The organism is Falsiroseomonas frigidaquae (genome assembly GCF_012163145.1).
In the GTDB taxonomy this organism is placed as follows: Bacteria; Pseudomonadota; Alphaproteobacteria; order Acetobacterales; family Acetobacteraceae; genus Falsiroseomonas; species Falsiroseomonas frigidaquae.
This window is the reverse complement of sequence record NZ_JAAVTX010000007.1, coordinates 395,748-451,719: the sequence shown is the minus strand read 5'-3', so window position 1 is coordinate 451,719 and position 55,972 is coordinate 395,748. Positions and strand designations below refer to the sequence as shown.

The following is a 55,972-nucleotide window of genomic DNA, read 5'->3' as shown; positions in this document are numbered from 1 at the left end:
CGCCGCCTCGGGGAAGACCGGGTCCTTCGCCCAGACGCCGAGCTCGCGGTAGCGCGCGATACCGGATTCGAGCAGCGCACGGTCCAGCCCCTCGAAATACGGCGCCACGGTTGCCGCCACCTCCGCCACCGGCGCCGCGTGCAGCCAGCGTTGCATCGCGGCCAGCCCGCGCACCAGGCCCAGCATCGCGGGCCGCTTCGCCACCAGCGCGGCGCGCGTCGCGTAGAAGGCGGTGTAGGAGGTGGGGCCACGGCTGGCCTGGGCGTGCCACACCGCGCCGCCGGCGGCGACCGCCTGGCTGGCGAAGGGCTCGAAAAGCTGCGCCACATCCAGCGTGCCATCCCGCAGCGCCGCCGCATTCTCCGCCATGCTCCGGCCGGCAGTGACCTTCATCGCGGCCGGATCCAGCCCCAGGCCGAGCAGATCCTGTTGCAGGCACCACCAGGGCGTCGGCACCTCGCTGACCACGCCAAGGCGGAATGCTGCCAGATCGTGCAACTTGAATCCAGGCTGTGGCCCGGCACCGACCAGCAGGAAGGGGTCGCGCATCACAACCCCGGCGAAGCTGACCAGCGGGCTGTCGGGATTCGCGGCGTGGTCGCGGATCACCCGCATCGGCCCCGACCAGGCGAGATCCGCCGCACCGGACAGCAGATTGGCCACGGCGCGGTCCGGCTCCCCCACCGTGATGAGCTTCACGGCCACCCCCTGGGCGGCGAAATCCCCGCGTGCCAGCGCGGCATAGAAGGGGCTGTAGAACAGCGCCCGGAACGGCTCTTGCAAGGTAATCGTGGTCACGCCCGTCTCCCGCTTCGGTGGGCATGTGACAACACCCGCGCATCCGAGAGAAGGGACCACCCCGGCCATGCCGCTATCCCGCCGCCACCTGCTCGCCATCCTCGCCGCCCCGGCGGTCCTGCCCTCCCTCGCGCGGGCGCAGTCGCGGCCGCTGCGGGTGGTGGTGCCCTTCGGCGCCGGCGGGCTGACCGATGTGGTGGCACGCATCCTGGCGGAGCACATGTCGCAGACCCTGGCCCGGCCGATGGTGATCGAGAACATCGGCGGTGCCGGCAGCACCATCGGCGCCTCGAACCTCGCCCGCTCGGCACCGGACGGCAATTCCATCATGGTCGGCAGCGTCGGCCATGCGGCCATGAAGGCACTCTATGCCAGCTTCCAGTACGATCCGGTGGCGAGCTTCGCGCCGGTTTCGCTGGTCACCCGGCAGCCCTTCGTGGCGGCGGTGCATCCCGCCATCCCGGTGACGGACCTGGCCGGCTTCATCGCCTGGCTGAAGTCGCGCAACGGCGAGGCGAATTTCGGTACCGCCGGCATCGGCGCCTCCTCCCACCTCGCGGCGGAGCTGCTGCGGAAGATGGCGGGTGTGGCCTTCACCGTGGTGCCCTATCGCGGCACGCCGGCGGCGGTGGCGGATCTGACGGCCGGGCGAATCGACTTCATGATCGACAGCCAGACCCTGCTGGCGCCGCTGATGGCGGATAACCGCGTCCGCGGCCTGGCGGTGACCAGTTCCGTGCGGTCCACCCTGCTGCCCGCCCTGCCGACCATCGCGGAGGCCGGGGTGCCCGGCTACGATGCCGCCGCCTGGCAGGCTATCTATGCCCCGGCCGGCACCCCGGCGGCGCCGATCCGCGCGATCGCCGATGCCGCCGCCGCCGCGCTGAAGGACCCCGGCACCTTGAAGCGCCTGAACGATGCCGGCGTGGACGCCTATGAGGATAATTCCCCCGAGGCGGCGGCGCGGCATCTGTCCGCGGAGGTGGCGAAATGGGGCGGGCTGGTGCGCGACCTTGGCCTGCGCGGCTGACCCTGCCTCGATTCGGGCCTCACGCGGCATGATAAAAGCAGGCGCCAAGCGCCTGCAAAGTGTCATGCCTGCGTGAGAAGGCTTCGCTCCCCGTGGCCGGGCCGGTATAGAGCAGGATCACGCCGTCCCCCAGATTCCATCCTCGACCCCTCCGGCCCGGGAAACCCCCCCTCGCGATGTCCGCCGCGCCCCAGTCTTCCGCCACCCCGCGCCTCGAGCCCTTCCGCCTGCGGGGGGCGAATTTCAACCTGCTGGTGATGCGGCTGCTGGACCATCGGGTGGAGGCCCTGGTGCCGGCGCTGGGCGACCAGTTCCGCCGCGCGCCCGGCTTCCTGCGCTTCGCCCCCGTTGTGATCGGGCTGGACGACATCCCCGCGCGGCCGGAGGAGGTGGATTTCGCCGCCCTGGTGCAGGGGCTGCGCGCCATCGAGATCGTGCCGATCGGCACCACCGGCGGCACGCATGAGATGCGGATCGCAGCGCAAGGCGCCGGCCTGCCGCCGCTGCGCCAGGCCGGCGGCGCGCGGGAGGAGGATCTGCCGATGGCACCCCCCGGCGCGCCGATGCCCCCGCCGCCGCCCGTCGCCGCGCCCCACCCGGCACCGCCGGCCGAGGCCCCGGCACTCCGCGCCGCCATGGTGGTGGACCAGCCGGTCCGCGCCGGCCAGCGCATCTGGGCGCAGGGCACCGACCTGATCATCGTCGGCACCGTCAATCGCGGTGCGGAGGTGATCGCGGATGGCAACATCCACGTCTATGGCCGGCTGCTCGGCCGCGCCATCGCGGGTGGCCAGGACAATGCGGAGGCGCGCGTCTTCGCGCTGAATTTCGACCCCGAGCTCGTCTCCATCGCCGGCTACTACGCGGTGCGGGAAGGGTTGGGGGAGGCACCGATCGGCAAGACCGTGCAGGCGCGGCTGGTCGGCGAGCATATGCGGTTCGACCCCGTCGGCTGAAAGCCGACCGGGCTTTGTTCCCTGGCGGCTGACGCCGCCGAGGTCATTCGGAAATGGTTGCGGCGTGCCCCGCGGGGCCGCGGTTGAGGGGGTCAGCATGGCGGAAATCATCGTCGTCACTTCGGGCAAGGGGGGGGTCGGCAAGACGACATCGTCCGCAGCCATCGCCACCGGCCTGGCGCAGCGTGGCAAGAAGACCGTGGTCATCGATTTCGACGTCGGGCTGCGCAACCTCGACCTGATCATGGGCGTCGAGCGGCGCGTCGTATTCGACATCGTCAACGTCATCAGCGGCGAGGCGCGGCTGAACCAGGCGCTGATCAAGGACAAGCGCGTCGATACGCTGTCGATCCTGCCGGCCAGCCAGACCCGGGACAAGGACGCGCTGACCAAGGAAGGCGTCGGCAAGATCATCGACGAATTGTCGAAGGACCACGACTTCATCGTCTGCGACAGCCCCGCCGGCATCGAGAAGGGCGCGCTGCTGGCGCTGTACTTCGCCGACCAGGCGATCATCGTGACGAACCCCGAAGTCTCCTCCGTCCGCGACAGCGACCGCATCCTGGGCGTGCTGCAATCCAAGTCGAAGCGGGCCGAGGAAAAGCGGGACCCGGTGCGCGAACACCTGCTGGTCACGCGCTACGACCCCGCCCGCGTCGAGCGGGGCGAGATGCTGAAGCTGGAGGATATCCGCGAGATCCTCGCCATCCCGCTGCTCGGCGTGATCCCGGAAAGCGAGAGCGTGCTGAAGGCGTCCAACACCGGCAATCCGGTGATCATGGACCAGGAAAGCGCCGCCGGTCAGGCCTACAAGGACGCGGTGGGCCGCTTCCTCGGCGACAAGATCGAGCACCGCTTCCTGGAGCCGGCCAAGAAGGGCCTGTTTTCACGTCTGTTCGGGGGGAGGGCGGCATGAGCTGGCTCGCTGATCTCTTCAAGAGTCGCAAACCGGAGCCGCCGACGGCGAGCAACGCCAAGGAACGGCTGCAGATCGTCCTGGCGCATGAGCGCATCGGGCGGACGCGGGAGGATTTCCTGCCGAAGCTGCAGATGGAGATCGTCGCGGTGGTGGCGCGCTACGTCGCGATCGATCCGGGCCGGGTGAACGTCTCGCTGGACCGCGGCGGGGACATGTCCACGCTCGCCATCGAGATCGACCTGCCGGGGCCGCCCGCCACCGCCAACCGGCGCGCCGCCGCCGGCTAGACCAGGGCCGCGGTGAGGATGCGGATGGCTTCGGCCACCCCGTCCTCGCCCGCCATGCGCGCCGAGATGCGCCCGGCCGCAGCGCCCATCCCCGGGTCGCCGACCGCCTGCCGGATGGCCGCCGCCAGGCGCGGCGCCGTCAGTCTGCGGAACGGAATCGGCGCCGGCCCGGCCCCCAGCGCCTGAACCCTTCGGCCCCAGAAGGGCTGGTCGCCGAAGAACGGGCATAGGATGGACGGGCGGCCGGCGCGCAGCCCGGCATCCGTGGTACCGGCCCCGCCATGGTGCACAACCGCGGCCATGCGCGGGAACAGCCAGCCATGCGGCGCGTCCGGGATGACGAGGATGCCCGGCCTCGGTGCCTGCAGCGCCAGTCCGCCCCAGCCGGTCGCGATCACGCCGCGTTGCCCGGCGAGCGCCAGCGCCTCCGCCACCAGGCTGCCCATCCGCGCCGCATCCTCCGTCGGCAGGCTGCCGAAGCCGACATGCACCGGTGGTGGCCCGGCGGCCAGGAAGGCGGTGAGTTCGGGGGGCGGGGTCCAGTCCTTCGGCACAGGCAGCGTCCAGGCGCCTGTCACATGGGTGCCTGCATCCCAATCGGCCGGGCGCGGCAGCAGCGCCGGGCTGTAGGCATGCAGACGCCCGGCGGGCGGCGCGCCGCGCCCGGCCGGCGGCAGGCCCAGCGCCTGCGCTCGCCATGCCCGCAGCGGCGCGCGCGCGATCCGCTCCGCGGCGCGCAGCATCAGGGCATGGCTCGCCCGGTTCAGCGGTCCCAGATCGGCGAAGGGCAGCAGCGGGGAGGGGAAGGCGGCGGTCGGCGCCAGGGCCGGCAGCGGCAGCGCGACGAAGGCCGGTATGCCGAGCCGTTCCGCGATATGCGCCCCGCCCAGCGCCTTCGGGTGGCAGACCAGCAGCGCCGCGCCCTGGGCCGCCTGCCACTGCGCCTCCAGCAACCGTCGGAACATCGGCCCACGCCCGCGCACCAGGCGTAGCGTCGCCAGCAGCCGGTGGCGGCCGGAGATCGCCGCTTGGCCCTGCGGTGTGTCGATCAGCTCCAGCATCTCCCCCGGCAGCGGCGCGAAGGCCACGCCCTCCGCCTCCACCGCCGCCTGGAAACGAGGCGCGGTGGCCAGGCGCACGGCGAAACCCGCCTTTCGCAATCCGCTGCCGAGCGCCAGGAAGGGCTGCACATCGCCGCGCGTGCCCAACGTCTGCAATACGATCAGCGGTCCCGGCATCAATCCTCCACGCGCATGGCACATCCTCGCGCGCCAGGGTTTTGCCGCCACGCGCCGATGCCCATATCCGGCACATGATCACCCTATCCGTCCTCGACCTCTCGCCCATCCCCGAAGGCAGCGATGCCGGGCAGGCGCTCCGCAACTCCGCCGACCTGGCGCGGCATGCGGAACAGCTTGGCTACAACCGCTTCTGGATGGCGGAGCATCACAACATGCCAGGCATCGCCAGCGCGGCGACGGCGGTGGCGCTGGCGCATGTCGCCCATGGCACCAGCCGCATCCGCATCGGCGCCGGCGGCGTGATGTTGCCGAACCATGCGCCGCTGGTGGTGGCGGAGCAGTTCGGCACGCTGGCCGCGCTGCATCCCGGCCGCATCGACCTCGGCCTCGGCCGCGCCCCGGGCACGGATGGCCACGCCGCCCAGGCGCTGCGCCGCAACCTGCATGCGGATGTCGATGACTTCCCGCGCGACGTGATGGAGCTGCTGGCCTATTTCGAGCCCGCCCAGCCCGGCCAGGCGGTGCAGGCCGTGCCCGGCGCCGGGCTGGCGGTGGAGGCCTGGATCCTCGGCTCCTCGACCTTCGGCGCGCAGCTGGCTGCCATGCTCGGGCTGCCCTATGCCTTCGCCTCGCATTTCGCGCCGGCGCAGATGCGGGATGCGGTGGAGATCTACCGGGCCCGCTTCCGTCCCTCCGCCCGGCTGGCGGCGCCGCATGTGATGCTCGGCGTCAATGTGGTGGCGGCGCCGACGGATGCGGAGGCGCGCTTCCTGTACTCCTCCCTGCAGCAGGCCTTCGTGAACCTGCGGACCGGCCGCGCCGGTAAGCTGCCCGCCCCGGTGGAGGGCTTCGCGGAGCGGCTGGACCCGCGGGCGCAGGCGATGCTGGACAATGCGCTGTCCTGCTCGATCGTCGGCGGGCCGGAGACGGTGCGCCAGGGCCTGGCGGATTTCGTCGCGCGGACCGGCGCTGATGAGCTGATGGTGACGGCGCAGGTGCATGACCACGCGGCGCGGCTGCGGTCCTTCGGCATCCTGGCGGAGGCGCGGCAGGCGGTATCCCTGGCCGCCTGAACCGTCGCTGCATCCTTTCGCGGCCCCGGCCGTTACCGACCCGGCTCGCCGTATTCCGCGGGGCGCCGGGACGAAGGGAACCGCGATGCGCCGCCGCGCTGCCATATGAGAAGTCTGCACCGCCTGCCGGACCCGGCGCCCCGCGACCCCGTGGCGGCGCTGCTCGCCGGGCTGCGGGATGCGGCGCCGGGCATCGCGGCGGAGGCTGCGACACTCGATACCGACGGCGCCTTCCCGGAGGCCGGTGTCGCGACGCTGCACAGGATCGGGCTGCTCATGGCGCCGTTGCCCGCGGCCTTCGGCGGCCTGGGGCTTGGCACCTCGCCGGAAGGTGCGATGCCGCTCGCCGCGGCGCTGCGCCTGGTCGGCCGGGCCAGCCTGCCGCTCGGTCGGCTGTTCGAGGGGCATGTGAACGCGCTGCGCCTGGTGCTGTGCCATGGCGACCGCGCGCAGGCCGAAGCGGCCGCGCGGGATGCGCGGCAGGGACGGCTCTTCGGCGTCTGGAACACCGATGGCTTCGGCGAAGCGCCCCTGGCCTGGAGCGAAGGCGTGCTGCGCGGGCGCAAGGTGTTGTGCTCCGGTGCCGGCCGGGTGGATCGTGCCCTGGTAACCGCCCGGGATGACCCGCAGGACCCGCCGCAGATGCTGCTGGTGGATCTGGCGCCGGGGGGGCGGGCGGATCTTTCGCCCTGGACCGCGCAGGGCATGCGCGCCTCCGCCACCGGCGCCGTGGACTTCACCGGGCTGCGGGCGGTGCCGATCGGCCAGCCCGGCGACTATCTGCGGCAGCCGGATTTCTCCGGCGGGGCCTGGCGCTTCGCCGCCGTGCAATGCGGTGGGGTGGAGGCGGTGCTGGGCCTGCTGCGGGCGCATCTCAGCCACACCGGCCGCGGCGGCGACCCGCATCAGGCGGCGCGGCTCGGCCAGGCCGCGATGGCCGCCGAGACGGCGCGACTCTGGGTGCACTCCGCGGCCGAGCGCGCGGAAGCGGCGGCACCGCCGGCGGATACGGTGGCCTATGTGAACCTGGCGCGGCTGGCGGTGGAGCGGGCGGCGCTGGATGTATTGGAACTGGCTCAGCGCTCCATCGGCCTGCAGGCCTTCATGCGCCCCAACCCCATCGAGCGCGTCGCCCGCGACCTCGCCACCTATCTGCGCCAGCCGGCACCCGACCGTGCGCTGGTCGGGGCGGCGGCGCATGTGCTGGAGGCGGCAGCGGAGCCGGGCGACCTGTGGGGCTGATACCGGCCGCGACCTGGCTGCGCGCGGCGGAGCGCGACCTGCCACATGGCACGGGCCTGACAGCGCTGATGGGCCCGGATGGCGCGGCGCTGGTGCTGGCGCCGCATCCCGATGATGAAAGCCTGGGCTGCGGCGGGCTGCTGGCCGCCTGCGCGGCGGCCCGGCGACGCGTGACGGTGGTCGTGGTCAGCGACGGCGCCGGGTCTCACCCCGGCTCCCGCGCCTGGCCGCCCGCGCGCCTGGCCGAGTTGCGCCAGGCGGAGACGCGGGATGCAGTCGCCGCGCTGGGGCTGGATGCGGCGCGCGATCTGCATTTCCTGGGGCTTCCCGATCGCAGCGTGCCCCGCGAAGGCCCGGCTTTCGAGGCCGCGCTGGCGCGGCTGGTGGCGCTGGCACCGGCGGATTGCACCGTCTTCGCCGCCTGGCGGCACGACCCCCACGCCGATCATGCCGCCAGTTTCGTCCTGGCCTCGGCGCTGCGGCAATGCCTGGCGCCGGGAACGCGGCTTTTCGCCTATCCGGTCTGGGGGCTGGCGCATGCGCATCCGGTGCCGGGCTTCCCGCTGCCCGCGCCGCCCGAGCTGCCGGCACCGCCACGGGGGTATCGGCTGGATGTCTCGTCCTGGCTCCCGGCGAAGCGCCGGGCGATCGCGGCCCACCGGTCCCAGTTGGGCCAGGTGATCCGGGATGATCCTGGAGGCTTCGTGCTGCCGCAGGCCCTGCTGGACCTCGCCTGCCGGCCGGCGGAGCTGTTCCTGGAGGAGCCGGCATGACCAGGGCCAGCCTGCCGCCCGATTACTTTGAGGCGTTGTACCAGGCCGATCCTGACCCGTGGCGCTTTGCCGAGAGCGATTATGAGCGTGACAAATACGCCGCCACCCTCGCCGCCCTGCCTCGCCCCCGCTACGCCAGCGCCTTCGAGGCCGGCTGTTCCATCGGGGTGCTGACCGCCGCGCTCGCGCCACGCTGTGGCGCGCTGCTGGCGGTGGATGCGGCGGCGGCGCCGCTGCATACCGCCCGCGCCCGCTGCGCGGCGCTGCCACAGGTTTCGCTGCGCCAGGCGGTTCTGCCGGCGGATTGGCCGGAAGCGACCTTCGACCTGATGCTGTTTTCTGAGGTTCTGTACTATCTGGACCAGGATGACCTCGCCCGGCTGGCGCTCCGGGTGGCCGAGAGCCTGGCGCCGGAGGCTGACATCCTGCTGGTGCACTGGACCGGGGAGACGGATTATCCGCTCACCGGTGATGCGGCGGCGGAGGCGTTCTGTACGGCGCTGTCGCACCGCGCCGACGTTACGTGGCGAAGCCGCGCAGATCGCTACCGGCTGGACCTGCTGCGCGCGCGCTGACCAGCGCCCGCCCCATCCGCAACAGCCGCAGCAGGGTGTGGATGCGGGCGATCTCGCGAGGCAGGTCAACCAGGCGAAGCGGTCGTCGGGCCAGCGCCGGTGCGACGCGCTGCAGTTCCTCCCAGGCTGGCCAGAAATGCTGCATCGCCGCGATGGCGCCCAGCTTGCCGGCAGGCAGGCCCAGTGCAATGGCCAACCGTGCGGGATCGCCGATACGCGGCCGGCCGCCATGCAGGCGCCGCAGCGCGTGCCGGCAGCGCAGCCGCAGCAGCGCGGCCAGGGCGGGTTCCAGCCGTTCATCCACGGGCGCATCCGGCTGCGCCAGGCGCTGGCGCAGCGTATCGGCCATGCCGCCCACGGCCCGACCCTCCAGGCGGCAGGAGACGATGACGCGCGCCGACGGGCAGTGCCGCACCCGCAGCCCGGCCCGCAGCAGCGCCGCGAACAGCGCGCGATCCTCGCCCACCGGCACCTCCGGCAATCCGCCCACGGCGTGGTAGGCAGACAGGCGCAGCGCGATGGAGGCACCGGAATGCACGGCGTGGCGCGGCCAGGGGTCGTGCGGGTCGGAATCGATCAGGCTGGCCATTTCCTCCAGCAGGGTGGCGTAGCTGGCTTCCATCGCCTCGCGTCGCCGCAGGGGTGCGGGCAGCAGGGCGGCCTCGGCGGGGTCGGGGGCGTAGGTGCCGGCCACCGCATCGGCGCCGGCAGCGAAGGCGGCGAGGTTGGCCGCGATCCAGCCGGGTTCGGCCCGGCCATCCGCATCCGTGCTGAACAGCAATGCATCGGCCGGAGGTGCGGCACCGAACAGGGCGGCGCCAGCCTCCATCGCGGCACGACGGGCGCCGCCGGCATGGGCGCGCTCTCGCGGTAGCGTGCATTCCGCCACCTCCAGCCGGTAGGGCAGGCGCTCGGCGTGGATGCGGGCCAGGGTGGCGGTGTCGTCGCTGCAATTGTTGGCCATGACCAGCACGGCCATCGAATCCGGTTGCACGCCCTGCTGCCTCGCCAGCGCGTCGAGGCAGGAGGTGATCTGGGTGGCCTCGTCGCGGGCCGGGATGGCAATGACGAGTTGCGGGGCGGGATGGGGCGGCATGGACATGGGGTGCGGCGCCAACGCCCTTGGCGCCCGACCGTTCCCGAATTAACCGCTGCCCAATTCGACACCGGAGCTTAACAGAACCGCTACAAGTCGTGACACGGTTCGGCCGGAGTGTGCGCCCCTCTCCCAAGACAGGGTCCTCTCCGAATGTCCGACTTCGTGCAGTTTGGAACATCGTCCGGCCTCGGCCTGCCGGCGCTCGCCGGTGGCGAATCCGGTGTGCTGAAATTCTCCGCCTTCACGGTGGATGAGGCGCTGCTGCTGCAGCCGAATGCCGGCGATGCCGATGGCACGCTGACCGAATGGACCCTGGCGCTCGACATCCTGCTGCCGACGCCGACCGGCGCCTTCACGGCGCTGCTGCAGACCGACACGACCAATGCCAGCGATGGCGAGCTGTTCGTCCGTGCCACCAGCCCGGCCGGCGGCGGCATCGGCATCTCCGGCACCTATGAGGGCGACTTCACCTTCAATGCCTGGCACCGCGTGGTGGTCACGGCGGAGACGACGCCGGGCGGCCTGGTGCTGGACAAGTATATCGACGGCGCGTTGGTGGGGACGCAGACCCTGTCCGGCACGCGCTGGGACATCAGTGATGTCGGCGGCGCCCTGCTGCTGGCCGATGAGGATGGCGAGACGAATGCCGGCGCGATCTCCTCCGTCATGGTGGCGGAACGCGCGCTGACGGCGGAGGAAGTGGCGGCCCTGGGCGGGGCGGATGCCGACGGCATCTCCGCCACCGCGGTCTCCGCCGGCGCCACGCAGTTCGACTTCGAGGCGGGCAGCTTCGCCGCCACCTACGGCGCCGGGACCCTGGCCGCGCCGGGCGACACGGACCCGCCGCCGGCACCGGAGCTGCAGGTGGTGAACCGCATCAGCGACGTGATGAAGACCCCTGGCTCCACCGTCACCATCGACCTGTCCGAGGTGTTCAACCGCGACGACGTCACCTTCAGCATCGGCAATGACGATGACAGCGTGGTCACCGGCGCGGTGCTGGATGGGGAGACGCTGACGCTCGACCTCGGCGCGCTCGGCCATGCCGACCTGCGCCTGACGGCGACGGATTCCGAGGGCAATGTCGCGCACGACAATTTCCGCGTTCGCGTCGCCGGCCCCAACGCCTATACCGTGGCCGTGCTGCCGGACACGCAGGACTATTCCGACGCGAGCCTGACCAATGGCACGCCGCAGATGTTCATGGACATGACGAGCTGGCTGGTCGCCAACAAGGGCAGCCACAACATCAACTTCGTCGCCCATGTCGGCGACATCACGCAGAACAACCTGCCGACCGAATGGACGGTGGTGGATGCGGCGCTGTCGCAGCTGGACGGAATCATCCCCTACTCCGTGCTGCCGGGCAATCACGACCAGGGTCCCGGTGGCAGCGCCAGCGACCACACCTCCGGCCTCGACACCTACTTCTCCCCGGATCGCCAGGCGGCTTCCAACCCCGGGACCTTCGGCGGCGTCTATGACCGCGAGCCGGATCGCGCGGTGAACAACTACAACACCTTCACCGCGACGGACGGCACGAAGTGGCTGGTGCTGTCGATGGAGTTCGGGCCGCGCGACGACGTGTTGCGCTGGGCCGGCGAAGTGCTGGACGCGCATCTCGACCACCGCGTCATCCTCGTTTCCCACTCGCTCACCGACTATGCCAGCCGCCACGACCCGGCCGGCGGCCCGCTGTATGACGAGGGTGCGGGCTATGACTACGGCATCGGCCGCGACCCGGAAGGCGCCAATGACGGCGAGACGGTGTATCGCGAGCTGCTGGCAAAGTATCCGAACATCACTTTCACCTTCTCCGGCCACATCTTCGGCGATGGCGCGGAGACCAATGTCAGCTACAGCCAGCACGGCAACGCCATCTTCGAAAGCCTGGTGAACTACCAGAACGGCATCGCCCGCGAGATCACCGGAAATGGCGATGAATCCCTCGGCGGCCGCGGCGGCAATGGCGCGATGCGCCTGGTCGTCATCGACCCGGACAATGACCGCATCTCCACCGAGACCTACTTCACCGAATTCGACGACTACCTCGACGGCTACCGCACCAAGGAGGAGATGGACCGCGACGGCCTGACCGGCCCGTATCGCGGCCATGAGGAGGTGTTCACCGACATCGATGTCGGCACGCCGGAACTGCGCGCACAGGCCAAGGCGGGCGACGACCTGTTCGTCTCCGCGCCGAACCTGCGCGGCCTGGCCAATGTCACGCTCGATGCCAGCCGCACGCTGGACCCGGCCGACAATGTCGTCTCCCACATCTGGTACGATGCCGAGGGCAATGCGATCGCGCGCGGCGAGGTGGCGGAGATCCAGCTCGGCGCCGGTCGCCACCACCTCACGCTGGCCGTCACGGATGCGGAAGGCCGCGTCACCACGGATGAGAAGCTGGTCCTCGTTGCCGGACCGGGCAATCTGCTGACCGACAACTTCAACGACGGCAACATGGAGGGCTGGGACCGCCCCGGCGCCTCCGCCACGCTGATCGAGACGGGCACGCCGGAGAGCTTCGGCATCGCGGCGCTGCCCGGCGGCGCGGAGAGCGTGGGCTACATCCCCAAGCTGGCGCCGAATCAGGGCCTGCTGCTGCAGCCGAATCTGGGCCAGGAGATCGGCACGCTTGTGCCGACCTGGTCGCTGATCATGGACATCCTGGTGCCCTCCGGCCAGGGCAACTGGGCCGCGCTGGTCCAGCTCAACCCGAACAATGTGGATGACGGCGACCTGTTCATCCGCATGGGCGGCGACGGCACCGGCGGCATCGGCATCGGCGGCAACTACCAGGGCAGCTTCGCCTACGACACCTGGCAGCGCGTTGGCTTCACCTTCACGCCGAACGGCGCTGACACGCTGCTGATGAGCAAGTACATCGAGGGCGTGAAGGTCGGCGAGCAGACCGTCTCCGCCGCGCGCTTCAGCCTCGATGTCGGCGCCGGCGCCAGCCTGTTCACGGATGAGGATGGCGAGACCTCCAACCTCTACGTCTCCTCCGTGCTGGTCACCGAGAAGGTCTATACGGACGCCGAGATGACGGCGCTCGGCGGCGCCAAGGCCGGCGGCATCGAGGCCACCGCGCCGACGGCGCTCTCCGCGCAGTTCGACTTCAACGAGCCGACGCTGGCGCCGAGCTTCGGCCCGGCGACGCTGAGCTTCGGCCAGACGGGCGAGACCGCCAGCAACTTCCTGCTGAAGGGCACGGTCTTCGCGCCCGGCACGCCGCAGGCCGGCGACCCGGCGCCGGAAGGCCGGGTCTTCGAGATGTCCGACAGCGCCGACAACGTGCTGCTGTGGAAGGCGGAGGCCGCGCTGGGCTGGAAGGACTACACCCTGGCGGCGACCATCCGCTCCACCGACAATGACGGCATCGGCCTGGTCTTCTACTGGCAGGACGCGGACAACCACTACCGCCTGGTGCTGGATGGCGAGACCAACACGCGCAGCCTGATCCGCGTGGCGGAAGGCGTGGAGACGGTGCTGGCGACGGAGACCGGCGGCACGCGCTTCAACGTGGACCAGGAACTCGCGGTCGGCATCCAGGATGGCCGCATCACCGCGATGCTGGACGGCCAGCTGCTGTTCGGCGGCGAGGTGGTGGATGCCACGCCGCTCACCGGCGGCACGGTCGGCCTCTACTCCAACAACCAGCGCTCCTCGCAATTCGACAACATCACCGTCGATGCCTATGCGCCGCTGCAGCCGGAGGCGCCGGTGGCCGCGCCGGAAGGCCCGGTGCTGGTGAGCGAGAGCTTCTCCGGCGCGAATATCCCGACCGACTGGGTGATCGTGGATGAGGGCGAGATGGGCGGCCTCGGCCCGGATGGGAAGCAGTCCGACTGGGCGATCGAGGATGGCAAGCTGGTGCAGCGTTCGGACCTGCAGTCCCGCCAGCTGGAATGGGATGGCGCATCCAACCCGGACAAGTGGCTGAATGGCTGGTCGCCGCTGGGCGATGGCGTGAACGTGCTGCGGCTCGGCACCTACGCGCTGTACCAGGGCGAGGGCGCGTCCGAATGGACCGACTACGCCATCGAGGCCAGTATCGTCACGCCGGACAATGACGGGCTCGGCTTCCTGATCCACTACAAGGACGCCAAGAACTACTACAAGCTGGAGCTGGATGCGGACGGCACCTATGACCGCAACCCGAGCAACGGCGCCGGCCCGCTGTTCAACCTGATCCGCATGCGCGACGGGGTGGAGGAGATCCTGGCCCAGGTGCCGCAGCGCTACACGCCGGGCGAGACCTTCCACCTGCGCTTCGAGATCATCGACCAGAAGATGAGCGCCTTCATCGATGGCGAGGAGATCTTCGCCTATGCGGTCGAGGACCGGTCGCTGATGCAGGGCACGGTGGGGCTGTATTCCTGGGGCAATGCCGGCCTCGCCTTCGACGATGTGAAGGTGACCTCGCTGGTCGAGGCGCCGGAGGAATTCGCCGCGCCGAGCTTCACCCGCACCAGCGGCGGCGAGACCACCACTGAAGCGGCGGTGGAGCATGACGGCCGCCGCGACATGCTGGTCTTTGAGGCGGTCGGCACCGGCCAGGACGACAGCATCGTGGCGACCAGCGCCAATGACGTGGTGCTCGGCCTTGGCGGCAATGATGTGCTGGATGGCGCGGGCGGCGACGATGCGGTGCTCGGCGGTGCCGGCGCGGATACGCTGCTGGGTGGCGAGGGCAACGACACGCTGAATGGCGGCCTCGGCGCCGACAGCATGCTGGGCGGCTTCGGCGACGACACCTTCCTGGTGGATGATGCCGGCGACGTGGTGGTGGAACTGGCCGGCCAGGGCGCCGACCGCGTCCTGGCCTCCGTGTCCTTCACCCTGTCGGAGACTGTCGAGGACCTGGTGCTGACCGCCGCCGGCCTGACCGGCACGGGCAGCGCGGGCAGCAACCGCATGACCGGCTCCGCCGGCGGCGATGTGCTGCTGGGCATGGGCAGCAACGACGTGCTGCGCGGCATGGGCGGCGACGATACGCTGGAAGGCGGCGCCGGGCGCGACCGCCTGCTGGGCGGCACGGGCGCCGACATCTTCCGTTTCAACCTGGCCGTCGAGGCCGGTGACCGGATCGAGGACTTCACCGCGGCCGATACGGTGGAAATCTCCGCCGCCGGCTTCGGGGGTGGCCTGGTGGCCGGGATGGATGTGGTGGCCAGCGGCCGCTACGTCGAGAACACGACCGGCCAGGCGAGCGGCGCCTTCGGCCAGTTCGTCTTCGAGACCGATGCCAACCGCCTCTGGTGGGATGCCGACGGCACCGGCGACGGCGCCCGCCAGATCGTGACGGACTTCCTGAACCCGGTCGCCTGGGCCGGGTCGGAGATCGCGATCATCGCCTGACCCCGCGCGGGGGGGGTGGCCTCAGGCCACCGCCCCCGTGATGAAATCCGCCGCACGCTCCGCGATCATCAGCGTGGTCGCGTAGGTATTGGCGGAGGGCATGGACGGCATGATGGAGGCATCCACCACCCGCAGCCCGGCCAGCCCATGCACCAGCAACCGGTCGCTGACCACAGCGGTGGGGTCCGTCTCCGGCCCCATCCGCGCCGTGCCGATCAGGTGGTAGGTGGTGCTGCCGTTCTTCTTGGCGAAATCCAGCAGCTCGTCATCGCCCTGCACCTTGGGGCCGGGCAGCGTCTCGCCCTCCAGGTAGTGGCCGAGTTCCGGCGTGCCGAGCATCCGCCGCAGCAGCTTCATGCCGCCGAGATGCACGCGGATATCCATCGGGTCCGAAAGGTAGTTCGGATTGATCTCCGGGTCCTCGAACACATCCGTGCTGCGCGCGCGCACCCAGCCGGTGCTTTCGGGGCGGTGCTGCCAGGCGCCGGCGGTGACGCCGGGGTAGTCGTCCAGCACATAGACCTTGCCCTCGGCATAGCTGCCGGGGGTGAAGACGCATTGCAGGTCGGGCTGGTCCAGCCCCTCGAAGCTTTTCCAGAAGACGTGGACGTGGGAGGGCGTGGTGGCGAGGATGCTGGGCCTTCCGGTCGCCCAGCGGGCGATCTGCGCGCCGAGCTTCAACCCGCGCGACAGCTCGTTCAGCGTCTCCACGCCCTTCTTCGCGCGCATCACGAAGCGGCTGGCATAGTGGTCGCGGAAGTTGGACCCGACGCCCCGCACGTCGCGCACCACCGGCACGCCGAGCCGCCCGAGCAGATCCGCCGGCCCGACGCCCGAGACCTGCAGCAGCCGCGCCGTGTTCACCGTGCCGGAGCAGAGAATCACCTCCCGCCGCGCCATCACCTGCCGCGCCGGCGCGCCGCGCGCGGCCTGGTAGGCGATGCCGGTGGCGCGGGTGCCCTCGAACAGGATGCGGCTGGCGCGGGCATTGGTCCGCACTTCCAGGTTCGGCCGCTTCATCGCCGGCTTCAGGAAGGCGACGGCGGCGGAGATGCGGCGGCCGTTGCGGATGGTGCGCTGGTAATAGCCGACGCCGGCCTGGATGCCGCTGTTGTAGTCGGGCGCGCGGGGAATCCCGATGCCCTCGCAGCCGCGGATGAAGGCCTCCGAGACCTGGTTGATCCAGTCCATGTCGGTGATCGGGATGCCATCCGCATTGCGGCCGCGCGTCTCGCCCGGTTCCTTCCCCGCCGGACCGATGCGGTTCTCGCTGCGCCGGTAATAGGGCAGGCAGTCGTCATAGCCCCAGCCGCGATTGCCGCGCTGCGCCCAGCTGTCCAGATCCGTCGGCTGGCCGCGATTGTAGATCAGCCCGTTGACGGAGGAGGACCCGCCCAGCGTGCGCCCCTGCGTCGTGCTGATCCGCCGCCCGCCGGTCATCGGGATGGCCTCGGTCTTGAACTGCCAGGTCACCGCCGGGTTGGACAGCGTCTTGATGAAGCCTGCCGGGATGTGGATGAAGGGGTTGCGGTCCGGCGGCCCGGCCTCCAGCACGCAGACGGTGACGGCTGGATCGGCGGTCAGCCGGTTGGCCAGCACGGACCCGGCGGCGCCGGAGCCGACGATGACGTAGTCGAAGGTCTCGGCGCCGGCGCTGGTCACGGTGCGGACTTCAGCAGCACCACGGCCTCGATCTCCACCGCGATGCCGCGCGGCAGGCTGGCCAGGCCGACGGCGGACCGCGCCGGGCGCCCGGCCTCGCCGAACACCTCGACGAACAGGTCGGTGCAGCCATTGATGACTTCCGGCTGGTGGCCGAAATCCGGCACGGCGCGGACCATGCCGAGCACCTTCAGGATGGTGTCCACCCGGTCCAGCGACCCCAGCGCATCGCGCATATTGGCCAGCAGGTTGATCCCGCACAGCCGCGCTGCCTCGTAGCCCTGCTGCACGTCGAGATCGGCGCCGACCAGGCCGGTAATGGAACTGCCATCGGCACGGCGCGGCCCGACGCCGGACAGGAACAGCAGCCCGCCGCCGATGCGCCACGGCACGTAGTTGCCCATCGGCTTGGGCGAGGGCGGCAGGTCCAGCCCCAGTTCGATGAGGCGGCTTTCTGCGGACATGGGGCGGCTCCGTGATAGGATGATGGCACATCCTGCCGGGCAGGGCGCCGCTGATCCATCCCCCGGCACCCAGACCGCGCGAGGGAACGCCCCGCCGGCCGTCTGGCGGAGCGCTCACGATGCTTTGAACGAGGGAGGCCGCGCGCGCCGATACGCCGCGCGCCATGTTCCGCGGGTCGGGAGAATAGTTTGTTGACTAGATGGTGAGGCGCCGGGATGGGGTGGGCGACCCGGCCGGGGCGTCCCGACTGATGACGCGGCTATTGCTGCTGGCCGCGATCGGATGGCCGGTGCTGGCCTTCGGCGCCTGTGGCGCCGCGAGCTGGCGGGAGGCCTGGAAGGATGCGGAGCGGGAGCTTTCGCGTAGCGCCGCGACCTCCGCCGAGCATGTGCAGCGCGTCCTCGACGGCATGCTGCTGCGGACGGATCTGGCGAACCTTCTGGTCGCAGGCCTGTCCGATGCCGAGATCACGGCGGAGGGGGTGGCGCTGCGCGCGGCGCTGCGGGAGCTGGCGACTCGACGGCAGGCGCCGGCAACCATCCATCTTTCCGTGCATGGCGCCGAAAACCGCCCCCTGCTGAACGACGAGGGCGCCGACGCCCCGGCCAGCCCGGGGCTGGAGGCACCGCCGCTGCGGCTCGGCCAGGTTGAGACGCCGCAGGGGCCGGAGCCGCGCATCATGGTGACCCGCCGACGCGAGGCTTCCGGCAGCGACCGGTCGCCGGGCGAGGGCGGCGGCCTGATCCTCGCCACGATGCGGCGCGACGCCCTGGATGATGGCCTGGACAGGCTGGGGCGGGCCGGATCGGGTGACGTGATCGCGCTGTGGCGCCAGGACGGGGAAATGCTCGCCCGGTCCCGTCCGGCCGAGGCCTCGGATTCGGGCGCGCTGGAGGAGCGCCGGGCGGTGCAGGGCTGGCCCGCCTTCGTCACGGCGACCCGGCCGCGCGCCGCGATCCTGGCGCAGTGGCGGGATGCGACGCTGGTCAACCTGGCCTTCGGCAGCCCGGCCGCGCTGGCCCTGCTGTTCCTTGCCGTGACGATGCGCCGCCGCGACCGGGCGCTGGCCGTTGCCAACCAGGCGCTCGCCCGCAAGATCGAGGAGGGCGAGGCCTCGCATCTGCAGGCCGGGCGCCAGCAGGCTGAGGTGCTGGCCAGCATGCGGGAGGTGATCTACGCGCTGGACGCCGACCTGCGCTTCGCCTTCGTCAGCCGGCGGGCGCTGGAGGTCTGGGGCCGCGCGGATGAGGATCTGCTCGGCCAGCCCTTCCTCGATCTGTTCCCGAAGGCCGCCGGCAGCCTCTCCTTCCAGGCACAGCTCGAGGCGATGGCGGAGCGGCGGGAGACGCATCTCTGCGTCGTCTCGCCCGTCATCGGCCATTGGATCGAGGTGGACATCTACCCGCGCGCGGGCGGCGGCGTGATCGTGGCGTTCCGTGACATTGAGGACCTGCGCGCGGCGCAGCGCCAGACCGCGACGGCGGAGCGGCGGCTGCGGCTGGCCACCGCGGCCGGCCGCCTCGGCACCTTCGCGATGGACCTGACGCGCGGCACCGTCACCCGTTCCGGCCGCGCCGTGCCGGAGGGGCCGAGGCTGCCGGTGACGGACCTGCCGCTGCATGTCTGGACGGAACGTGTCCATCCGGAGGACCGTGACGCCGTGCAGCAGGTGGTGGCGGAGGTCACGGCAGGGCGCCGGCTTGGCTACCAGATCGAGTACCGCATCCGCACCGCGGACGACCTGCCCTGGCAGGTGATCGAATCGCATGCCGTCGTGGCCGACCGCGACCTGCGGACCGGCCGCCCGCTGCTGCTGGTCGGCGTGTCGCGCGACGTGACGCAGGAACGCGCCGCCGAGGCGCGCCAGCGGCTGATGGCGCGGGAGGTGGACCACCGCGCCAAGAACGCGCTGGCCGTGGTGCAGGCCGCGCTGCGGCTGACGCCGCGCCACGATGCCGCCGCCTTCGCGCGGGCGGTGGAAGGCCGCGTCGCCGCCCTGGCCCGCGCGCACACCGCGCTGGCCGAGGGGCGCTGGCAGAGCGCGGCGCTGCGTGTGGTGGCGGAGGCGGAGCTTTCGGTGTTCCACCCGGTTGCCCGCAGCGGAACCGCCCGAATCACGCTGGATGGGCCGGATCTCGCCTTGGCGCCGGAGGCGGTGCAGGCGCTGTCCATGACGCTGCATGAGCTGGCGACGAATGCGGCCAAGCACGGCGCCCTGTCCACGCCGGAAGGCCGCCTCAGCGTCACCTGGGAGGTGGAACGCGGAACCGAGGTGTTGCGGCTGGAATGGCGGGAGCGGGGCGGCCCGGCGGTGGCCGGCCCGCCGACGCGCCGCGGCTTCGGCTCCCGCCTCGTGGCGACGACGGTGGAACACCAGCTCGGCGGCACCGTGCAGCGGTGCTGGGCGGAGGGCGGCCTGGTCTGCCGGATCACCGTGCCGCTGGAGCGCATCCGCGCCCATGGCGACGCGCCGGTGCCGCCGGTTTGATCGCGGATCGTCCCGCCACCCGTTAGCCTTCGCGCGGCACCGGCCGGAACGGCGGGCCTTGGCAGATGGGATGGAACGACATGACGAAGCTCTCGCGGCGCGCCCTGTTCGGGGCCGCGTGCCTGGCCTGTGGCGGCGGTCATATGGGGCTGACGGCAACCCCGGTGCAGGCCCAGCAGGGCTGGTCGCCGCCCGCCGAGGGGCAGCGCTGCCCGAGCCGGTGGGGTGCGGCGGACCGGCGCGGATCGATGAACCTGATGACGCCGGCACGCGCGCAATCCGCCGCCGGGCTGATCCGCAGCGGTGAGATGGTGGAGCTGGGGCATGTGCTGTCGCCGACCATGCCCTTCTTCGGCACCAGGCGCTTCGACCTGCACACCAAGCGCACCTTCATGAACCCGCAGGCCAATCGGCGCGGCTCCAACGAGGAGATCGTCATCACCGAGATCGGCCAGGTCGGCACCCAGCTCGACGCCTTCCCGCACCAGACGATCGGCGACCAGGTCTATAACTGCGTCGACCTGCCGGGCATCTCAGGCCGCTCGGGCTTCACCGAGATGGGCGTGCACACCATCGGCACCGTCTTCACCCGCGGCGTGCTGATCGACGTGGCGGGCGCCAAGGGCGTGCCGGTGCTGGGCGATGACTACGAGATCACCGTGGCGGATCTGGAGGATGCGCTGCGCCGGCAGGAATTGCAGCTGGCGGAGGGCGATGCCGTGCTGATCCACACCGGCTGGGGCACGCTGTGGGGCCGCGACAATCCGCGCTACGTGCGCAGCTGCCCCGGCATCGGCGTGGCGGCGGCGGAATGGCTGATCTCGCGCAACCCCATCCTGATGGGCGCCGACAACTGGCCGGTGGAATGCGCGCCGTCCAAGACCATGCCCGATGCCTCCCTGCCGGTGCACCAGCTGGCGCTGGTGGTGCATGGGGTGCACCTGTTGGAGAATCTGAAGCTGGATGAGCTGGTGCGGCGCCCGCGGAAGGAATTCGCCTTCGCCATGCAGCCGCTGAAGGTGGAAGGCGGCAGCGGCAGCACGGTGGCGCCGACGGCGATGTTCTGAACCAAGCTACCAGCCGGCGCTGCGCATCGCGGCGATGGGGCCGGTGTGGGAAGCTACCAGCCGGCGCTACGCATTGCCGCGATGGCGCCGGCCTCGCCGAGCAGCACGGCGCGGTTCCAGCTTCGCAGGTCGCGCTGCGGGGCGGCGGGGTCGAGGAAGCCGTCGAACGCTTCCCAGTCTTCCTCGCCCCGCACCAGCACCTGGCCGCCGGCGGCCCGCACCAGCGGGATGCCGCCGGCCACATCCCACACATTCGGCGTCTGAAAGCGGGACACACCGAGCAAGCCGGCGGCGAGGAAGGCGCATTCCACGGCGGCGGAACCAGTGCGGCGCAGATCGTAGGGCAGGCGGGAAGGGTCGTCCGGTGCCCCGGTGCCCGCCAGGCGACGGCGCACCTGCGGGTTCGGCGTCAGCTCCAGCGGCTGCGAGTCGAACCGCAGCCGGCCACCTTCCCGCGCGTGATAGACGCCCGGCCGCAGCGCATGGCTCGTGGAACACCACACCGCGCCGACCACCGGCCGGCCGCGCCAGAGCACGCCGATGGAGGCGGCGAACAGGGGAAAGCCGTTGACGAAATTGGTGGTGCCGTCGATCGGGTCGATCGCCCAGACGATGTCGTGGCCGCGGCCGGGCCGTTCCTCGCTTTCCTCGCCAAGGATGTCGTGCCCGACGAAGCGCTCGCCGACCAGCGTGCGGATCAGCTTCTCGACATCCTGATCCACCTCGGAAACCGGGTCGCGGAAGGCGTGCGCTGACTCGCCGGGCTTGTAGCGCACGCTGAGCACCTGGCCGAGCGCTGCCGCGATGCGGGCGCCGGCAAGGTCGGCCAGCGTGACGGCGGTACGCTCCATCTCCTCGAGCAGGGCGGCGTCGGGCTGGGGTTCCGGCATTTCAGCCTCCTTTCGCATGGGGCGGCACAAGGATGTGGATGGGCGGCGGCGCCAGCGAGAGCGTGATGTCCTGCGGGCCGTGCAGCGGCTCGAATGCGTCGTCGATCCGCAGCGTGGTGTCGCGCAGCCGCAGCGTCACCTCGCGCCCGCGCAGATGCTCCAGCGGCAGCGGGCGCGGCATGCCACCCTCCGCATCCCCGCGGGCCACGGCCTGCAGCAGGGCGTCACGTCCCTCCGGCCGCAGGAAGGCGACATCGAGCAGGCCATCGCCCGGTTCGGCGAGTGCCGCCGGCTGCAGGCCGGGGCCGACGAGCGGGCCGTTCATCACCTCCACCAGCAGCAGCCCGTCCGGCAGCGGCGCGCCATCCACCCGTACCTCCCAGTCCTGCGGCCGGGCGCGGGCGATGTAGTCCGGGATCAGCCGCAGGCAGCGCTGCCGGCTGGTCTCGCCCGGCGCGTCGTCCCGATCCGCCGCGTGCATCGCCGCCGCGATCGGGCCGGCGCCGACGCCCTCGACGAATTCGGCCGCGCCCTGTGCCCGGCGCAGCACGCCGATATCGACCGGCTGCGCCCGCGCATCCCGCAGCCCGGCGGCGATGGCCTCGACGGAGCCGCCGATGCCGAGCGACGTGGCGATGTTGTTGGCGGTGCCGAGCGGCACGATGGCGAAGCGCGCGACATCGGCGCGATGGTCGCGCAGCGCCCCCGCCACGGTGCCGTCGCCGCCGGCAATGACCAGCACATCGGCGTCGCGCAGATCGGTCCTTGCCAGCCCGCCCGCGGTGCGGGCGCGGTACGCCACCTCGAAGCCGGCGGCGCGGAAGGCGGATTGGAGGCGTTCGGCGGAGACATCGCCCGCGCCGGCGGTTTCGTTGTGGAGCAGGAGGAGCTTCATGCGGGGCGGTCGGGTCCTGGAATCTTGCCGCGGCTGCAACGCCGCAGCGGCGCCGGGATGGCGCGCGCTCTCGCGGAGGTGACTGCGGGCGATCGCGATCCGCGCAGGCGCCCTTGCTGAATGGGTGCTTGGGAATCGGCGGTGCAGGGTGCAGCGTTCCCGTCCAGGCAAGCCGCGACACAGCGGCAGGAGGAGGAACCGATGACGGCGATCGCACTCGGACGACGCGGGTTGGTGGCGCTGGCGGCGGCGCTGCCGCTGGGCCTGGCCCCCGGATCTGGCCAGGCGCAGCAGGCGGCAGGGCGGAGCGGTTGGCCGCGCGCCGGCGTGCGCTTCATCTTTCCCTTCACCCCCGGATCCGCCGTGGATGTGGTGGCGCGGCTGGTGGCGCAGGATCTGCAGGCCCGCCTCGGCCAGCCCTTCTTGGTGGAAAGCCGCACCGGCGCCGGCGGCAGCATCGGCACGGAGGTCGCCGCCCGCGCCCGGCCGGATGGCGAGACCTTCCTGGTCGGTTCCCCCGGCAATATGGCGATCGGGCCGGCGCTGATGCGCAACCTGACCTATGACGTCAGCCGGGACTTCGTCGCCGTGACCCACATGGTGACCTTCCCGCAGGTGCTGGTCGTCTCCCCCAGCCTGCCGGTCCGCACCCTGGCGGAGCTGGTGGCCTATTCGAAGGCCAATCCCGGGCGGCTTAACTATGCCTCCTCCGGCGTCGGCGCCACCAACCACCTGGCGATGGAGATGCTGCGCGCGGCCACCGGGCTGACGGCGACGCATGTGCCCTATCGCGGCGGGCTGGTCACGCTGCAGGCGATCCTGTCGAATGACGTGCAGATGTGCATCGAGGGAATCCTGACCCTGCCGCCCTTCCTGGCCGACAACCGCCTGCGCGCCATCGCCGTGACCGGCGCCGAACGCTCCGCCCTGATGCCGGATGTACCGGCGGTGGCGGAGACCATCCCGGGCTTCGACGCGGGGGCCTGGGTGATGCTGTTCGCCCCCGCCGGCACGCCCGCCCCGATCATCGAGAAACTGTCGGCGGAGGTGCAGGTCTCGCTCGCCAAGCCGGCGATCCGGGCCCGGCTGGCGGAACTCGGCGCCACCGTCACCGGCGCAACCCCCGAACAGGCGGCCACCATCCACCGGCGGGAGCTGGAGAAATGGCGCCGCGCGGTCGAGGCCTCCGGCGCGGTGGCCGGCTGAGTGGACTACCAGCGCCTGTTCAGCCCGGTCACTTTGGCCGGGCGCCCGCTGCGCAACCGCATCGCCTTCGGCGCCATGACCACCCGCATGCCGCGGGATGGCGCGGTGACGCCGGCGCTGGTGGCGCATCTCACGGCCCGCGCCGCGGGTGGTGCCGGGATGGTGGTGACGGAGGCGCTGGCCGCCTGCCGGTCCGCCGCCGTGCCGGCCCGCGTCGCGGCCTTCGACGAGGCGCAGCTTCCCGGCCTGGCGCGGCTGGCGGAGGCGGTGGCCGGGCAGGGCGCGGCGCTGGTCGGCCAGCTCTGGCACGCCGGCAATGCGCACCGGGATGCGCGGGCGCTGCAGGCGGTGGGGCCCTCCGCCGTGGTCGATGCCGCATCCTGGACCGTGCCGCGCGCGCTGACCGGCGCGGAGGTCGAGGGGCTGGTCGAGGAATACGCGGATAGCGCCCACCGGCTGCAACGGGCCGGCTTTGCGGGGGTGGAGATCTCCGCCGCGCATGGCTTCCTGCCGCTGCAATTCCTCTCCCCGGTCACCAATCTGCGGACGGATCGCTGGGGTGGCGATTCCATGGGCCGCAGCGCCTTCCTGCGCGCCATCCTGGCCACGGTGCGCGGCCGCTGTGGCGCCGGCTTCATCCTGGGCGTGAAGCTGCCGGCGGAGGATGGCGTGCCTGGCTCCATCGACCCGGCGGAGGCGGCGCGGCTGGTGGCCGCCACCGTGGCGGAGACGCGGCCGGATTATCTCTGCTTCAGCCAGGGCAGCCATGGGCCGAGCCTGTGGATGCATGCGCCGGACATGCACGAGCCGCCGATGCCCTTCCGCGCCGCCTGGGCGCCACTGCGCCATGCGGCCAGCGGCGTGCCGATCGCGGCGATCGGCCGTATCGCCGGGCCGGCGATGGCGGAGGCGCTGCTGGAATCAGGCGACGCCGACCTAGTGATGCTGTCCCGGCCCCTGTTCGCCGACCCGGACTGGCCGGCCAAGGCGCGCGCGGGAAGTGCCGCGGCGATCCGCCCCTGCATCTATTGCAATGCCTGCTGGGGCGAGATCGACCGCGCCAGCACCATCGCCTGCAGCGTCAATCCGCGCGCCGGCGCCGCCGATGCCACCCCGCCACCGCCGCCCGCCGCATCGCCGCGGCACATCGTGGTGGTGGGGAATGGCGTGGCCGGGATGCAGGCGGCGGCGGTGGCGGCGGAGCGGGGGCACCGGGTGACGCTGCTCGGCCGCGGCGGTCAGGCCGGCGGCGCGGCAAGGCTGCATGCGCGCCTGCCCGGCTGCGGCGATATCGGCCGTTTCCTGGATCATCTCGACCGGCGCGTGACGGCGGCGGGCGTCGCGCGCCAGAAGGGCGAGACGGCGGCGGATGTGCTGCGCCTGGCGCCGGACCAGGTGGTGCTGGCGACCGGTGCGGCCATGGTGCGTCTGCGCGGCGATTGCCCCGGCGCGTTGCCGCTGCGCCAGGCGGTTGCCATGCTTCTGGCCAGGGATCGCCCGCGCGGTGGCCTGGCCGTGCTGTACGACCACGACCACACCGCCGCCACCTACGCCGCTGCCGAATTGCTGCTGGCCCGCTTCGACCGGCTGCTGCTGCTGACGCCGCGGGACGCCATCGCCCGCGACGTGCCGGCGCTCTACGCCCAAGGCGTGCACCGCCGGCTGGCAGCTCAGGGGGACCGCGTGGAGATCCTGATCCACCGGGAGCCCGCGGCGCTGGACCGCGATGTGCTGCGCATCCGCCACCTGCTGAGCGGCGCGGAGCGAACCGTGCCGGGCGTCGCCCTGCTGACCTACGCCACGCCGCGCCGGCCGGAGGAGGGGCTGGAGGCGGCGCTGGTGGCCCAGGGCATCGCGGTGCTGCGCGCCGGGGATGCGGTGGCGCCGCGGCTGATGATGTCGGCGGTGCAGGATGGGCAGCGGGTGGGGGAGGCGGTCTGAAGCATTTTCAAGCCTTGCGGCTTCGCAAGGCGACCCGGAAAATGCGTCAGAACAATAAGCTAGAGCTGTTTCACCGTCTTCGCGCTCGGTGAATTGGCTCTAGCCCACGACCTGCAGCACGATCTTGCCCTGGATGTGCCCCCGGGCCGCCCGCTCATGCGCCTGGCGCGCCTCGGCCAGGGGGAAGACGCTGTCGAGGACCACGCGGATGCCGCCGTCATCCAGCAGCTGCCCGACCTCGCCAAGCTGCGCCCCGTTCGAACGGACCTGGGTGGCGGAGACGGTGACGCCGCGCCTGGCGGCTTCCTCGGCCCCGTCGAAGCCCAGGGGGAACACCGGGAACAGGGCGCCGCCGGGCTTCAGCATGCGCAGGAACCGGCTGCTGCTCGCCCCGCCGAGAGTATCGAGGACCAGGTCCAGGTCCTGCACCTCCGGCGCGGGCCGGGTGTAGTCGATGAAGGCATCGGCGCCGAGCTCGCGCAGCCGCGCTTCATGCCGGCCCGAGGCCACGGCGATGACCCGCGCGCCCTTCAGCTTCGCGACCTGCACGGCGAAATGCCCGACGCCGCCCGCGGCGCCATTCACCAGCACGGTCCTACCCGCGAGCGGCACCGGCCGGTGCTGCCCCGGCTGCAGCGGGTTCGGCGCATCATGCCCCAGCGCCACCAGGAACTGCCAGGCGGTCAGCAGCGACATCGGTGCGGCGGCCGCGTGCAGGTGGTCGAGGGCGGCCGGCTTGCGGGCCACCTCCGTGGCCGGGGCGCTGACATATTCGGCATAGGCGCGGCTTTCGCCGGCAAGCCCCGCGGGGAAGCGCAGCATGCCGAACACCGCGTCGCCGACGGCAAGATCCCCGACATCGCCGGCCACCGCCACGATGACGCCCGAGACATCCGTGCCGGGGATGACGGGGAAGGTGACACGCGGCTGCCAGGCGGGCGGCAGCATCCGGTAGCCGTCGCGCAGGTACCAGTCGGGCGGGTTGATGCCGGCCGCATGGACCCTGATCAGCACCTCGCCCGGCGCCGGCTCGGGCCGGGGGGCGTGCTCGTAGCGCAGCACCTCCGGCCCGCCGAATGCTTGCAGCCTGATCGCCTTCATCATGTCCGTCATCGAGAGCCTCCTGAACCCGCATCACGGGTCCGGGGCATTTGGCGCAACTAGTGCAGGTTGATAATCAGTGCGGAATTCGCTTCACTCATGCCATGAAGGAACAAATGGGGCTGGAGCGGCTGACCGGGCTGATCGCCTTCGCGCGCGCCGGGTCCCTGGGCAGCTACACCGCCGCCGCCCGGTCCCTGGCAATCTCGCCCTCCGCCGTCAGCAAGAGCGTGCAGCGGCTGGAGCGCCATCTGGGCGTGTCCCTCTTCACCCGCACGACCCGCGCCCTGGCGCTGACGCCGGAGGGGCGGGATCTGCATGAGCGCGCGCTGCGTCTGCTGCGCGATGCGGAGGAGATCGAGCAGGCGGCGATGACGGCGCGGGCGGAGCCCTCCGGTACCTTGCGGATCGCCGCGCCGCTGCCCATCGGCCTGCATGTCCTGGCGCCCGCGCTGCCGGCCTTCCGCCGGCTTCACCCAGGGGTGCGGGTTGATCTGCGCCTGAGCGACCGGATCGTCGACCTCATCGAGGAGGGGATCGACATCGCCATCCGTATCGGTGACCTGACGGATTCGCGGCTGCTGTCGCGCAGCCTGGCGCCGCACCTTCTCTGCTGCTTCGCCTCCCCCGCCTATCTCGCCGCGCGCGGCACGCCGATCCACCCGGATGAGCTGGAGGGGCATGAGACCGTCACCCTGCGCTACCAGAGCTCGGGCGAGACGCTGCGCTGGCCCTTCCGCATTGGCGAGCGCCTGGTCCAGATCGTGCCGCCATCCGGCATCGTGGTGGATGCCAGCGACGCGCTGGTGGCAACGCTCGTGGCCGGCGGCGGCATCGGCCTCAGCGCCAGCTTTATCGCGGCACCTCATGTCGCGCGCGGGGAGCTGGTGCCGGTGCTGCAGGGCTTCGCCGTCGAGCGGCACAACATCACGGCGCTTTGGCCTGAAAGCCGCCGCGCCAACCCGGCGGTGCGTGCCTTCCTGACCCTGTTGCAGCAGGTCTTCCGCGACCGGATGGCGGGATGAGGCTCGGGCTGCGGTGCTGGGCACCCAGCCGCAGGGGGATCGGGGTGCGCGCGGCATGCGGCGTGACCGCCGGCGTGGACGTCAACCGGAGCCGGCGGTCCCGCAGGGCCTTTGCCGCGCGTGGCGAAGCGGCGGAGTTGCCTGAGCTGCTGACGCAGCGATCGATCAGGTCACGCTGGCCGTAGAGCAGCCTGGCGGGCGATCAGCCCCCCAAAGATCCGGATTGCGCCTGATATGGGCGGCCAGCAGCTCGGTGAGCACCCGCACCTTCCGCGAGGCATGCTGGCCCGGCGGACGGACGACATAGAGGCCCCCCGGCGGGACCGGATACCGCGTCATGACCGGGACCAGCGCGCCCGAGGCGATGTAGGGGTGGATGATGCAATCCGGCAACCAGGCGAGGCCGAGGCCGGCGGCCGCCGCGGCGGCGAGCGCCGTGGCGCTGTCGGCCTTGAACCTGCCCTGCGGCTGGACCGTGACAATCCTGCTGCCGTCCAGGAACTGCCAGGCTTCCACGCCCTGCATGAGCGCCTGGTGGGCGGTGAGTTCGTCCGGCGTCTCGGGTGCGCCATGCGTGGCGATGTAGGTCGGGCTGGCGACGAGCTTGCCATGGAGCGGCCCGACGCGCTGCGCAATGAGGTTGGAATCCGCGAGATAGGCGCCGCGGATTGCGCAATCGAAGCCCTCCGCGACGAGATCGACGAAGCGATCGCTGAAGGAGGTGTGGATCTGGAGTTGCGGATGCTGGCGCGCCATCTCCGAGAGGACCGGGGCGAGGTGGGTGGGGCCGAAGGTCAGCGGCATGGCGACCCTCAGCCGGCCGCGCAGCGCGCCGCCCGGGGCGATGGCGTCCCGCGCCGTGTCGATCTCGGCCGTGGCGCGCGCCGCATGCGCCCTGAAGGTGATCCCCGCTTCCGTGAGCGCGGCGCCGCGGGTCGTGCGGGCAAGAAGCTGAACGCCGAGTTCGGCCTCGACCCGCAGAAGCCGCCGGCTGACGATCGACTTCGCGAGGCCCAGCCGGCGGGCGGCAGGCGAGACACCCCCCGCATCGGCGATGGCGACGAAGGTCTGCAGATCCTCGATATCCACCTGGCGTTCCCCGTTCCGCGACACCGCTGCGCTGCCGACGGCGCTACCCCATCGCCGGAAGGGACAGCAAGTTGCGGCGAGGCAGCGTCGCCCACCGGTGGCCGCCTGGCCTCAACCCAAAGCCCTGCATGACCGCAGAGAAAGGACATCGTGATGACCCTTCGCAACGGCCTGGATTCGCTTCTCCGTCCCGAGGATTCGGTCCTCGTCCTGATCGACCACCAGCCCTACCAGCTGGCCAACCTGAACAGCCATGAGCCGCAGATGGTGGTCAACAACGCCACGGCGCTCGCCAAGGCCGCCAAGGCCTTCGGGGTTCCGACGATCCTGACCAGCGTGATCGCGGACCGGGGCGGGCTGATCTTCCCGCAGATCACCGATGTATTCCCCGGCCAGGAGGTGATCGACCGCACCTTCATCAATACCTGGCAGGACCTGAAGGTGGTCGATGCGGTCAAGGCGACCGGCCGCAAGCAACTGATCATCGCCGGCCTCTGGACCGAGGTCTGCGTCGCCATGCCCGCTATCCAGGCCCTCGGTGAAGGCTGGGATGTGACGGTCGTCACCGATGCCTCGGGCGGCACTTCGGTCGAAGCGCATCAGGTTGCGATCCAGCGCATGATCACGGCTGGCGCGAACATGATGACCTGGATGGCGGTCGCGGCCGAATGGCAGCGCGACTGGGCACGCACGGAACATGCCGCCGAGCTTACCGGATTGCTGGTGCAGCATGCCGCTGGCAGCGGCATTGCCTTCCTGTGGGAGCAGCAGCTCCTCAACACCCCGGTGCCGCGCGCCGCGGGGTAGCTCCGGCGGGCATCGCGGCATCGTGCCGGCAACGGGCGCCGCTCATCCTGGAACCCGGCTGCCCTTGCCGCTGTTCGGCAGGCCCGGGGGCCTGCCGGCTGCGGGGACCTCACTCACAAGGGGAGATCGTCCATGCCCGTTCACAAATTCGCCCTGGCCGACGCGCAACTCGAACGCTCACCGGGCCAGGATGCCGACATCTTCGCCGGCAATGTCCTCGACCAGCGGCACGGCGGCCCGGTGACGATCGGCTTCGGGCGCTACGGGCCCAGCCAGGCCCTGGAGGAGACCATGGCCGTGCATGACACGATGGTGATCCTTCAAGGCCGGATCACCGTCGCCGACGCGGGCGGATCCGTCACCGCCGGACCGGGCGAGATCATCGCCATGCAGAAGGGCGACAGGGTGACGATCCGGTCGCATGAGGAGGGCGCCGTGACGGCCTATGTCACCTATCCACACTGGCAACAGCCGGAAGGATGACGGGCGCCACGACCGGGCCGCTGCCAGCGTCGCTCCGCCTCATTCCCACTCGATGGTGCCGGGCGGCTTGCTGGTGATGTCGTAGGTCACGCGGTTGATGCCGCGCACCTCGTTCACGATGCGGCCGGCGACGCGGGTCAGGAATTCCATGCTGAACGGATAGACATCCGCCGTCATGCCGTCCGTGCTGGTCACGGCACGCAGCGCGCAGGCGCTGTCATAGGTGCGGCCATCGCCCATCACGCCCACCGTCCGCACCGGCAGCAGCACCGCGAAGGCCTGCCAGATGGCGTCGTACAGGCCGGCGTTGCGGATTTCCTCCAGGTAGATGGTATCGGCGTGGCGCAGGATGTCCGCCTTCTCCTTGGTCACCTCGCCGGGGATGCGGATGGCGAGGCCCGGCCCGGGGAAGGGGTGGCGGCCGACGATCGTCTCGGGAATGCCGAGCTCGCGGCCGAGCACCCGGACCTCGTCCTTGAACAGGTCGCGCAGCGGCTCCACCAGCTTCATCCGCATGCCCTCGGGCAGGCCGCCGACATTGTGGTGCGACTTGATCGTCACGCTGGGACCGCCGGTGGCGGAGACGCTCTCGATCACGTCGGGGTAGAGCGTGCCCTGGGCCAGGAAGTCGGCGCCGCCGATCTTCTGCTGTTCCTCCTCGAACACCTCAATGAACAGGCGGCCGATCGTCTTGCGCTTCTTCTCGGGGTCGGTGACGCCCGAAAGCTGGCCGAGGAACAGGTCCGTGGCGTCCCGGTGCACCAGCTTGATGTTGAAGCGGTCGCGGAAGGTGGAAACCACCTGTTCGGATTCATTGGCCCGCATCAACCCGTGATCGACATAGATGCAGGTGAGCTGGTCGCCGATCGCCTCATGCAGCAGCACCGCGGCGACGGAGGAATCGACGCCACCCGACAGCCCGCAGATCACGCGGCCCGAACCGACCTGCGCCCGGATCTTCTCGATCATCTCGGCGCGGAAGGCGCCCATGGTCCAGTCGCCGGAGCAGCCGCAGACGATGTGCGAAAAATTCTTCAGCAGGGCGGCGCCATGCGGCGTGTGCACCACTTCAGGGTGGAACATGGTGCCGTAGTAGCGGCGTTCGTCATTGGCGATGACGGCGAAGGGCGCGCCCTCGCTCGCGGCCACCACGCGGAAGCCATCCGGCAGCTTGGTGATGCGGTCGCCATGGCTCATCCACACCTGTTCCCGGGCGCCCTTGGCCCAGACCCCCTGGGTGATGGCGCAGTCGCCGGTCACGTCGATATGGGCGCGGCCGAATTCGCGCAGATGCCCGCCTTCCACCGTGCCGCCGAGCTGATGCGCCATGACCTGCTGGCCGTAGCAGATGCCGAGGATCGGCAGGCCCATCTCGAACACCGCATCCGGGGCGCGGGGGCTGCCTTCCTCCATCACGCTGGCCGGGCCGCCGGACAGGATGATGCCCTTCGGCGCGAAGGCGCGGATGCGGGCATCGGGCGCTGCGTTGAACGGCCAGACCTCGCAATACACGCCGGATTCCCGCAGGCGGCGCGCGATGAGCTGCGTCACCTGGCTGCCGAAATCGAGGATCAGGATCCGGTCGTGATGCTGCGCGAGCGGGGTGGAAGCGGCATCGGGGGCGGCTTGTGTCATGGCGCCTAACAGCACAGGGGCGCCGAATCGACAAGCCGTTTTGAGCGCCCGCCGGTCGACCATTCCTAGGAGCCCGAGGCGATGCTACGATGCAATATGCTTGCTAATGTCGAAATTTATCTCGTTAAATTGTTGGGCTTTTGCTGGATCGAAGCCGTACGCCCCATTTTTTCCTGCTGAATAAGGCGTTGCATATTTTACGGTGACATTTTCCTTGGATAGTGGCGACGCATCATACATGACGCCAAAATACAGCTGAAAATAATAAAAATTGCCAGACTTCGAAATTCCATCTAGTGGGAAAACGCGCCCTCGTCGAATTTTGTGCTTTTCTCCTGGCGCGAGAGTGTTGGTTCCGTTCACTTTACGAAATTTCCTCATGCAGTCTGTCAATTTCGTAAAATTGCCGACACTATCGTTGTCAAACGCGCTTGAGAGTTCATCGTGAAATAAGTAATGGGTGGCGGGAGATTTTCCGACATTTTCGATGGTTGCGTCGTAATAAATAGTAATTTTATCATCATTAAATTCAAGTGCCCGTGCTGTGATGTCTCGCATAACTATCCACGCACGGACTTCCGCAATGTGGCCATCGAGGGCGATTCGATTGGCTTCCTTGGCGGCCTCGTTGGCTTCTGCTGCCTTTGCCAAAGCGTTTTCGGTATATGCTAAAGAGTTCCTCGCAACGCTAGAGGACTCGTGAGCTGCATGAGCTGCCTGCCTCGCAAAATAGGCTGCAGCAACTGCCGCAGCCATTGTTGTGAAGCTGAACAGGAGACCAAATACTGCGATGGCAGTCTGTCTAAATGATAAAGCAAGGTTTGCTTCGGAGGCATCGGCTGAGCGGCGTTGTTGTATGAGATCATTGATTGTGATCCGGTGTTGCTCAGCAGCGTCATGGCAAGCAGCAAGCATCTGGTGGCTGCTGGCCTCTGCTAAAATTTGAAGGTTTTCAGGCCGACAATCGTGGCCTCCGGGAATAGATCTCGTTTTCTAGTTGCAGGCTGCTTACGCCTGTTATGTGGGGCTCGTTCGGATAAAGTGCCCAGCCAAGAGTTAGTGCAACTATAATGATGCTAAAACAAAACAATAATTCATTTGATTGGTTGCGCATTGCGTATTGAAGCCTCTTCAGCCGCACCGTAGATGAAATTTGCCGCTTGAATGCTTGCGTGCTGCCGCCGCGATAGTGGTGCCCGCTTAGTGGCGCCAGCTAATTGAAGCCGTCACTTCGCGGTTGCGACGATCCCAAAGCTGCTAAGAATATCTAGGTGATTCTTACGGGGAAATTAGCCGTCCTCGCGCAGCCGTCCCTCGGGCACCGGGGCGGTGGCGGCCAGCAGCGTGTCGATCGGGTCCCACAGCAGCGCGATCTGCTCGACACCCTGGCCGGCCACGCGAATCGCCTCCCGCATCGCGATGCGGCCGCCGAGGTGGCGGTAGAAGAAGCGGCTGGGGTTTTCCTCCAGCACCCAGGCCATGGCGGAATTGCAGCCGATGGCCCGCAGATGCGCCGCCATCGCCCGCATCAGCCGCCTGCCGCAGCCACGCTCCCGGTAATCATCCAGGACATACAGGGTTTCAACCTCGCCTTCCGCCAGGCCGCGGCGCCGGGCGCGGCCGCCGGAGGCGAAGCCCACCACCTGCGGCGTGCCGGCCTCCGCGGCTTCCGGCGCCGCGGTGGCGACGAACACCGCATGGCCTTCCCGCCGGTCCAGGATGGCGCGGTGGTAGAAGCCGGCGAGCCGGGGTTCGGAGAGTTCCGCCAGGTAGCCATCCCGCAGGATGCCGGCATAGGCGCTGCGCCAGGCCGCGACATGCACCGCGGCGATCGCCGCGGCATCGCCCGGCCGGGCGCGGCGGATGGAGATCATGAAGGGTGCCTTTGGAGCACCGCGGCGAAGAAGCCATCGGTACCGTGGCTGCCGGGCGACAGCGCCATGTAGGGGCCCGGCCCGGGCGCCGCCACGTCCGGGCGCAGCGCGTCCCAGACCTCGGTGAAGGGCACCGCGGTGAAGTCCTGGTGGCGTTCCAGGAAGGCCGCCATCTGCATTTCGTCCTCCTCGGGCAGCAGCGAACAGGTAGCGTAGACCAGCCTTCCGCCCGGGCGCACCAATTCAGATGCGTCATCCAGGATCATTGCCTGCTTCAGCACCAGCTCCGCCAGATCGCGGCCATTGGTGCGGATGCGGGCATCCGGGTTGCGGCGCCAGGTGCCGGTCCCGGTGCAGGGGGCATCGACCAGGACGCGGTCGAATTTCCGCGAGTTCCGCTTCCGCCACTTGTCGCCGGAGGTGAGCAGGTGGCGCTCCGCATTGTTCACGTCGGCGCGGCGCAGGCGGCGGCCGGCACCCTCCAGCCGGGCGGCGGAGGTGTCGCAGGCCACGATATGACCCTTGTTGGCCATGGTGGCGGCAATCGCCAAGGTCTTGCCCGCGGCGCCGGCGCAGAAATCGGCGACCCGCATGCCGGGCCGCGCATCGGTCAGCAGCGCGACAAGCTGGCTGCCCTCGTCCTGCACCTCGATCAGCCCTTCCAGGAAGGCCTTGGTGGCGGAGACCGGGCGGCGGTCGGCGATCCGCATGCCCCAGGGGGATAGCGGGGTGGGGGTGGCGGCGATTCCCTCCGCCGCCAGGGCGGCCAGCGCCGCCTCCCGCGTCACCTTCAGCAGGTTGGCGCGGAGATCCAGCGGCGCCGCCTCCTCCATCGCCGCGGCCTCCTCGGCCAGGCTGTCGCCGAAGCGGGTGACGAGGCCCGGCATCGCCCATTCCGGCAGGTTCAGCCGCGGCCCGTCCGGCATGCGCGGCAGCACCAGCGGCCGCCCGGCAAGCTTGCCCAGCAGGGCGCATTCCTCCTCCACCAGGGGGGAGGCGGCGAAGCGCTCGCCGGAGAAGTTCTGGTCGACGCCATCCACCGACCAGCCTTCGGCCAGGATCAGGTGCGCGCCGAGCAGCAGGCGGGCGGAGGGGCTGGCGATGCCCATTTCGGAAAAGTGCCAGGCGAGCCGCAGCCGCTGGCGGATCGCGCCCCAGGCGCGCTCCGAGACGTTCCGCCGGTCCGAGCCGCCGATGTAGCGGCGGGCACGGAAGAAATCATTGGCGATGGCATCCGCGGGGCGGCGGGGGGAGGCTTCGACGGCTGAGAGCAGGTCGATGGCGGCGGACAGGCGGGCGGCGGGGGTCATGTGGAAATCCGGGCGGGCCGCGGCGCCTGGGGCGCGGGGCGGACGCGGGCAGGGGGTGGCGCGCCGGGGTTCCGGCCGCGAGGGGATGGCGGGCAGGGGGCACTTTCCCCGGCTGAAGCCGTAGACCTACCATAGCTGGTTGGCGCCATCTTCGCGATGCCGCGCTTCCGTCACCGTTGCAGCATGATTTTTGTGTCAGCTTGTTTCGCCCGGGTGGGCCGCCTGCGCGGTTTCCGGCTAGCCTGTGCAATACCGCATCAAGCGGTTCGAAGGGGGTCCGACGCCTATGTTCAAATCCGTTCTCGCTGCCGGCGCCGTGCTGGCACTGGTTGCCGGTGGGGCACTGGCCCAGCAGAAAGGCGCGCCGCAGCAGGCCCAGCAGTTCCCGGACTGGCGCGCCCAGCCGCGCTACGCCACCATCAACCTGCGCGCCGGCTTCGAGCCCGACCCGCGCGAGGTGCCGGTGGAGGCAGGTGGCGACCGCGAGGCCACTGGCGTCGGCCCGGATTGCGCCGGCTGGATCGACTTCTCCAAGCCCGACGTGGACCTGAACTACACCTCCGGCCAGTTCCCGCTCTACATCTCCGTCGTCGCCAATACCGACACGACGCTGGTGATGAACGATTCCGCCGGCAACTGGATCTGCAACGACGACCTGGACGGGGTGAACCCGGGCATCGTCATCCAGCGCCCGGCCAGCGGCAACTACAACATCTGGGTCGGCACCTTCGAACGCGGCACGCCGCAGCGCGCGACGCTGCGGATCAGCGAGATCCCGCCCAGCCGCTGAGCCGGGTCCAGAAGCCCTCTTCACCCAGCGGTTCGACGCATGCGTCGAAGGCTGGGTGAGGGGGCCGGACCAGCCGCAGGCGCGTGAAGGCGCCTGCGCCCCCCACCGCTCCGGAAGCTTAGCCTTCCAGCCGGTAGTTCGGTGCCTCGCGCGTCACCGCCACGTCGTGCACATGGCTTTCGCGCAGCCCGGCATTGGTGATGCGGCGGAACTTCGCCCGTGTCTGCAGGTCCGTGATGGTGGCGGCGCCGGTATAGCCCATGGCCGCCCGCAGCCCGCCGACCATCTGGTGGATCACGGTGCCCACCGGGCCCTTGTAGCCGACCCGGCCCTCGACGCCTTCCGGCACCAGCTTCAGCTTGTCCGCGACTTCCGCCTGGAAGTAGCGATCCGCCGAGCCGCGCGCCATGGCGCCCAGGCTGCCCATGCCGCGATAGGATTTGTAGGAGCGGCCCTGGTACAGGAACACCTCGCCCGGCGCCTCGTCCGTGCCGGCGAAGACGCTGCCCATCATCACGCAATCCGCCCCCGCCGCGATCGCCTTGGCGACGTCGCCGGAGGACCGGATGCCACCATCGGCAATCGCCGGCACGCCGCGTTCCCGGCAGGCGGCGGCACTCTCCAGCACCGCGGTCAGCTGCGGCACGCCGACGCCGGCGACGATGCGGGTGGTGCAGATGGAACCCGGCCCGATGCCGATCTTCACCGCATCCGCGCCCGCCTCGATCAGCGCCAGCGCGCCTTCCGGCGTTGCCACATTGCCGGCGATGATCTGCACGGAGTTCGACAGCTTCTTGATTCGCTCCACCGCGCGCAGCACGCCGCCCGAATGGCCATGCGCGGTGTCCACGACGATCACGTCGATATCGGCCGCCACCAGCAGGCCGGCCCGGTGGAAGCCATCCTCGCCGACGCCGATTGCCGCCGCGGTGCGCAGCCGCCCCATCGGGTCCTTCACCGCGCTGGGGTTGGCCTGCGCCTTGTCCATGTCCTTCACGGTGATCAGGCCGACGCAGCGATAGGCCTCGTCCACCACCAGCAGCTTCTCGATGCGGTGCTTGTGCAGCAGCTCCCGCGCCTTGTCCTTGGTAACGTCGGCATCGGCCGTGACCAGGTTTTCTCGCGTCATCAGCTCATAGACCCGCAGGTTCGGGTCGGTGGCGAAGCGGACGTCGCGGTTGGTGATGATGCCGACCAGCCGGCCCGATTCGCGTTCCACCACCGGCACGCCGCTGATGTGGTGGTTTTCCTGCAGGGCCCGGACCTCGGCGAGCGTCTGGTCCGGGTGGATGGTCAGCGGGTTCACCACCATCCCCGACTCGAACTTCTTCACCTGGCGGACCTGGGCCGCCTGCTCCTCCGGCGTCAGGTTCTTGTGGATCACGCCGATGCCGCCGGCCTGGGCCATGGCGATCGCCATGTTGCCTTCCGTCACCGTATCCATCGCTGCCGCGACAAGCGGGATGTTCAGCGAGATCTCACGCGTCAGCCGCGTGCGCGTATCCGTCTCGCTCGGCAGCACGGTGGAGTAGGCCGGTACGAGGAGCACGTCGTCGAAGGCATAGGCTTCCTCGAACCTGGCGCGGAAGGCGGCCTCGCGGTTCGTGGAGGTGCCAGGGGAGGTGGATGGGCTATTCGTGTCTGGGGGCGCCATGGCGGGAACCTCTTTCGATCCGCAACCTTGGCGGCCCCGCCTACACCGTCTCCGGGGTGCGCGTCCATAGCAGCAAGGTGTCAGCCTTGCTTGCCGCCCCGAAAGCCGGTCGCCACCACATACAGTTCCGCGCTGTCCTTGCGGCTGGCGGGCGGCTTGGCGTGGCGCACCACGACGAAGTCGCGCTTCAGCGTGGCGAGGAATTCCTTCTCGGACCCGCCGGCCAGCACCTTGGTGACGAAGCCACCGCCCGGCGCCAGCACCCGTCCGGCGAAATCCAGCGCGATCTCGGCCAGCGCCATGATGCGGAGGTGGTCGGTGGCGTTGTGGCCGGTGGTGTTCGGCGCCATGTCGGACATCACCAGGTCCGCCTGGCCGGCCAGGGCCGCCAAGACGCGCTGTTCCGCCTCGGCATCCTGGAAATCGCCCTGCATCAGGATGGCGCCCGGAATCGGCTCCACCACCAGCAGATCGATGCCCACCACCCGGCCGGCGCCACGCGCCAGTGCCACCTGGGTCCAGCCACCGGGCGCCGCGCCGAGGTCCACCACGCGGGACCCAGGCTTCAGCATGTGGAACTTGTCGTCCATCTGTTCCAGCTTGAAGGCGGCGCGGGACCGCAGGCCGCGGGCCTTCGCCTCCTTCACATAGGGGTCGTTCAACTGCCGCTCCAGCCAGCGCTGGCTGCCGATGGTGCGGCCCTTGGCGGTGCGAAGGCGGTCGGCGAGCTGGCGGGTGTTGGATTTGCCAGGAGGTGCGGGGGGCTTGGCCATTGGCGGGCTTTACGCCCTCAGGCGCAGCCCTGCCAGGGCGGCCTTGGAATCCGGCGCGGTTGCTGCCCATCGGATGGCATCCGATCCGGCCGCATCCGGTCCAGGCGCATCAGGCGCAGCAGGATGCCCTCCCGCAAGCCGCGATCAGCCACGGTCAGGCGCGGCACCGGCCAGACCCGGCGGATGGCGGCATAGACGGCGCAGCCCGGAAGTACGAAATCCACCCGCTCCGGCCCGACGCAGGGATGCGCCGCCAGCCCGTCGCGGCCCAGCGCGAACAGGTCGCCCAGCGCCTGGTCGGCGACGCAGGCTTCCAGCACCTGGCCATCGACCAGCAGGCGGCGATAGCGCGGCAGCGCCATGGCGACGCCGGCCAGGGTGGTGACGGTGCCGGAGGTGCCCATCAGCCGCACCCCGCCGGCGCGGATTTCCTGGCCGATGCAATGCACCGCATCGAAGCCGCGCAGCCGCGCCGCCACTTCATCCACCACCGCGTGGAAGCCGGCCTCCGTGAAGCAGGACGGGCCGCAGCGCTCGGACAGGGTGACGACGCCGACCGGCACGGAGATGGTGCCGATCAGCTCCGGCACCCGGCGGCCCGGATGGATCCGGATCCAGGCGATCTCGGTGGAGCCGCCGCCGATATCGAACAGCAGCGCCCGGCGGTCGCCGGCCTCCAGCAGCGGGGCGCAGCTTTCCATCGCCAGCTCCGCTTCCTCCCGCGCCGAGATGATGCGCAGGCGCAGACCCGTCTCGGCCTCGACCCGCGCGATGAAGGCGGGGCCGTTGCCGGCCCGGCGGCAGGCCTCGGTGGCCACCGCCTGCAGGCCGCGCACCGGGCGGCGGGCCAGCTTGTTGGCGCAGGCGTGCAGCGCCGTCAGCGCCCGGTCCATCGCCGCATCGGAGAGCCGGCCGGTGGCGCCGAGTCCCTCGCCCAGCCGCACGATGCGGGAGAAGCTGTCGATCACCCGGAACCCCGCATGCGCGGCGGCCCCGTGCGGCGTGCCGATCAGCAGGCGGCAATTATTCGTGCCGAGATCGAGCGCGGCGAAGGCGCCCGAGGCCGGATTCGGCTGCCATCCCGGCAGCCGGACGCCCGCATCGCCCGGTGGGGCGGCGCTGGGGGCCGGCTGGAAGGGGAGGGGCGCGTCGTCTGGCATGGCCTTCGATAGATGGGTTGCCGGTCGGGCAATCCCCAGCCCCCGGTGGTGTCCCGGAGGCATGCAGGCGCCCATCGGCATGATCCGGCGGGTAGGCGACAGGGGCAAGGCATTTCACTGCGCAGGCATGGTTGCCTGCCTCGAAATCGCATGCTAGTTCGCCGCTCCCGACGGTTACGGCGAAAGCCGGGCCGCCTCGGTGGGGGATAGTTTAACGGTAGAACTCCCGACTCTGACTCGGGCAGTCTTGGTTCGAATCCAGGTCCCCCAGCCACTTCGGTGGCCCCTCCGGCGCCAGTAACCCAGGCGCGCTTCCCAGCGGCTCAGACCCTCGGCGTTCAGACCCCCAGCGGCTCAGGCCGGCCCGGTCGTTCCCGCCATCAGCACCCGTCCCGTCGGCATCGACAGCGCCACGCACAGCCCATCCGGCGCCCAGCGCCAGTCCACGCGGCCGCCAAGCTGCGATCGGACCGTGCCATCCACGACGCGGAAGCCGAAGCCGCGCCGGCCGGGTGGCGCGGGCATGGCGGGGCCACCGGATTCCGACCACTCCAGCTCCAGCCAGTCCAACTCCAGCCGCCCCGCTTCGGGCCTGGCATTGTCGCGTCCCGGCTGGCCCGGCAGCAGCTGCCAGGTCACGCGCAGCCGGCCGCCGGGGCTGGACAGCGCGCCGTATTTCGTCGCGTTGGTCGCCAGTTCGTGCACCGCCATGGCCAGTGGCTGGATTGCCTCGGCCGCCAGCACCACCGGCGGACCCTGCAGCGTCACACGCGGTGCGCCCGACGCATCGCCATCGGTGCCGCCGCCATCCCCGCCAGCCGGCGCCGCCGACACGAAGGCCGCCAGTGAATCATCCAGCATCGCCCGCAAGGGCGTGCCGGACCAGCTTGTCTCCGACAGCAGCGTCTGGGCGCGGGCCAGCGCATCGATGCGCCCTTCCACGGCGGTGGCGAAATAAGCCGCATCATGCCGCGGCGTCAGGCGGAGCGCCGCCTTCACCACGGCCAGCGCGTTCTTCGCCCGGTGGTCCACTTCCCGCAGCAGCAGGAACTGGCGTTCCTCCGCCAGCCGCCGCTCCGTCACATCGACGGCGCCGCCCACCAGCCAGGCCGGCGCGCCGGTCGCCGGGTCGCGGGTGACCTGGCCACGGTCCCACAGCCAGGCCCAGCCGCCATCGGCGCGGGCCACGCGGTACTCGACGGCGAAGCTGTCCCGCACCGCATCCTCCCGCACCGCGCGGAAGGTGGCCTCGACGCGGCCGCGATCTTCCGGGTGGATACGGGCCACCCACTCCTCGGCGGAGAGGCCAACGGCACCGCCGAGCAGCACATCCGCGCCGCCGGTGCGCTCCACACGGCCCGTCGCGACTTCCCACTCATAGACGAAGCCGGCCATGGCGGCGGTTGCCACGGCGAAGCGTGCCTCCGCCCGGCGGCGCTCGTTGATGTCGATGTCGATGCCCACCAGCGTCGCCGCCCGGCCGTCCTCCGCCGGATAAAGCCGGGCGCGGCAGAGCAGCCAGATCGCCTCCCGCCGCCCGCTCGGCAGGCGGCGGAAGACGCGGAACTCGACGGACATCGTGCCGTCGGCCAGCGCGGTCAGCAGCGCGGCGCGCAGCACCGGGCGGTCCTCCGGGTGCACCACCGCCATGAAGGCGTCGAGCGTGGCGCTGGCGGCGTCCTTCTCATGGTGCAGGCCGAGGAGAGCGAACATCTCCTCGGACCAGCGCAGCCGGCCAGTCTCCGGCTCCCAGGACCAGGACCCGGCGCCGGCCGCCTGCTGGGCCAGGCGCAGCATCGTCTCGCGTTCCCGCAGGTCGCGCGTGCGGCCTTCCACGCGTCGCTCCAGCGCCGCATTGGTGGCCACCAGCGCGCCCTGCCGTCGCAGCACCACGCGCGCCAGCAGCAGCAGCAGCAGTGAGGAGCCGACCGAGAGCAGGGCCTGCGGCGCCACCGCCTGGCGCCAGGCGGCCGCCACGGCGGGCCTCGCACGCGCCGCCGCGGCATAGACCGGCCAGTCCCCGCCGACCCGCCGGAAGGTCCCCACCCGCCCTTCCACACTGAGGCCGGACGGCCGGGTGGCGATGATCCGGGGCACGCCGAGCGCCATCTTTTGCGCCACCGGCGCGCTCAGTTGCAGGCGGGGCGCCTGCGCGGAGCCGCTCTCGAAGCCGGAGGATCGCGCCAGCAGCACCCCATCGGTCCGGACCAGCGCCACCTTGTCCCCCTCCGCGGCGCTGAGCGCGGCGAGTGCCGCGCTGGCAGGCTCCAGGTAGACCGAGGCGACCAGGACGCCGTCATAGTCGCCCTCCGGAACCCCGTTGCCGGTCATGGTGCGGCGTGCGGCGACCGAGAAATAGGGCCGGCGCGTGGTGCGGCCGACATAGATGCCGCTGACATGGGCCCAGCCCGCATCTGGGTCTCGCAACGCCTGGTTGAATTCCCGCGCGCGAATTTCGGGCGCCGGCGCCGGTACCGGCAGCAGGTTGCTGGACACCAGCGCATCGCCGTTGCGGTCATAGGCGAACAGGTAGAAGGCGGCCTGCTCCGCCGGCTCCCGCTCCGTCGTGATGGCGGCGAGGGCGGCATGCAGTTCCACCTCCCGCGCCCTGATCTCGGCATCGCTCAGGCCGGTCAGCAGCTCATTGGCGCGTTGCAGCCGCAGCACCTGGCCTTCCAGCAGGCGGCGCGCATATTCGGCGGCGGCGTCGGCGGTGCGTGTGACCTCCACCTCCGCGCCACGCCAGGCCGATTCCCAGCTTCGCCAGGCGGACACGGCAAACACCAGCAGCGGCGCCAGAACGGCCGCGGCCAGCCCCCAATGCAGCGGCGACAGGCGCCGCGGCCCGCGATCTCCGGCCGGGGTCAGCTGCGGCGGCTTGGATGCCGCTTCTTGGCTTGGCGCAGCCTGATACAAAAAATGATCCGTTCGTTGTAATCTGGTGCGAGGGGGAAAACCCTCCGCGGCTGGTCTTGGCGACTCACGATCGAGTGAAGCAGAACGCCCTGGCAACTAGGAAGACGCATATGGTCGAAGATGTGATCCTATACGGTATCAGCAACTGCGACACCGTGAAGAAGGCGCGCCGCTGGCTGGAGGGGCAGGGGGTGCCCCACGCCTTCCATGACTACCGTAAAATCGGCGTCCCGGCCGGGCTGCTGGAGGCATGGGCGGCGATGGCCGGCTGGACCGCCCTGCTGAACCGCGCCGGCACCACCTTCCGCAAGCTGCCGGAGCCGGAGCGGGAGGGGCTGGACGAGGCGCGCGCCATCGCGCTGATGCGTGCCCACCCCGCATTGATCAAGCGCCCCGTGGTGCCCCGCGCCGGCGGCCTGCTGATCGGCTTCAAGCCGGAAACCTATGCGGCGGCCTTCGGCGGCATATCCGGCGACACCAGCGGCGCTGCATGACTTGACGCGACGCAGCATGGCGCGGACCGTTCGGGCTGACCTCACAGGATTGCCCCATGCCCGACGCCGCCCTGCTGGACCGCCTGCGCAACGCCGTGGAAGCGGGCTTCGCGCGCGAGACCGAGTTCCTGCAGGAACTGGTGCGCTTCCCCAGCCTGCGTGGGCGGGAGGCGCCGCTGCAGGACTGGTTCGCCCGGCAGATGGCGACGCGTGGCTATGGCGTGGACCGATTCAGCCTGGCCGATGTGCCGGCGCATCCGAAGACCGCGCCGATGGTCGATGCCGACCCCGCCGCCAGCATCCAGGTGGTCGCCACGCACCGGCCGGCCAATCCCAGCGGCCGCAGCCTGATCCTGCAGGGCCATATCGACGTGGTGCCGGAAGGCCCGCATGAGATGTGGACCCACCCGCCCTATGCCGCGGTGATCCGCGACGGCTGGATGTATGGCCGCGGCGCGCATGACATGAAGGCCGGCGTCGCCGCCATGGTCTTCGCCATGGACGCGATCCGAGAGGCCGGGCTGGAGCCGGCCGCCGATGTCTACCTGCAGACGGTGACGGAGGAGGAAAGCACCGGTAATGGCGCGCTTGCCACGCTGCTGCGCGGCTACCGCGCCGATGCCGCGCTGATCCCGGAACCCACCGCCCATTCCATCACCCGCGCGCAGACCGGCACCATCTGGTTCCGGCTGAAGGTGCGTGGTGTGCCGGTGCATGTGATGGTGGCGCAGGATGGCAGCAACGCCATCATGTCCGCCTATGCGCTGATCAACGCGCTGTACGCCCATACCAAGGCGCTGAACCAGGCCGGCCGCGACAATGCCTGGTACGGCACCACGCCGGACCCGATCAAGTTCAACCCGGGCATCATCCGTGGCGGCGACTGGGCTTCCTCGACCCCCGCCTGGTGCGAGGTGGATTGCCGCATCGGCCTGCTGCCCGGCACCACGCCGGAGGAAGCGATGGCCGGCGTGGAGCGCGCGGTGCGGGAAGCCGCGAAGGGCGACGCCTTCCTCGCCAACAATCCGCCCGAGATCACTTTTCACGGCTTCCAGACCGACCCCTATGTGCTGGAGCCAGGGTCCGAGGCGGAAGCGGTCCTCGCCGCCGCGCATGCCGCCGTGCATGGCGGAGAGATGCCGGCGCGGCTGTCCACCGCGGTCAATGACACGCGGTATTACGGCCTGTACTTCGCCATTCCCGGCCTGTGCTACGGCCCGAAGGGAGAGATGGCGCACGGCTTCGACGAGCGCACCTCGCTGGCGGACCTGAAGACCTGCACGCTGACCATCGCCGCCTTCATCGCCGATTGGTGCGGCGTGCGGCCGCGCGGCTGAGCGGCGGGCGGCGCCACCAGATGGCGTCGCCTCGGCGCGTGGCTCACGCGACGCGCCGGGGCTCGCCCGCGAAGGGGCTAAGGCCCAGCCACTGCTGCATGCTGCGCGCCAGGCCGAGGTCGCCCAGCAGTTCCAGCCGGCCGGCCTCCACCTCCCGCCCGATCGTCGTCAGGCCCATCCAGGCCGCGGTCAGGCTTCGCAGCGATCCCGTCACCAGCAGATCCACCTCGAAGCCCGGATCGAAATTGCAGAGGTCCACCGCGCCGCCGTCGATCACCAGCCACCAACTGCGCCGAGGCTCCGGCAATTCGGGGTACTGAAACTGAACCGTGCAGCGACGCGGCGGCAGCGGCTTCGGGTCGAGGTGGCGGCGCATGTCCCACATCAGCAACGATGGATCGAGATTCTTCAGCGAAAGCTGTGACTCCACCCAGCGCTGGCCCCAGAAGCCCATGCCCATGATGATCGGCCGCAGATCCTCGCCAGCCTCGGAAAGCCGGTACTCCAGCACGCCTTTGTGATTTCGTTCCGTCGCCAGCACGCCGGCCCGCTCCAGCTCCTTCAGCCGCTTGGAGAGCAGCGCGGGGGACATCCGCGGCACGCCCCGGCGCAGGTCGTTGAAGCGCGTCGTGCCGCAGAGGAATTCGCGTAGAATCAAGATGGTCCAGCGGGAACACAGGATCTCGGAGGCCATCGCAACCGGGCAGAACTGCCCGTAGCTTCCCGGATCGACCATCATCGTGTCCTCCAGCGGCAGGCCCATCATAGCCGCTTCGCCACCCCACCCAAGTACAGTTGTTGAACTAGCGGCCGGGCCGCCTGGCGGTGCCCCATGCGGGCACACGCCAAGGAGGGACATGACCATGAGCATCGCCACACTCGATCCCGTGACGCAGGCACCCGATTCCGGCAGCCCGGCCGATAAGGCCAGGCGGCTGGTGCCGCTGCTGGCGGAGGGCGCCGCCGCCGCGGATGAAACCGACCGCTTCGTCGCCGAGAACTACGTCCTGCTGAAGCAGGCTGGGCTGGTCGAGGCCGGCGTGCCGGCCGAACTGGGCGGCGGCGGTGCCGATCCGCGCGCGCTGTCGGAGATGCTGCGCCTGCTGGCGCATGGCTGCAGCGCAACCGCGCTCGCCTTCTCCATGCATACGCATCAGGTGGCGGTCCCGGCCTGGCGCTGGCGGCACCAGAAGCTCGCCGCTGCGGAACCACTGCTCAAGCGGATCGCGGCGGAACGCATCATCCTGCTGTCGAGCGGCGGCTCCGACTGGATCGGCGGCTCCGGCCGGGCGGAGCGGGTGGAGGGCGGCTATCGCATCCATGCCCGCAAGGTCTTCTCCTCCGGCGCGCCGGCGGGCGACCTCATGATGACCGGTGCCGTGCTCGAGGAGGCGGGCGAATCCTTCGTTCTGCATTTCGCCGCCCCCATGCATGTGCCGGAGATCCGCGTGCTGGAGAATTGGCGGGCGCTCGGCATGCGCGGCACCGGCAGCCACGACGTGATCCTGGACGGGCTGTTCGTCCCGGACGCCGCGGTGGCGCTGAAGCGCCGCGCCGGGGAATGGCACCCGTTGTTCCAGATCATCAGCACCATCGCCTTCACGCTGGTCTATGCGGTGTATCTCGGTGTCGCCGAGCACGCCCGCGACCTGGCGCTGGACATCGCCCGCCGGAAGCCGGCGACGGAGGACATGCTGAGCATGGCCGGCCGCATGGACACGGAACTGCGCGCGGCGCGACTGGCGCATGGCTGGATGCTGGAGACTGTGGAGCGCGAGGCGCCGGCGGAGGGCGCGGTGCCCTCCGCCCAGGCGGTCAATGACGTGATGATCGGCCGGACCCTGGTGGCGCAGCATGCGATCCGCACGGTGGAACTGGCGCTGGAACTGGCCGGTGGCGCTGGCTTCCAGCGCAGCAGCGGGCTGGAACGGCTGTTCCGCGACATCCAGGGCGCCCGCTTCCACCCGCTCCAGGCCGGCCCGCAGGCGCGCTACGCCGGGGCCATGGCGCTGGGCCTGCCGGTCGAGCGGATCTTCTAGATCCGCCCTCCGGCCCATTTCATCCGCCTTCCGGCGGAGGGCGCCCGCCTTCCGGCGGGGGGCGCCGCCCTCAGGGCGCCTTGTGGATCGGGTCCACCCAGGCCACCGATTCGGGCTTCTCGACCGGCTCGATGTCGAGGTTCACCACCACCGCCTCATTGTCGGAACGGACGAGAACGCATTCCAGCGTCTCGTCCGTGCTGGCGTTGATCTCCTGGTGGGGCACGTAGGGCGGCACGAAGATGAAATCGCCGGGGCCGGCCTCGGCCACGAATTCCAGCTTCTCCCCCCAGCGCATCCGGGCGCGGCCCTTGATGATGTAGATCACGGATTCCAGCGCGCCGTGGTGATGCGCGCCGGTCTTGGCATTGGCGTGGATATGCACCGTGCCGGCCCAGATCTTCTGCGCGCCGACACGGGCGAAGTTGATCGCGGCGGCGCGGTTCATGCCCGGCGTCTGCGCCGTGTTCACATCCAGGCTGTCGGCCGGGATGACGCGCACGCCGGTGTGCTTCCAGCCGTCATCCGGCGGCGTCTCATGGCTGTGGTCGTGTCCGTCATGCGGCATCTGCGTTCTCCTCAGTCAGCCCGGGCGCCCGAAGCCCGCACCAGCGGCAGCCACAGCTCGATCTCGGATTTCAGGAAATCCTCGAAGCGCTGCGGCGTCCAGCCGCGCATGGCCGGCGTGCCCATCTGGTCGAAGCGCTGGCCGATGGCCGGTTCGGACAGCGCCTGCTCGATCGCCGCCGCCATCCGCTCCACGATCGGGCGCGGGGTGCCGGCGGGAGCGTAGATGCCATACCAGGAATAGGCCTTGTAGTCGCCCAGCCCCACCTCCCGCGCCGTCGGCACATCCGGCACCTGCGGGCTGCGCTCATCCGTCGCGACGAAGATCAGCCGCGCCGTGTCGGCCTGGTGGAAGGGGGCGAGGATCGAGGGGATGTCGCTGGTGAAGGCGATCTCGCCCTGCTGCAGCGCCAGGTAGGTCTGCCCGGGGTTGCGGTAGGGAATGTGTTCCGCCGTCGCGCCGATGCGCGACAGGAAGGCGGAGGAGGCGATGTGGCCGGAGGTGCCCGCCCCGGCGCTGCCATACGAATACTTGCCCGGATTGGCCTTCAGCAGCGCGATGAATTCCTGCGCCGTGCGTACCCCGAGCTTGGACGAGATCGCCATGCCGATCGGGATGAAGACCGTCGGCGCGATGGAGACGAAATCCTTCAGCGGGTCATAGGGCAGCCGGCTGTACAGCCCGATGGCGAGCGCCATGTTGGACACGGTGGCGAGCAGGAAGGTCTCGCCATTCGGCTGTGCCTTGGCCACCACATCGGCGCCCAGCGTGCCGCCGGCGCCGGGCCGGTTCTCGATCACCACCGTCTGGCCGAGGATCTCGCTCAGCTTCGGCGTCAGCACCCGCGTGGTGATATCCGTGCCGCCGCCTGTGCCGAAGGGCACGACGATGCGAATCGGCCGGGTCGGCCAGGCCTGGCTGCTCGCCTGGGCTTGCGCGAGACCGGGCAGGCCTGCGGCGGCGATTGGCAGAGCGAGCGCGCTGCGGCGGGTGAGGGGCGGCATGGGGCAGACTCCTGGCTTGTCCCGCCAATCAAAGCGCGCCCGGCTGCCGCTTGCACCCCCCCCCCTCGCGGCGCCGACCGCCGCCGATCCGCCTCAGCCAGCCGTCGGCGGCGGCTGCACCGGCATGGCGGCGGAATGCGGTTGCAGGGTCAGCGCATCCTGCCCCTGCACGGCGACGCGGCGCTCCGTCTGCAGGCGACCGCCGCCATCCGGCCCGCGGGCCTCGCGGTACAGCCAGCCGCTGATCTGGCCGTCGGTGGCGATTCGCCGTGCCAGCCGGTCGAGGTCCGGGCCCGGGCCGAGGGTGGCCAGTTCGGCCGGGCTCAGCCCCAGCACCAGGTCGCCCCGGATCGTCACCACGCGGAACAGCCGCATATTGGCCGGGGCTGTGGCGGGGGCAGGCTGGGCGGCGATGAGCGGGGAAGGGCCGAACCGCATGCGCTGGAACAGGCCGGCGGTGACGCGCTGCGTGGGAAACATGAGCCGGTCCTCCTGCGTTAAGTGCAAGTCTGGGCGGCGGATGTTGCGCCGAAGTGTCGCGCCCTGTTTCGCGCGTTTCGCCGGTTGCTGGTCGCCCTGGCGGGGTGGGAGGCGTGGTGGTCCCTGTGGATCATGAGGATATCGGGGAAGACGGGGATTTCGTGGCTCTCCGCAGGGGCGAGCGGCGCGAGCAGGCGGGACGCGTACCGCTTTTCCGCGCTAAGGTATGAACGAAACGGAAACGCCGGTTGTCGACCGGAGCGGCCGCAAAAATGCAACCTTCGATGTGTCGCGCACCCGTGGTAGTGACCGGGGTGTGGCAACACTACATCTTGTTGGTGTAGGGGGAGCGGGGGCATCCTGCGCGGCGTTGGGGGAGTCGCTCCACGCTATGGGCGCCAGTTGAGGGGGTTTGGTCGGTGTTTGATGCAGTTCAGCTTGAAGGCCACGGCCAGGTTCAGATCGATCGGTCCCGCGACGCGCTGCTGACCGATTTCGGCAAGGCGACGCTGGACGATCGCTACCTGCTGCCCGGCGAATCCTACCAGGACCTGTTTGCCCGCGTTGCCTCGGCCTATGGCGACGACGCGGCCCATGCGCAGCGGATCTATGACTACATTTCCCGGCTCTGGTTCATGCCGGCCACGCCTGTGCTGTCGAACGGGGGTACGACTCGCGGGCTGCCGATCTCCTGCTTCCTGAACGAGGCCTCCGACAGCCTCGATGGCATCGTCGGGCTGTGGAACGAGAATGTCTGGTTGGCGGCGAAAGGCGGGGGAATCGGGTCCTACTGGGGCAATCTGCGCGGGATCGGCGAAAAGGTCGGCCGCAACGGCAAGACCTCCGGCGTCATCCCCTTCATCCGGGTGATGGACAGCCTGACGCTGGCGATCAGCCAGGGCAGCCTGCGGCGCGGCTCGGCCGCCTGCTACCTGCCGGTGAACCATCCGGAGATCGAGGAATTTCTGGAGATGCGCCGGCCGACGGGTGGTGACCCGAACCGCAAGGCGCTGAACCTGCACCACGGCGTGCTGCTGTCGGATGCCTTCATGCGCGCGGTCGAGGCGGATGAGGAATGGGCGCTGGTCTCGCCCAAGGACGGCGCGCTGATGCGGAAGGTCTCCGCGCGCTCCATCTGGATCCGCATCCTGACGGCGCGGATCGAGACCGGCGAGCCGTACATCATCTACTCCGACCACGTGAACCGCGCCCGGCCGGAGCACCACAAGCTGTCCGGCCTGGAGGTGAAGACCTCCAACCTGTGCAGCGAGATCACCCTGCCCACCGGCATCGACCAGCACGGCATGGAGCGGACGGCGGTGTGCTGCCTGTCCTCGCTGAACTGCGAGACCTGGTTCGAGTGGAAGGATCATCCGCGGTTCATCCCGGATGTCATGCGCTTCCTGGACAACGTGCTGCAGTCCTTCATCGACACCGCGCCCGATTCGATGGCCCGCGCGCGCTATTCCGCGATGCGGGAGCGGTCGGTCGGCCTGGGCGTGATGGGCTTCCACTCCTTCCTGCAGGCCCTGAACGTGCCCTTCGAGAGCGCCATCGCGAAGGTCTGGAACAAGCGGATGTTCAAGCACATCCGCGGACAGGCGGACCTCGCCAGCCGGATGCTGGCGGAGGAGCGCGGGCCCTGCCCGGATGCCGCGGAATACGGCTTCATGGAGCGGTTTTCCAACAAGATGGCGATCGCGCCGACCGCCTCCATCTCCATCATCTGCGGCGGCGCCTCGCCGGGCATCGAGCCGATCGCGGCGAATGTCTACAACCACAAGACCCTGTCCGGGTCCTACATCGTCCGCAACATCCACCTGAAGAAGGTGCTGGCGAAGCATGGCCGGGACGATGACGACACCTGGACCAGCATCACCGTCACCAAGGGCAGCGTGCAGCACCTCGATTTCCTGACGGACCAGGAACGCGCCACCTTCAAGACGGCGTTCGAGCTGGATCAGCGCTGGGTGATCGAACATGCGGCGGACCGCACGCCCTTCATCTGCCAGTCGCAGTCGGTGAACGTCTTCCTGCCGGCGGACGTCCACAAGCGTGACCTTCACCAGATCCACATGACCGCGTGGAAGAAGGGTCTGAAGTCGCTTTATTATTGCCGCAGCCTGTCCATCCAGCGCGCCGACACCATCTCCGCCAAGGTCGTCGGCCAGTCCGACGTTATGACCCTGCACAAGGACGAGGTCGTCCGGAAGCTGGTCGCGGCCGCGCCACCCTCCGAGAACGCCAATGACTACGAGGAATGCCTCGCGTGCCAGTGAGAAGCCCTCATGCCCCTGATCCCGTCTACGTCGCCGCGCTGAAGGCGGCGCTGGAGCGGGATCTGGACCGGATGCTGGAATGGCGCGGCCCGGTGACGGAAGTCCGTCGCCTGGTGGCGGAGCTCGACCAGCTTGACGCCCAGTTCCAGCCCGCCAGCACCCGCGCCGCCGGCCCGGCGCACGACCAGATGGCCAGTTGAACAACTTTCCGGCGAGACACTTCATGCCCGATGACGCGATGCCCCGCGATGAGCTTCCGATGCGCTTCGACCTGCTGACGGCGAACCCGGTCTACAAGCCGTTCCGCTACCCCTGGGCCTATGAGGCCTGGCTGCAGCAGCAGCGCATCCACTGGCTGCCGGAGGAAGTGCCGCTGGCGGATGACGTGAAGGACTGGCAGAAGTCGCTGACGCCGGGCGAGAAGAACCTGCTGACGCAGATCTTCCGATTCTTCACCCAGGCCGATGTCGAAGTGAACAACTGCTACATGAAGCAGTATTCGCAGGTGTTCAAGCCGACCGAAGTGCTGATGATGATGTCGGCCTTCTCGAACACCGAGACGATCCACATCGCCGCCTACTCCCATCTTCTCGACACCATCGGGATGCCGGAGACCGAATACACGGCCTTCCTCAAATACAAGGAGATGAAGGACAAGTACGACTACATGCAGAACTTCTCGGTCGACAACAAGACCGAGATCGCGAAGACGCTTGCCGCCTTCGGTGCCTTCACCGAGGGGCTTCAGCTTTTCGCCTCCTTCGCCATCCTCATGAACTTCCCCCGCTTCAACAAGATGAAGGGGATGGGGCAGATCGTCTCGTGGTCCGTTCGCGACGAGACCCTGCATTGTCTCTCGGTCATCCGCCTGTTCCGCACCTTCGTGCAGGAGAACCCGGAGATCTGGACCGAGGAGCTGAAGCGCGACCTTTACATGATTTGCTCGACCATCGTGGAGCATGAGGACGCCTTCATCGACCTGGCCTTCGAGCTGGGCGGCGTGGAGGGCCTCGATGCGGCGCAGACCAAGCAGTACATCCGCTACATCGCGGATCGCCGCCTGCAGCAGCTCGGCCTCGAATGCCTCTACAACATCGAGAAGAATCCGTTGCCCTGGCTGGACGAGATGCTGAACGCCATTGAGCACACGAACTTCTTCGAGAACCGGGCCACCGAATATTCCCGCGCCAGCACCGCTGGATCCTGGGAAGAAGCCTTCGGCGACGCGACCTTCACTTCGGCGCAACCGGAAGGCGAGATCGCGCTTCCCGCGCGGTGATACGCTGCGGCGGCGCGCCGTCCGCCATGGACGTCGCGCCGCGCGCCGCCTATCTCACTCCGCATGCTGATAGCGATTCGCGTCTTTGCCCTGATGCTCATCCTGCTTCTGGGCGGGATCTGGACAGCCGCCTGGCTCGGCCGCGCGCCGGGTGAGGGCGTGGCGGATGCCTTCCTGCGCCGGATCGGCAGCTTCGTCGGGGCCGACATGCCGGCGCCTTCCGCCGGCGGCGTGCAACTGCCGCAGGGCCTGGCGCTGGGCGGGCCGTTCAGCCTGGTGGACCAGACCGGCCGCGCGGTGACGGAGGCGGATTTCGCCGGCCGCACCCTGCTGGTCTATTTCGGCTTCACCTATTGCCCGGATGTCTGCCCGACCGAACTCGGCACCATCGCCGCCGCGATCGACGAGCTGGGTGAGCAGGGGGCGCAGGTGACCCCGGTGCTCATCACCATCGACCCGGAGCGCGATACGCCGGAGGCGCTGGCCGACTACGTCTCCCGCTTCCATCCGCGGATGGTCGGGCTGACCGGCACGGCGGAGCAGATTGCCGCCGCCGCCCGCGCCTACCGGGTCTTCTACGCCAAGGTGGAGCGTCCGGAGATGTCGGCCTATCTGATGGATCACTCCTCCTTCATCTATCTGGTAGGTCCGGATGGGAAGGTGCGAACCCTGTTTCGTCCGGAATCGACACCGGAGGCGATTGCCCAATCCGTTCGGGCACATTTGCGCGGCACCTGAGCTTCTTCTTGGGCGCTTCGTGAAGCGAAGGGTTCCGGGCCGCCTTAACACTGGCTATTGTCCCGTCCATGGCACCGGACCCCGGAGCCGAACTTTGGAGCCGCATTCTGCATGTCCGACGAGGAACGGGATCTGTCCGGCCGCGATGCGGGTCGTGCGCCGTCAAATCCGCCGCGCCACACGAGGCGGCTTTCCGACAAGATCCTGATCGCCTTCCATCACGCCTGCGACCAGGGTGACTTCGAAGTTGCGGAGGAATTGCTTCGGATCCTGGAGATGATGCTCACGCGCCGCCCTGTGGCGCCGGATGTGAACCGCCGCAAGAACATGGAAAGCCTGGTCGCGGCGCATGAGCGCCTGTGGCTGCTGCGCCACCCCGACTCGAACGAGACCTAGAGGGGCAGCGCCGCCCCACCCCGCAGCACGGGTTCCGCCGCCGCATCCGGCCCGTGCAGCACCAGCCCTGGCAGCAGCCGGGCCGGTCCACGCCCGCCGCGCCGGCCGGATAGCAGCACCCGCTTCGCCGCTTCCCCCTGCCGCGGCCAGAGCGGCAGCAAGGCCAGGCTGCCGCAGCCGGCGCCTTGCAGCGCCACCACCCCGTCATCGAACCGCGCCGCCGGCAGCACCATGGTGAGGCTGCCGCGATGCGCCAGCCCATGTGCCAGGAAGCCGGCCCATGCGGCCAGGTCCACCGCTTCGGCATGGGTGGCGCCGGCACGCAGCGCCCCGGGCGGCGGCGTGCCGGCGGGCCAATAGGGCGGGTTGGCACAGGCATGGTGCAGCCGGGGCAGGGTGCGGCGCAGTGCCGGGTCCGCCACATCCCCCTCCAGCACCGTCACCTGGGCGGCCCAGCCATTGCGCGCCGCATTGTCCCGCGCCAGGGCGGCAAGCCCCGCATCGCGCTCCACCGCCAGGATGGTCAGGCCCGGCACCCGCGCCAGCAGGCAGAGGAACACGGCGCCGCTGCCGCAACCGGCCTCCAGCACCGTTTCGCCCGGCTGGGCCGGAATGGCGGCGGCCAGCAGCACGGCGTCATGCCCGGCGCGGAGGCCCTGGCGCGGCTGGTGCAGCCGCACCCTTCCATCCAGCAGCCGGTCCTCGGTGAGGTCAGCGCAGGCCATCCGTCTCCCCCGCCTCGGCCAGCACCCGCCGGGCGTGGGTTTCCTCCTCCTCCGGCACCGCCAGGCGGCGGGGAAAGATGCCGATGCCGCCCTCGATGGCGCTGACATGGCCATCCATCACCAGCGGCGCGCAGCCGGCATCGCGTAGCAGCGCCAGCAGGAAGGACAGGCGGATCGGGTCCGTGGTGGCCAGCAGCACCCGCATCACGCGACCCCCCAGATGGTGAAAAGCGAAGCCTGGCCTTGCCGGATCGTGGTGCGGCAGCACCTGCTCCCCATGCGTTCCGGCCGCCAGCTTGCCCCCCGGGGGGGCGGTGGCTAAGTTGCGCGACCCTTCATCGAGGTCAATACCGCGTGGATCTGCCCGTCGCGCCAAGCGCCCCCGTCGCGCCCAGCGCCGAAGAAGCTCCGGAGGCCCATCGCGGCGAGGATGCCCTCGCCACGCTGATGGCGCTGGTGCAGCGCGACCTGGAAGCCTGCAACCGGCTGATCGTCGAGCGCATGCAGAGCCCGGTGGCGCTGATCCCGCAGCTTGCCGCCCATATCGTGGCGGCAGGCGGCAAGCGGCTCCGCCCGCTGCTGACGCTGGCCGCCGCGAAGCTGGCCGGCTACCGGGACGGCCAGCGCCATGTGGCGCTCGCCGCCTGCGTCGAGTTCATCCACACCGCGACGCTGCTGCATGACGACGTGGTGGATGAAAGCGCGCTGCGCCGTGGCCAGGCCAGCGCCAACGCGCTGTTCGGCAACAAGCCATCCGTCCTGGTCGGAGACTTCCTGTTCGCCCGCGCCTTCCAGGTGATGGTCGAGGACGGCTCGCTGGAGGTGCTGCGCATCCTGGCCGAAGCCTCCGCCACCATCGCCGAGGGCGAGGTGCTGCAGCTCATCACGCAGAACGACACGGCGACGACCGAGGCGCAGTACCTCGCGGTGATCGAGGGCAAGACCGCCGCGCTGTTCGCCGCCGCCACGGAAGTCGGCGCCATCGTCGCGGAATGCGGCGCGGCGCGGCAGGCGGCGCTGCGCGCCTACGGCCACAACCTCGGCATCGCCTTCCAGCTAATCGACGATGCGCTGGACTACAGCGCGGCGCAGGAAGCGCTCGGCAAGACGGTCGGTGACGATTTCCGCGAGGGCAAGATCACGCTGCCCGTGCTGCTCGCCTTCCAGCGCGGCGATTCTGCGGAGCGCGAATTCTGGCGGCGGACGCTGGAGGAACGCGACCAGGCGGAGGACGACCTGCCGCACGCCATCGCCCTGATGCAGAAGCACGCCGCCTTCGCCGATACCGTCGGCCGCGCGCGGCATTACGGCCAGGCGGCGCTGGATGCGCTGGAGATCTTCCAGGATGGCCTGGAACGCCAGGCACTCGCAGGCATCGTCGAGTTCTGCATCAGCCGGGCACGCTGAAAAAGCCCTCTCCCCCGTACGGGGGGAGAGGGCTTTTTCCCAGCCTGTCAGACCACCGTCAGGCTTTCGCGGCGCAGCTGCACCGTCACCGCATCCAGCGCGCGCGCCGTGCGGTCCACCATCTGGTCGATCTCGTCCGTCGTCATGATCAGCGGCGGGGAGAAGGCGATGGTGTCGTTCGCCAGGCCGCGCAGGATCACGCCCTCGGCCTCGCCGGCCTTGGCGAGCCGCGGGCCGACCTTGGCGGAGGCTTCGAAGTTCTTGTGGTTGGCCTTGTCCGCCACCAGCTCGATCGCCCCCACCATGCCGATGCCGCGCACTTCGCCGACCAGCGGATGGCCTTCGAAACGCTCCCGCAGCAGCTTCTGCATGTAGCCGCCGGCGGTCTTCACATGCTCGACGATGTTCAGCTCGTCGTAGATCTTCAGCGTCTCCAGCGCGACGGCGGCGGCGACGGGGTGGCCGGAATAGGTGAAGCCATGGCCCCAGGTGCCGATGGTGGCGGAGCCATCCGCCAGGCCCTGGAAGATCTTGTCGTTGATGATGATGGCCGAGATCGGCAGGAAGGACGCCGACAGCGCCTTGGCGCAGGTGATGATGTCCGGCGTGATGTCGTAGGTCTGGCAGCCCCAGTAGTT

General features: G+C 70.1%; 50 protein-coding genes and 1 tRNA gene (2 of these 51 only partly in view). 27 read left to right on the top strand and 24 right to left on the bottom strand.

What is annotated here, in order from left to right; all coding sequences use genetic code 11:
* Positions 1 to 798 carry the 5' portion of an ABC transporter substrate-binding protein gene (locus HB662_RS24775; RefSeq protein WP_168053906.1) on the bottom strand. The gene continues 105 nt to the left of window position 1, outside the view, so the window shows 798 of its 903 coding nt (coding positions 1–798); the start codon lies at positions 796 to 798; its stop codon lies beyond the left edge, outside the window.
* Positions 799 to 865: 67 nt separating this feature from the next.
* Between HB662_RS24775 and HB662_RS24770 the strand changes: the two genes are divergently transcribed.
* The 4 genes from HB662_RS24770 to minE all read left to right on the top strand — a co-directional run bounded on the left by HB662_RS24770 (position 866) and on the right by minE (position 3,990).
* A complete protein-coding gene (locus HB662_RS24770) occupies positions 866 to 1,828 on the top strand; it encodes a Bug family tripartite tricarboxylate transporter substrate binding protein (RefSeq protein WP_168053904.1) in 963 nt (320 codons plus the stop codon).
* 176 nt (positions 1,829 to 2,004) lie between these two features.
* Positions 2,005 to 2,784, top strand: a complete 780-nt coding sequence (minC, locus tag HB662_RS24765) for a septum site-determining protein MinC (RefSeq protein WP_168053902.1) — start codon at positions 2,005 to 2,007, stop codon at positions 2,782 to 2,784.
* A 97-nt stretch (positions 2,785 to 2,881) separates the two neighbouring features.
* Complete coding sequence (gene minD, locus HB662_RS24760; RefSeq protein WP_168053900.1) at positions 2,882 to 3,700, top strand: septum site-determining protein MinD; 819 nt, start codon at positions 2,882 to 2,884, stop codon at positions 3,698 to 3,700.
* Entirely contained in the window at positions 3,697 to 3,990 is a 294-nt protein-coding gene (gene minE / locus HB662_RS24755; protein WP_168053898.1) for a cell division topological specificity factor MinE, read from the top strand. The genes minD and minE overlap by 4 nt, the downstream gene beginning before the upstream one ends.
* Here the strand turns inward: minE and HB662_RS24750 are convergent.
* A complete protein-coding gene (locus tag HB662_RS24750; RefSeq protein ID WP_168053896.1) occupies positions 3,987 to 5,228 on the bottom strand; it encodes a glycosyltransferase in 1,242 nt (413 codons plus the stop codon). The genes minE and HB662_RS24750 overlap by 4 nt on opposite strands.
* A 74-nt stretch (positions 5,229 to 5,302) precedes the next feature.
* Here HB662_RS24750 and HB662_RS24745 point away from each other — a divergent pair, with 74 nt between their 5' ends.
* The 4 genes from HB662_RS24745 to HB662_RS24730 all read left to right on the top strand — a co-directional run bounded on the left by HB662_RS24745 (position 5,303) and on the right by HB662_RS24730 (position 8,894).
* Positions 5,303 to 6,304: an LLM class flavin-dependent oxidoreductase gene (locus HB662_RS24745; RefSeq protein WP_168053894.1), complete on the top strand. Its 1,002-nt coding sequence runs from the start codon at positions 5,303 to 5,305 to the stop codon at positions 6,302 to 6,304.
* Positions 6,305 to 6,409: 105 nt separating this feature from the next.
* Positions 6,410 to 7,546: an acyl-CoA dehydrogenase family protein gene (locus HB662_RS24740; RefSeq protein WP_168053892.1), complete on the top strand. Its 1,137-nt coding sequence runs from the start codon at positions 6,410 to 6,412 to the stop codon at positions 7,544 to 7,546.
* On the top strand, positions 7,537 to 8,319 hold the full coding sequence (locus HB662_RS24735; RefSeq protein WP_342449580.1) for a PIG-L deacetylase family protein: 783 nt from the start codon (positions 7,537 to 7,539) through the stop codon (positions 8,317 to 8,319). The genes HB662_RS24740 and HB662_RS24735 overlap by 10 nt, the downstream gene beginning before the upstream one ends.
* A complete protein-coding gene (locus tag HB662_RS24730; protein WP_168053890.1) occupies positions 8,316 to 8,894 on the top strand; it encodes an SAM-dependent methyltransferase in 579 nt (192 codons plus the stop codon). Before HB662_RS24735 ends, HB662_RS24730 begins: the two co-directional genes overlap by 4 nt.
* On the opposite strand, the gene HB662_RS24725 is transcribed toward HB662_RS24730, so the two are convergent.
* Positions 8,839 to 9,996 (bottom strand): glycosyltransferase, encoded by a 1,158-nt coding sequence (locus HB662_RS24725; RefSeq protein WP_168053888.1) that lies wholly within the window; start codon positions 9,994 to 9,996, stop codon positions 8,839 to 8,841. The genes HB662_RS24730 and HB662_RS24725 overlap by 56 nt on opposite strands.
* Positions 9,997 to 10,143: 147 nt before the next feature.
* Here HB662_RS24725 and HB662_RS24720 point away from each other — a divergent pair, with 147 nt between their 5' ends.
* Positions 10,144 to 15,357 carry a LamG-like jellyroll fold domain-containing protein gene (locus HB662_RS24720; RefSeq protein WP_168053886.1) on the top strand — a complete coding sequence of 1,738 codons (5,214 nt, stop codon included), beginning with the start codon at positions 10,144 to 10,146 and terminating at the stop codon, positions 15,355 to 15,357.
* A gap of 21 nt (positions 15,358 to 15,378) precedes the next feature.
* Here HB662_RS24720 and HB662_RS30010 read toward each other — a convergent pair whose 3' ends face one another.
* Positions 15,379 to 17,019, bottom strand: coding sequence for a GMC family oxidoreductase N-terminal domain-containing protein (locus HB662_RS30010; protein ID WP_168053884.1), 1,641 nt, complete (start codon positions 17,017 to 17,019; stop codon positions 15,379 to 15,381).
* Positions 17,016 to 17,483 (bottom strand): RidA family protein, encoded by a 468-nt coding sequence (locus HB662_RS24710; RefSeq protein ID WP_168053882.1) that lies wholly within the window; start codon positions 17,481 to 17,483, stop codon positions 17,016 to 17,018. Before HB662_RS24710 ends, HB662_RS30010 begins: the two co-directional genes overlap by 4 nt.
* Before the next feature lie 251 nt (positions 17,484 to 17,734).
* On the opposite strand from HB662_RS24710, the gene HB662_RS24705 reads away from it, so the two are divergent.
* Entirely contained in the window at positions 17,735 to 19,972 is a 2,238-nt protein-coding gene (locus HB662_RS24705; protein ID WP_168053880.1) for an HWE histidine kinase domain-containing protein, read from the top strand.
* An 80-nt stretch (positions 19,973 to 20,052) separates the two neighbouring features.
* Positions 20,053 to 21,039, top strand: a complete 987-nt coding sequence (locus tag HB662_RS24700; protein WP_168053878.1) for a cyclase family protein — start codon at positions 20,053 to 20,055, stop codon at positions 21,037 to 21,039.
* A gap of 53 nt (positions 21,040 to 21,092) precedes the next feature.
* Here HB662_RS24700 and HB662_RS24695 read toward each other — a convergent pair whose 3' ends face one another.
* Together HB662_RS24695 and HB662_RS24690 are read right to left on the bottom strand one after the other, a co-directional pair.
* Positions 21,093 to 21,929, bottom strand: coding sequence for an inositol monophosphatase family protein (locus tag HB662_RS24695; RefSeq protein ID WP_209443461.1), 837 nt, complete (start codon positions 21,927 to 21,929; stop codon positions 21,093 to 21,095).
* A gap of 1 nt (position 21,930) precedes the next feature.
* Positions 21,931 to 22,824, bottom strand: a complete 894-nt coding sequence (locus tag HB662_RS24690) for a diacylglycerol/lipid kinase family protein (RefSeq protein WP_168053874.1) — start codon at positions 22,822 to 22,824, stop codon at positions 21,931 to 21,933.
* A gap of 201 nt (positions 22,825 to 23,025) precedes the next feature.
* Here HB662_RS24690 and HB662_RS24685 point away from each other — a divergent pair, with 201 nt between their 5' ends.
* Both HB662_RS24685 and HB662_RS24680 read left to right on the top strand, forming a co-directional pair.
* Positions 23,026 to 24,030 (top strand): Bug family tripartite tricarboxylate transporter substrate binding protein, encoded by a 1,005-nt coding sequence (locus HB662_RS24685; protein WP_168053872.1) that lies wholly within the window; start codon positions 23,026 to 23,028, stop codon positions 24,028 to 24,030.
* A complete protein-coding gene (locus tag HB662_RS24680) occupies positions 24,031 to 25,971 on the top strand; it encodes an oxidoreductase (protein ID WP_168053870.1) in 1,941 nt (646 codons plus the stop codon). It abuts the gene before it with no gap.
* A 99-nt stretch (positions 25,972 to 26,070) separates the two neighbouring features.
* Here HB662_RS24680 and HB662_RS24675 read toward each other — a convergent pair whose 3' ends face one another.
* Positions 26,071 to 27,084: an NADP-dependent oxidoreductase gene (locus HB662_RS24675; RefSeq protein WP_168053868.1), complete on the bottom strand. Its 1,014-nt coding sequence runs from the start codon at positions 27,082 to 27,084 to the stop codon at positions 26,071 to 26,073.
* 92 nt (positions 27,085 to 27,176) lie between these two features.
* Here HB662_RS24675 and HB662_RS24670 point away from each other — a divergent pair, with 92 nt between their 5' ends.
* The gene (locus HB662_RS24670; RefSeq protein ID WP_168053866.1) at positions 27,177 to 28,097 is read left to right on the top strand and encodes a LysR family transcriptional regulator; all 921 of its coding nucleotides are present in this window, start codon (positions 27,177 to 27,179) and stop codon (positions 28,095 to 28,097) included.
* Positions 28,098 to 28,262: 165 nt separating this feature from the next.
* Here the strand turns inward: HB662_RS24670 and HB662_RS24665 are convergent, their stop codons facing one another.
* Positions 28,263 to 29,186, bottom strand: coding sequence for a LysR substrate-binding domain-containing protein (locus HB662_RS24665; protein WP_168053864.1), 924 nt, complete (start codon positions 29,184 to 29,186; stop codon positions 28,263 to 28,265).
* 153 nt (positions 29,187 to 29,339) lie between these two features.
* On the opposite strand from HB662_RS24665, the gene HB662_RS24660 reads away from it, so the two are divergent.
* Both HB662_RS24660 and HB662_RS24655 read left to right on the top strand, forming a co-directional pair.
* The gene (locus tag HB662_RS24660; RefSeq protein WP_168053862.1) at positions 29,340 to 29,993 is read left to right on the top strand and encodes a hydrolase; all 654 of its coding nucleotides are present in this window, start codon (positions 29,340 to 29,342) and stop codon (positions 29,991 to 29,993) included.
* Positions 29,994 to 30,125: 132 nt separating this feature from the next.
* A complete protein-coding gene (locus HB662_RS24655; RefSeq protein ID WP_168053860.1) occupies positions 30,126 to 30,476 on the top strand; it encodes an ethanolamine utilization protein in 351 nt (116 codons plus the stop codon).
* 39 nt (positions 30,477 to 30,515) lie between these two features.
* Here the strand turns inward: HB662_RS24655 and guaA are convergent, their stop codons facing one another.
* From guaA to HB662_RS24635, 4 genes are all read right to left on the bottom strand, one after another.
* Complete coding sequence (guaA, locus tag HB662_RS24650; RefSeq protein WP_168053858.1) at positions 30,516 to 32,111, bottom strand: glutamine-hydrolyzing GMP synthase; 1,596 nt, start codon at positions 32,109 to 32,111, stop codon at positions 30,516 to 30,518.
* A gap of 84 nt (positions 32,112 to 32,195) precedes the next feature.
* Positions 32,196 to 33,026 (bottom strand): hypothetical protein, encoded by an 831-nt coding sequence (locus tag HB662_RS24645; protein WP_168053856.1) that lies wholly within the window; start codon positions 33,024 to 33,026, stop codon positions 32,196 to 32,198.
* A gap of 374 nt (positions 33,027 to 33,400) precedes the next feature.
* Complete coding sequence (locus HB662_RS24640) at positions 33,401 to 33,985, bottom strand: GNAT family N-acetyltransferase (RefSeq protein ID WP_168053854.1); 585 nt, start codon at positions 33,983 to 33,985, stop codon at positions 33,401 to 33,403.
* Positions 33,982 to 35,295 carry an RsmB/NOP family class I SAM-dependent RNA methyltransferase gene (locus HB662_RS24635; RefSeq protein WP_168053852.1) on the bottom strand — a complete coding sequence of 438 codons (1,314 nt, stop codon included), beginning with the start codon at positions 35,293 to 35,295 and terminating at the stop codon, positions 33,982 to 33,984. Before HB662_RS24635 ends, HB662_RS24640 begins: the two co-directional genes overlap by 4 nt.
* A gap of 286 nt (positions 35,296 to 35,581) precedes the next feature.
* Here HB662_RS24635 and HB662_RS24630 point away from each other — a divergent pair, with 286 nt between their 5' ends.
* Complete coding sequence (locus tag HB662_RS24630) at positions 35,582 to 36,085, top strand: peptidase S1 (RefSeq protein ID WP_168053850.1); 504 nt, start codon at positions 35,582 to 35,584, stop codon at positions 36,083 to 36,085.
* A gap of 118 nt (positions 36,086 to 36,203) precedes the next feature.
* Here HB662_RS24630 and guaB read toward each other — a convergent pair whose 3' ends face one another.
* From guaB to HB662_RS24615, 3 genes are all read right to left on the bottom strand, one after another.
* Positions 36,204 to 37,739 (bottom strand): IMP dehydrogenase, encoded by a 1,536-nt coding sequence (guaB, locus tag HB662_RS24625; protein ID WP_168053848.1) that lies wholly within the window; start codon positions 37,737 to 37,739, stop codon positions 36,204 to 36,206.
* An 80-nt stretch (positions 37,740 to 37,819) separates the two neighbouring features.
* Entirely contained in the window at positions 37,820 to 38,512 is a 693-nt protein-coding gene (locus HB662_RS24620) for an RlmE family RNA methyltransferase (RefSeq protein ID WP_168053846.1), read from the bottom strand.
* Between the two features lie 17 nt (positions 38,513 to 38,529).
* Positions 38,530 to 39,672 carry a Ppx/GppA phosphatase family protein gene (locus HB662_RS24615; protein WP_168053844.1) on the bottom strand — a complete coding sequence of 381 codons (1,143 nt, stop codon included), beginning with the start codon at positions 39,670 to 39,672 and terminating at the stop codon, positions 38,530 to 38,532.
* A 200-nt stretch (positions 39,673 to 39,872) separates the two neighbouring features.
* Here HB662_RS24615 and HB662_RS24610 point away from each other — a divergent pair.
* Positions 39,873 to 39,946, top strand: a tRNA-Gln gene (locus HB662_RS24610).
* An 80-nt stretch (positions 39,947 to 40,026) separates the two neighbouring features.
* Here the strand turns inward: HB662_RS24610 and HB662_RS30005 are convergent.
* Positions 40,027 to 42,456, bottom strand: a complete 2,430-nt coding sequence (locus HB662_RS30005) for a PAS domain-containing protein (RefSeq protein ID WP_168053842.1) — start codon at positions 42,454 to 42,456, stop codon at positions 40,027 to 40,029.
* A 242-nt stretch (positions 42,457 to 42,698) separates the two neighbouring features.
* Here HB662_RS30005 and HB662_RS24600 point away from each other — a divergent pair, with 242 nt between their 5' ends.
* Together HB662_RS24600 and HB662_RS24595 are read left to right on the top strand one after the other, a co-directional pair.
* A complete protein-coding gene (locus HB662_RS24600; protein ID WP_168053840.1) occupies positions 42,699 to 43,082 on the top strand; it encodes an arsenate reductase in 384 nt (127 codons plus the stop codon).
* 56 nt (positions 43,083 to 43,138) lie between these two features.
* Complete coding sequence (locus tag HB662_RS24595; RefSeq protein WP_168053838.1) at positions 43,139 to 44,419, top strand: ArgE/DapE family deacylase; 1,281 nt, start codon at positions 43,139 to 43,141, stop codon at positions 44,417 to 44,419.
* Positions 44,420 to 44,462: 43 nt separating this feature from the next.
* Here HB662_RS24595 and HB662_RS24590 read toward each other — a convergent pair whose 3' ends face one another.
* Entirely contained in the window at positions 44,463 to 45,185 is a 723-nt protein-coding gene (locus HB662_RS24590; RefSeq protein ID WP_245185871.1) for a winged helix-turn-helix transcriptional regulator, read from the bottom strand.
* A 97-nt stretch (positions 45,186 to 45,282) separates the two neighbouring features.
* On the opposite strand from HB662_RS24590, the gene HB662_RS24585 reads away from it, so the two are divergent.
* Entirely contained in the window at positions 45,283 to 46,458 is a 1,176-nt protein-coding gene (locus tag HB662_RS24585) for an acyl-CoA dehydrogenase family protein (RefSeq protein ID WP_168053836.1), read from the top strand.
* A 70-nt stretch (positions 46,459 to 46,528) separates the two neighbouring features.
* Here the strand turns inward: HB662_RS24585 and HB662_RS24580 are convergent, their stop codons facing one another.
* The 3 genes from HB662_RS24580 to HB662_RS24570 all read right to left on the bottom strand — a co-directional run bounded on the left by HB662_RS24580 (position 46,529) and on the right by HB662_RS24570 (position 48,510).
* A complete protein-coding gene (locus HB662_RS24580) occupies positions 46,529 to 47,026 on the bottom strand; it encodes a cupin domain-containing protein (protein ID WP_168053834.1) in 498 nt (165 codons plus the stop codon).
* Between the two features lie 11 nt (positions 47,027 to 47,037).
* Entirely contained in the window at positions 47,038 to 48,030 is a 993-nt protein-coding gene (locus tag HB662_RS24575; protein ID WP_168053832.1) for a Bug family tripartite tricarboxylate transporter substrate binding protein, read from the bottom strand.
* Positions 48,031 to 48,123: 93 nt separating this feature from the next.
* Complete coding sequence (locus HB662_RS24570; RefSeq protein ID WP_168053830.1) at positions 48,124 to 48,510, bottom strand: hypothetical protein; 387 nt, start codon at positions 48,508 to 48,510, stop codon at positions 48,124 to 48,126.
* Positions 48,511 to 48,929: 419 nt separating this feature from the next.
* On the opposite strand from HB662_RS24570, the gene HB662_RS24565 reads away from it, so the two are divergent.
* The 5 genes from HB662_RS24565 (at position 48,930) to HB662_RS24545 (ending at position 53,202) form a co-directional block, all read left to right on the top strand.
* Positions 48,930 to 50,789, top strand: coding sequence for a ribonucleoside-diphosphate reductase subunit alpha (locus HB662_RS24565; protein WP_168053828.1), 1,860 nt, complete (start codon positions 48,930 to 48,932; stop codon positions 50,787 to 50,789).
* A complete protein-coding gene (locus HB662_RS24560; protein ID WP_168053826.1) occupies positions 50,780 to 50,989 on the top strand; it encodes a hypothetical protein in 210 nt (69 codons plus the stop codon). The genes HB662_RS24565 and HB662_RS24560 overlap by 10 nt, the downstream gene beginning before the upstream one ends.
* Before the next feature lie 23 nt (positions 50,990 to 51,012).
* Positions 51,013 to 52,068, top strand: a complete 1,056-nt coding sequence (locus tag HB662_RS24555) for a ribonucleotide-diphosphate reductase subunit beta (protein ID WP_168053824.1) — start codon at positions 51,013 to 51,015, stop codon at positions 52,066 to 52,068.
* A gap of 93 nt (positions 52,069 to 52,161) precedes the next feature.
* Positions 52,162 to 52,806 carry an SCO family protein gene (locus tag HB662_RS24550; protein WP_245185870.1) on the top strand — a complete coding sequence of 215 codons (645 nt, stop codon included), beginning with the start codon at positions 52,162 to 52,164 and terminating at the stop codon, positions 52,804 to 52,806.
* 111 nt (positions 52,807 to 52,917) lie between these two features.
* Entirely contained in the window at positions 52,918 to 53,202 is a 285-nt protein-coding gene (locus HB662_RS24545; protein WP_168053820.1) for a hypothetical protein, read from the top strand.
* On the opposite strand, the gene HB662_RS24540 is transcribed toward HB662_RS24545, so the two are convergent.
* Complete coding sequence (locus HB662_RS24540) at positions 53,199 to 53,927, bottom strand: tRNA1(Val) (adenine(37)-N6)-methyltransferase (RefSeq protein ID WP_168053817.1); 729 nt, start codon at positions 53,925 to 53,927, stop codon at positions 53,199 to 53,201. The genes HB662_RS24545 and HB662_RS24540 overlap by 4 nt on opposite strands.
* Entirely contained in the window at positions 53,914 to 54,132 is a 219-nt protein-coding gene (locus HB662_RS24535; protein ID WP_168053815.1) for a putative signal transducing protein, read from the bottom strand. Before HB662_RS24535 ends, HB662_RS24540 begins: the two co-directional genes overlap by 14 nt.
* Positions 54,133 to 54,374: 242 nt before the next feature.
* On the opposite strand from HB662_RS24535, the gene HB662_RS24530 reads away from it, so the two are divergent.
* Positions 54,375 to 55,334 (top strand): polyprenyl synthetase family protein, encoded by a 960-nt coding sequence (locus HB662_RS24530; protein ID WP_168054042.1) that lies wholly within the window; start codon positions 54,375 to 54,377, stop codon positions 55,332 to 55,334.
* 47 nt (positions 55,335 to 55,381) lie between these two features.
* Here HB662_RS24530 and HB662_RS24525 read toward each other — a convergent pair whose 3' ends face one another.
* Positions 55,382 to 55,972, bottom strand: partial view of an aspartate aminotransferase family protein gene (locus tag HB662_RS24525; protein ID WP_168053813.1) — the final stretch only. It continues 819 nt past the right edge of the window; only the last 591 of its 1,410 coding nucleotides appear in the window; its start codon lies beyond the right edge, outside the window — the gene reads right to left on this strand; it ends in the stop codon at positions 55,382 to 55,384.

Excerpts from the sequence above, each read along its gene's own strand:
- HB662_RS24770 (WP_168053904.1), top strand. The coding sequence starts at position 866 with ATGCCGCTATCCCGCCGCCACCTGCTCGCCATCCTCGCCGCCCCGGCG.
- minC (WP_168053902.1), top strand. The coding sequence starts at position 2,005 with ATGTCCGCCGCGCCCCAGTCTTCCGCCACCCCGCGCCTCGAGCCCTTC.
- minD (WP_168053900.1), top strand. The coding sequence starts at position 2,882 with ATGGCGGAAATCATCGTCGTCACTTCGGGCAAGGGGGGGGTCGGCAAG.
- minE (WP_168053898.1), top strand. The coding sequence starts at position 3,697 with ATGAGCTGGCTCGCTGATCTCTTCAAGAGTCGCAAACCGGAGCCGCCG.
- HB662_RS24750 (WP_168053896.1), bottom strand. The coding sequence starts at position 5,228 with ATGCCGGGACCGCTGATCGTATTGCAGACGTTGGGCACGCGCGGCGAT.
- HB662_RS24745 (WP_168053894.1), top strand. The coding sequence starts at position 5,303 with ATGATCACCCTATCCGTCCTCGACCTCTCGCCCATCCCCGAAGGCAGC.
- HB662_RS24740 (WP_168053892.1), top strand. The coding sequence starts at position 6,410 with ATGAGAAGTCTGCACCGCCTGCCGGACCCGGCGCCCCGCGACCCCGTG.
- HB662_RS24730 (WP_168053890.1), top strand. The coding sequence starts at position 8,316 with ATGACCAGGGCCAGCCTGCCGCCCGATTACTTTGAGGCGTTGTACCAG.
- HB662_RS24725 (WP_168053888.1), bottom strand. The coding sequence starts at position 9,996 with ATGTCCATGCCGCCCCATCCCGCCCCGCAACTCGTCATTGCCATCCCG.
- HB662_RS24720 (WP_168053886.1), top strand. The coding sequence starts at position 10,144 with ATGTCCGACTTCGTGCAGTTTGGAACATCGTCCGGCCTCGGCCTGCCG.
- HB662_RS24710 (WP_168053882.1), bottom strand. The coding sequence starts at position 17,483 with ATGTCCGCAGAAAGCCGCCTCATCGAACTGGGGCTGGACCTGCCGCCC.
- HB662_RS24705 (WP_168053880.1), top strand. The coding sequence starts at position 17,735 with ATGACGCGGCTATTGCTGCTGGCCGCGATCGGATGGCCGGTGCTGGCC.
- HB662_RS24700 (WP_168053878.1), top strand. The coding sequence starts at position 20,053 with ATGACGAAGCTCTCGCGGCGCGCCCTGTTCGGGGCCGCGTGCCTGGCC.
- HB662_RS24695 (WP_209443461.1), bottom strand. The coding sequence starts at position 21,929 with ATGCCGGAACCCCAGCCCGACGCCGCCCTGCTCGAGGAGATGGAGCGT.
- HB662_RS24690 (WP_168053874.1), bottom strand. The coding sequence starts at position 22,824 with ATGAAGCTCCTCCTGCTCCACAACGAAACCGCCGGCGCGGGCGATGTC.
- HB662_RS24685 (WP_168053872.1), top strand. The coding sequence starts at position 23,026 with ATGACGGCGATCGCACTCGGACGACGCGGGTTGGTGGCGCTGGCGGCG.
- HB662_RS24675 (WP_168053868.1), bottom strand. The coding sequence starts at position 27,084 with ATGACGGACATGATGAAGGCGATCAGGCTGCAAGCATTCGGCGGGCCG.
- HB662_RS24670 (WP_168053866.1), top strand. The coding sequence starts at position 27,177 with ATGAAGGAACAAATGGGGCTGGAGCGGCTGACCGGGCTGATCGCCTTC.
- HB662_RS24660 (WP_168053862.1), top strand. The coding sequence starts at position 29,340 with ATGACCCTTCGCAACGGCCTGGATTCGCTTCTCCGTCCCGAGGATTCG.
- HB662_RS24655 (WP_168053860.1), top strand. The coding sequence starts at position 30,126 with ATGCCCGTTCACAAATTCGCCCTGGCCGACGCGCAACTCGAACGCTCA.
- guaA (WP_168053858.1), bottom strand. The coding sequence starts at position 32,111 with ATGACACAAGCCGCCCCCGATGCCGCTTCCACCCCGCTCGCGCAGCAT.
- HB662_RS24645 (WP_168053856.1), bottom strand. The coding sequence starts at position 33,026 with ATGCTTGCTGCTTGCCATGACGCTGCTGAGCAACACCGGATCACAATC.
- HB662_RS24640 (WP_168053854.1), bottom strand. The coding sequence starts at position 33,985 with ATGATCTCCATCCGCCGCGCCCGGCCGGGCGATGCCGCGGCGATCGCC.
- HB662_RS24635 (WP_168053852.1), bottom strand. The coding sequence starts at position 35,295 with ATGACCCCCGCCGCCCGCCTGTCCGCCGCCATCGACCTGCTCTCAGCC.
- HB662_RS24630 (WP_168053850.1), top strand. The coding sequence starts at position 35,582 with ATGTTCAAATCCGTTCTCGCTGCCGGCGCCGTGCTGGCACTGGTTGCC.
- guaB (WP_168053848.1), bottom strand. The coding sequence starts at position 37,739 with ATGGCGCCCCCAGACACGAATAGCCCATCCACCTCCCCTGGCACCTCC.
- HB662_RS24620 (WP_168053846.1), bottom strand. The coding sequence starts at position 38,512 with ATGGCCAAGCCCCCCGCACCTCCTGGCAAATCCAACACCCGCCAGCTC.
- HB662_RS24615 (WP_168053844.1), bottom strand. The coding sequence starts at position 39,672 with ATGCCAGACGACGCGCCCCTCCCCTTCCAGCCGGCCCCCAGCGCCGCC.
- HB662_RS24600 (WP_168053840.1), top strand. The coding sequence starts at position 42,699 with ATGGTCGAAGATGTGATCCTATACGGTATCAGCAACTGCGACACCGTG.
- HB662_RS24595 (WP_168053838.1), top strand. The coding sequence starts at position 43,139 with ATGCCCGACGCCGCCCTGCTGGACCGCCTGCGCAACGCCGTGGAAGCG.
- HB662_RS24590 (WP_245185871.1), bottom strand. The coding sequence starts at position 45,185 with ATGATGGGCCTGCCGCTGGAGGACACGATGATGGTCGATCCGGGAAGC.
- HB662_RS24585 (WP_168053836.1), top strand. The coding sequence starts at position 45,283 with ATGAGCATCGCCACACTCGATCCCGTGACGCAGGCACCCGATTCCGGC.
- HB662_RS24580 (WP_168053834.1), bottom strand. The coding sequence starts at position 47,026 with ATGCCGCATGACGGACACGACCACAGCCATGAGACGCCGCCGGATGAC.
- HB662_RS24575 (WP_168053832.1), bottom strand. The coding sequence starts at position 48,030 with ATGCCGCCCCTCACCCGCCGCAGCGCGCTCGCTCTGCCAATCGCCGCC.
- HB662_RS24570 (WP_168053830.1), bottom strand. The coding sequence starts at position 48,510 with ATGTTTCCCACGCAGCGCGTCACCGCCGGCCTGTTCCAGCGCATGCGG.
- HB662_RS24555 (WP_168053824.1), top strand. The coding sequence starts at position 51,013 with ATGCCCGATGACGCGATGCCCCGCGATGAGCTTCCGATGCGCTTCGAC.
- HB662_RS24550 (WP_245185870.1), top strand. The coding sequence starts at position 52,162 with ATGCTCATCCTGCTTCTGGGCGGGATCTGGACAGCCGCCTGGCTCGGC.
- HB662_RS24545 (WP_168053820.1), top strand. The coding sequence starts at position 52,918 with ATGTCCGACGAGGAACGGGATCTGTCCGGCCGCGATGCGGGTCGTGCG.
- HB662_RS24540 (WP_168053817.1), bottom strand. The coding sequence starts at position 53,927 with ATGGCCTGCGCTGACCTCACCGAGGACCGGCTGCTGGATGGAAGGGTG.
- HB662_RS24535 (WP_168053815.1), bottom strand. The coding sequence starts at position 54,132 with ATGCGGGTGCTGCTGGCCACCACGGACCCGATCCGCCTGTCCTTCCTG.
- HB662_RS24530 (WP_168054042.1), top strand. The coding sequence starts at position 54,375 with ATGGCGCTGGTGCAGCGCGACCTGGAAGCCTGCAACCGGCTGATCGTC.